At 65.9% G+C, this 53,552-nt stretch carries 50 protein-coding genes; 31 read left to right on the top strand and 19 right to left on the bottom strand.

Annotated elements, in window-relative coordinates; genetic code table 11:
* From J5M67_RS24250 to J5M67_RS24240, 3 genes are all read right to left on the bottom strand, one after another.
* Positions 1-449 (bottom strand): MFS transporter (locus J5M67_RS24250; protein WP_207888040.1); only part of this gene is annotated, 449 nt, incomplete at its 3' end.
* A 283-nt stretch (positions 450-732) separates the two neighbouring features.
* Positions 733-2,028 carry an HlyC/CorC family transporter gene (locus J5M67_RS24245; RefSeq protein ID WP_207888039.1) on the bottom strand — a complete coding sequence of 432 codons (1,296 nt, stop codon included), beginning with the start codon at positions 2,026-2,028 and terminating at the stop codon, positions 733-735.
* Positions 2,029-2,077: 49 nt separating this feature from the next.
* The gene (locus J5M67_RS24240) at positions 2,078-2,878 is read right to left on the bottom strand and encodes an inner membrane protein YpjD (RefSeq protein ID WP_207888038.1); all 801 of its coding nucleotides are present in this window, start codon (positions 2,876-2,878) and stop codon (positions 2,078-2,080) included.
* A gap of 220 nt (positions 2,879-3,098) precedes the next feature.
* Here J5M67_RS24240 and ffh point away from each other — a divergent pair, with 220 nt between their 5' ends.
* From ffh to J5M67_RS24210, 6 genes are all read left to right on the top strand, one after another.
* Positions 3,099-4,472, top strand: a complete 1,374-nt coding sequence (ffh, locus tag J5M67_RS24235; protein WP_207888037.1) for a signal recognition particle protein — start codon at positions 3,099-3,101, stop codon at positions 4,470-4,472.
* Positions 4,473-4,616: 144 nt separating this feature from the next.
* Positions 4,617-4,865, top strand: a complete 249-nt coding sequence (gene rpsP / locus J5M67_RS24230) for a 30S ribosomal protein S16 (RefSeq protein WP_152225269.1) — start codon at positions 4,617-4,619, stop codon at positions 4,863-4,865.
* 5 nt (positions 4,866-4,870) lie between these two features.
* Positions 4,871-5,407: a ribosome maturation factor RimM gene (gene rimM / locus J5M67_RS24225; RefSeq protein WP_207888036.1), complete on the top strand. Its 537-nt coding sequence runs from the start codon at positions 4,871-4,873 to the stop codon at positions 5,405-5,407.
* Between the two features lie 26 nt (positions 5,408-5,433).
* Entirely contained in the window at positions 5,434-6,177 is a 744-nt protein-coding gene (trmD, locus tag J5M67_RS24220; protein ID WP_152225264.1) for a tRNA (guanosine(37)-N1)-methyltransferase TrmD, read from the top strand.
* A gap of 44 nt (positions 6,178-6,221) precedes the next feature.
* Positions 6,222-6,572 carry a 50S ribosomal protein L19 gene (rplS, locus tag J5M67_RS24215; protein ID WP_009616363.1) on the top strand — a complete coding sequence of 117 codons (351 nt, stop codon included), beginning with the start codon at positions 6,222-6,224 and terminating at the stop codon, positions 6,570-6,572.
* 163 nt (positions 6,573-6,735) lie between these two features.
* Positions 6,736-7,149 (top strand): acyl-CoA thioesterase, encoded by a 414-nt coding sequence (locus J5M67_RS24210; RefSeq protein ID WP_207888035.1) that lies wholly within the window; start codon positions 6,736-6,738, stop codon positions 7,147-7,149.
* Positions 7,150-7,287: 138 nt separating this feature from the next.
* Here the strand turns inward: J5M67_RS24210 and J5M67_RS24205 are convergent, their stop codons facing one another.
* Positions 7,288-7,965: a hypothetical protein gene (locus J5M67_RS24205; protein WP_207888034.1), complete on the bottom strand. Its 678-nt coding sequence runs from the start codon at positions 7,963-7,965 to the stop codon at positions 7,288-7,290.
* A gap of 98 nt (positions 7,966-8,063) precedes the next feature.
* Complete coding sequence (locus J5M67_RS24200; RefSeq protein ID WP_207888044.1) at positions 8,064-9,908, bottom strand: sodium:proton antiporter; 1,845 nt, start codon at positions 9,906-9,908, stop codon at positions 8,064-8,066.
* A 94-nt stretch (positions 9,909-10,002) separates the two neighbouring features.
* Here J5M67_RS24200 and xerD point away from each other — a divergent pair, with 94 nt between their 5' ends.
* From xerD to J5M67_RS24175, 5 genes are all read left to right on the top strand, one after another.
* Positions 10,003-10,899 carry a site-specific tyrosine recombinase XerD gene (gene xerD, locus J5M67_RS24195; RefSeq protein WP_207888033.1) on the top strand — a complete coding sequence of 299 codons (897 nt, stop codon included), beginning with the start codon at positions 10,003-10,005 and terminating at the stop codon, positions 10,897-10,899.
* Between the two features lie 191 nt (positions 10,900-11,090).
* The gene (locus J5M67_RS24190) at positions 11,091-11,819 is read left to right on the top strand and encodes a DsbC family protein (RefSeq protein ID WP_207888032.1); all 729 of its coding nucleotides are present in this window, start codon (positions 11,091-11,093) and stop codon (positions 11,817-11,819) included.
* Between the two features lie 174 nt (positions 11,820-11,993).
* On the top strand, positions 11,994-13,298 hold the full coding sequence (locus J5M67_RS24185; protein ID WP_207888031.1) for a homoserine dehydrogenase: 1,305 nt from the start codon (positions 11,994-11,996) through the stop codon (positions 13,296-13,298).
* A gap of 51 nt (positions 13,299-13,349) precedes the next feature.
* Complete coding sequence (gene thrC / locus J5M67_RS24180) at positions 13,350-14,759, top strand: threonine synthase (protein ID WP_207888030.1); 1,410 nt, start codon at positions 13,350-13,352, stop codon at positions 14,757-14,759.
* 159 nt (positions 14,760-14,918) lie between these two features.
* Positions 14,919-15,200: a DUF3509 domain-containing protein gene (locus J5M67_RS24175; protein WP_207888029.1), complete on the top strand. Its 282-nt coding sequence runs from the start codon at positions 14,919-14,921 to the stop codon at positions 15,198-15,200.
* Between the two features lie 935 nt (positions 15,201-16,135).
* Here J5M67_RS24175 and J5M67_RS24170 read toward each other — a convergent pair.
* The gene (locus J5M67_RS24170; RefSeq protein ID WP_207888028.1) at positions 16,136-17,335 is read right to left on the bottom strand and encodes a CaiB/BaiF CoA-transferase family protein; all 1,200 of its coding nucleotides are present in this window, start codon (positions 17,333-17,335) and stop codon (positions 16,136-16,138) included.
* A 259-nt stretch (positions 17,336-17,594) separates the two neighbouring features.
* Between J5M67_RS24170 and J5M67_RS24165 the strand changes: the two genes are divergently transcribed.
* From J5M67_RS24165 to J5M67_RS24145, 5 genes are all read left to right on the top strand, one after another.
* Entirely contained in the window at positions 17,595-18,773 is a 1,179-nt protein-coding gene (locus tag J5M67_RS24165; RefSeq protein WP_207888027.1) for a diguanylate cyclase, read from the top strand.
* 63 nt (positions 18,774-18,836) lie between these two features.
* A complete protein-coding gene (locus tag J5M67_RS24160) occupies positions 18,837-19,376 on the top strand; it encodes a YaeQ family protein (RefSeq protein ID WP_207888026.1) in 540 nt (179 codons plus the stop codon).
* Between the two features lie 155 nt (positions 19,377-19,531).
* Positions 19,532-21,247 (top strand): single-stranded-DNA-specific exonuclease RecJ, encoded by a 1,716-nt coding sequence (gene recJ, locus J5M67_RS24155; protein ID WP_207888043.1) that lies wholly within the window; start codon positions 19,532-19,534, stop codon positions 21,245-21,247.
* Positions 21,248-21,458: 211 nt separating this feature from the next.
* Positions 21,459-22,565, top strand: a complete 1,107-nt coding sequence (locus tag J5M67_RS24150; RefSeq protein WP_207888025.1) for an NADH:flavin oxidoreductase/NADH oxidase — start codon at positions 21,459-21,461, stop codon at positions 22,563-22,565.
* 142 nt (positions 22,566-22,707) lie between these two features.
* A complete protein-coding gene (locus J5M67_RS24145) occupies positions 22,708-23,037 on the top strand; it encodes a hypothetical protein (protein ID WP_207888024.1) in 330 nt (109 codons plus the stop codon).
* A gap of 70 nt (positions 23,038-23,107) precedes the next feature.
* Here J5M67_RS24145 and J5M67_RS29785 read toward each other — a convergent pair whose 3' ends face one another.
* The 9 genes from J5M67_RS29785 to J5M67_RS24100 all read right to left on the bottom strand — a co-directional run bounded on the left by J5M67_RS29785 (position 23,108) and on the right by J5M67_RS24100 (position 33,679).
* Positions 23,108-24,265 (bottom strand): methyl-accepting chemotaxis protein, encoded by a 1,158-nt coding sequence (locus tag J5M67_RS29785; RefSeq protein WP_207888023.1) that lies wholly within the window; start codon positions 24,263-24,265, stop codon positions 23,108-23,110.
* 183 nt (positions 24,266-24,448) lie between these two features.
* Positions 24,449-24,925, bottom strand: coding sequence for an ester cyclase (locus J5M67_RS24135; RefSeq protein ID WP_152225216.1), 477 nt, complete (start codon positions 24,923-24,925; stop codon positions 24,449-24,451).
* A 103-nt stretch (positions 24,926-25,028) separates the two neighbouring features.
* Positions 25,029-26,453 (bottom strand): gamma-aminobutyraldehyde dehydrogenase, encoded by a 1,425-nt coding sequence (locus J5M67_RS24130; RefSeq protein WP_207888022.1) that lies wholly within the window; start codon positions 26,451-26,453, stop codon positions 25,029-25,031.
* A gap of 270 nt (positions 26,454-26,723) precedes the next feature.
* Positions 26,724-27,530: an ABC transporter permease gene (locus J5M67_RS24125; protein WP_207888021.1), complete on the bottom strand. Its 807-nt coding sequence runs from the start codon at positions 27,528-27,530 to the stop codon at positions 26,724-26,726.
* Positions 27,520-28,458, bottom strand: coding sequence for an ABC transporter permease (locus tag J5M67_RS24120; protein WP_207888042.1), 939 nt, complete (start codon positions 28,456-28,458; stop codon positions 27,520-27,522). Before J5M67_RS24120 ends, J5M67_RS24125 begins: the two co-directional genes overlap by 11 nt.
* 13 nt (positions 28,459-28,471) lie before the next feature.
* Positions 28,472-29,500: an ABC transporter ATP-binding protein gene (locus tag J5M67_RS24115; RefSeq protein ID WP_207888020.1), complete on the bottom strand. Its 1,029-nt coding sequence runs from the start codon at positions 29,498-29,500 to the stop codon at positions 28,472-28,474.
* 232 nt (positions 29,501-29,732) lie between these two features.
* On the bottom strand, positions 29,733-30,878 hold the full coding sequence (gene ydcS, locus J5M67_RS24110; protein ID WP_207888019.1) for a putative ABC transporter substrate-binding protein YdcS: 1,146 nt from the start codon (positions 30,876-30,878) through the stop codon (positions 29,733-29,735).
* Between the two features lie 159 nt (positions 30,879-31,037).
* A complete protein-coding gene (locus J5M67_RS24105; RefSeq protein ID WP_207888018.1) occupies positions 31,038-32,534 on the bottom strand; it encodes a gamma-aminobutyraldehyde dehydrogenase in 1,497 nt (498 codons plus the stop codon).
* A gap of 233 nt (positions 32,535-32,767) precedes the next feature.
* Entirely contained in the window at positions 32,768-33,679 is a 912-nt protein-coding gene (locus J5M67_RS24100; protein WP_207888017.1) for a LysR family transcriptional regulator, read from the bottom strand.
* A 247-nt stretch (positions 33,680-33,926) separates the two neighbouring features.
* On the opposite strand from J5M67_RS24100, the gene J5M67_RS24095 reads away from it, so the two are divergent.
* The 6 genes from J5M67_RS24095 to J5M67_RS24070 all read left to right on the top strand — a co-directional run bounded on the left by J5M67_RS24095 (position 33,927) and on the right by J5M67_RS24070 (position 38,491).
* Positions 33,927-34,643: a tellurite resistance TerB family protein gene (locus tag J5M67_RS24095; RefSeq protein WP_207888016.1), complete on the top strand. Its 717-nt coding sequence runs from the start codon at positions 33,927-33,929 to the stop codon at positions 34,641-34,643.
* 197 nt (positions 34,644-34,840) lie between these two features.
* Positions 34,841-35,542 (top strand): tellurite resistance TerB family protein, encoded by a 702-nt coding sequence (locus tag J5M67_RS24090; RefSeq protein ID WP_207888015.1) that lies wholly within the window; start codon positions 34,841-34,843, stop codon positions 35,540-35,542.
* A gap of 110 nt (positions 35,543-35,652) precedes the next feature.
* Entirely contained in the window at positions 35,653-36,135 is a 483-nt protein-coding gene (gene eco, locus J5M67_RS24085) for a serine protease inhibitor ecotin (protein ID WP_207888014.1), read from the top strand.
* Positions 36,136-36,227: 92 nt separating this feature from the next.
* Positions 36,228-36,773, top strand: coding sequence for a DUF4256 domain-containing protein (locus J5M67_RS24080; protein ID WP_207888013.1), 546 nt, complete (start codon positions 36,228-36,230; stop codon positions 36,771-36,773).
* A 289-nt stretch (positions 36,774-37,062) separates the two neighbouring features.
* Positions 37,063-37,728 (top strand): hypothetical protein, encoded by a 666-nt coding sequence (locus J5M67_RS24075; protein ID WP_207888012.1) that lies wholly within the window; start codon positions 37,063-37,065, stop codon positions 37,726-37,728.
* Between the two features lie 214 nt (positions 37,729-37,942).
* Entirely contained in the window at positions 37,943-38,491 is a 549-nt protein-coding gene (locus tag J5M67_RS24070) for a topology modulation protein (protein WP_207888011.1), read from the top strand.
* A 154-nt stretch (positions 38,492-38,645) separates the two neighbouring features.
* On the opposite strand, the gene J5M67_RS24065 is transcribed toward J5M67_RS24070, so the two are convergent.
* Complete coding sequence (locus J5M67_RS24065) at positions 38,646-39,551, bottom strand: LysR family transcriptional regulator (RefSeq protein WP_207888010.1); 906 nt, start codon at positions 39,549-39,551, stop codon at positions 38,646-38,648.
* Between the two features lie 121 nt (positions 39,552-39,672).
* Here J5M67_RS24065 and J5M67_RS24060 point away from each other — a divergent pair, with 121 nt between their 5' ends.
* The 3 genes from J5M67_RS24060 to J5M67_RS24050 all read left to right on the top strand — a co-directional run bounded on the left by J5M67_RS24060 (position 39,673) and on the right by J5M67_RS24050 (position 43,520).
* Complete coding sequence (locus tag J5M67_RS24060) at positions 39,673-41,337, top strand: GMC family oxidoreductase (RefSeq protein WP_207888009.1); 1,665 nt, start codon at positions 39,673-39,675, stop codon at positions 41,335-41,337.
* 113 nt (positions 41,338-41,450) lie between these two features.
* The gene (locus J5M67_RS24055) at positions 41,451-43,088 is read left to right on the top strand and encodes an MFS transporter (RefSeq protein ID WP_243434859.1); all 1,638 of its coding nucleotides are present in this window, start codon (positions 41,451-41,453) and stop codon (positions 43,086-43,088) included.
* A 147-nt stretch (positions 43,089-43,235) separates the two neighbouring features.
* On the top strand, positions 43,236-43,520 hold the full coding sequence (locus J5M67_RS24050) for a hypothetical protein (RefSeq protein ID WP_207888008.1): 285 nt from the start codon (positions 43,236-43,238) through the stop codon (positions 43,518-43,520).
* A 477-nt stretch (positions 43,521-43,997) separates the two neighbouring features.
* Here J5M67_RS24050 and J5M67_RS24045 read toward each other — a convergent pair whose 3' ends face one another.
* The 3 genes from J5M67_RS24045 to J5M67_RS24035 form a co-directional block, all read right to left on the bottom strand.
* On the bottom strand, positions 43,998-44,390 hold the full coding sequence (locus tag J5M67_RS24045) for a hypothetical protein (protein ID WP_207888007.1): 393 nt from the start codon (positions 44,388-44,390) through the stop codon (positions 43,998-44,000).
* Positions 44,391-44,453: 63 nt separating this feature from the next.
* Positions 44,454-46,064: a methyl-accepting chemotaxis protein gene (locus J5M67_RS24040; protein WP_243434858.1), complete on the bottom strand. Its 1,611-nt coding sequence runs from the start codon at positions 46,062-46,064 to the stop codon at positions 44,454-44,456.
* 170 nt (positions 46,065-46,234) lie between these two features.
* Positions 46,235-46,672, bottom strand: coding sequence for a YqaA family protein (locus J5M67_RS24035; protein ID WP_207888005.1), 438 nt, complete (start codon positions 46,670-46,672; stop codon positions 46,235-46,237).
* 214 nt (positions 46,673-46,886) lie between these two features.
* Here J5M67_RS24035 and J5M67_RS24030 point away from each other — a divergent pair, with 214 nt between their 5' ends.
* From J5M67_RS24030 to J5M67_RS29635, 6 genes are all read left to right on the top strand, one after another.
* Positions 46,887-48,506: a methyl-accepting chemotaxis protein gene (locus J5M67_RS24030; protein ID WP_207888004.1), complete on the top strand. Its 1,620-nt coding sequence runs from the start codon at positions 46,887-46,889 to the stop codon at positions 48,504-48,506.
* The gene (locus J5M67_RS24025; RefSeq protein WP_207888003.1) at positions 48,481-48,990 is read left to right on the top strand and encodes a chemotaxis protein CheW; all 510 of its coding nucleotides are present in this window, start codon (positions 48,481-48,483) and stop codon (positions 48,988-48,990) included. Before J5M67_RS24030 ends, J5M67_RS24025 begins: the two co-directional genes overlap by 26 nt.
* Entirely contained in the window at positions 48,987-50,240 is a 1,254-nt protein-coding gene (locus J5M67_RS24020; protein WP_207888002.1) for a protein-glutamate O-methyltransferase CheR, read from the top strand. The genes J5M67_RS24025 and J5M67_RS24020 overlap by 4 nt, the downstream gene beginning before the upstream one ends.
* A complete protein-coding gene (locus J5M67_RS24015; protein ID WP_207888001.1) occupies positions 50,233-50,919 on the top strand; it encodes a chemotaxis protein CheW in 687 nt (228 codons plus the stop codon). The genes J5M67_RS24020 and J5M67_RS24015 overlap by 8 nt, the downstream gene beginning before the upstream one ends.
* The gene (locus tag J5M67_RS24010; RefSeq protein ID WP_207888000.1) at positions 50,916-53,192 is read left to right on the top strand and encodes a hybrid sensor histidine kinase/response regulator; all 2,277 of its coding nucleotides are present in this window, start codon (positions 50,916-50,918) and stop codon (positions 53,190-53,192) included. The genes J5M67_RS24015 and J5M67_RS24010 overlap by 4 nt, the downstream gene beginning before the upstream one ends.
* A gap of 267 nt (positions 53,193-53,459) precedes the next feature.
* Positions 53,460-53,552: hypothetical protein (locus tag J5M67_RS29635; RefSeq protein WP_243434861.1), on the top strand; the 93-nt coding region annotated here is incomplete at its 3' end.

Raw genomic sequence — 53,552 nt, 5'->3', positions numbered from 1 at the left:
CCCTGGGCTGGCAACTCCCCAGCGACGGTCCCAAGACCCTCAACGGCCTGGTCACCGAAGCGCAGCACGCAGAGCAGGATCGGTGCCCAGGCGCCGATGCTGTCGTAGCCCGGCAGCAGGCCGATCAGGGTGGTCGAGACGCCCATCAGCAGCAGCGAGGCCACCAGCGTGGATTTGCGTCCGATGCGGTCGCCGAAGTGGCCGAACAGCGCCGAGCCCAGCGGGCGGGCGAGGAAGGCGATGCCGAAGGTGAGGAAGGCGCTCAGTGCCTGGGCGGTGCCGGACGTCTGCGGGAAGAACACCGGGCCGATCACCAGGGCGGCGGCGGTGGCGTAGACGTAGAAGTCGTAGAACTCGATGGCGGTGCCGATGAAGCTGGCCACCGCAACACGGGTGGTGGAGTTGGTCTGTGCGGCCGGCTGTCCGGCGTCGAGGGTGGTGCTGGTCATGCGGGTCGGTCCCTGGCAGTCCTGCTCGGCGACGACTCTGCGGTCGTGTCCGGCGTCATTGGAGGCATCGCCATGGCGCGAGCGGGAAGCGCGGCCCGGTGTCGGGGCAGGGGAGGCGCGGCTCGCGGCGGGTCGGGGCGAGGCCGGCTGCTTCGCAAGGCAACGACGCAGGGTCGAGGCTCGGCGGGCGTGCGGTGACTGGCCAGCGGGGCGGCGCGGATAGCAGCCGTGGCTGGCGGGAGGCTGGGTAAGCCGTCCGGATTATAGGGGCGGGTGGGGCCGCTCAGGCAAGCTCGTCGCGCTGCGGCAGCGGCGGCGTTGGGATGCCGGGTTGCCAGACGCGTACGCTTTTCACGCGGTTCTCGCCGGACTGCAGGATTTCCAGGCGGTAGCGGCCGATCTTCAGGCACACCGCGCAGTCGGGAATCTGCTCCAGCGCTTCGGTGACCAGGCCGTTGAGGGTCTTGGGACCGTCGCTGGGGAGTTGCCAGCCCAGGGCGCGGTTGAGGTCGCGCAGGTTGGCCGAGCCGTCGATCACATAGGTGCCGTCGGCCTGCGGGTGGATATCGGGGTTGCGCAGGGCGTCCTGGTTGCTGAACTCGCCGACGATCTCTTCGAGGATGTCTTCCAGGGTGATGATGCCGATCACCTCGCCATACTCGTCGACGACGATGCCGATGCGGCGCTTCTGCTTCTGGAAGTTGATCAGCTGGGTCGACAGCGGCGTGCTCTCCGGCACGAAGTAGGGCTCCAGGCACGCGGCCTTGAGGCTTTCCTTGGTCAGCTGGTTATGGGTCAGCAGGCGGGCGATCTGGCGCATGTGCACCACGCCCTCGACCTGGTTGATGTCGTTGCGGAATACCGGCAGGCGGGTGTGGGTGGTGTTGCGCAGCTGGCCGATGATGGTTTCCAGCTCGTCGTCCAGGTCGATGCCCTGCACTTCGTTGCGCGGCACCATCAGGTCGTTCACGGTGATCTTTTCCAGATCGAGGATGCTCAGCAGCATGTTCTGCCGGTTGGCGGTGAGCTTCTCGCTGGACTCGGTGACCACGCTTTTCAGCTCCTCGCTGCTCAGCGGCTTGCTGATGCGCTGGGTCGGGTCGAGGCCGCAGGCCCGCAGGAGCAGGTTGCTCACCCCGGTCATCAGCCACAGCAGCGGGCTGAACAGCTTCTGCAGCCACAGCAGCGGCAGGCTGGCGGGGAAGGCGACGTTCTCGGGGCGCAGCGTGGCGTAGGTCTTGGGGGTGATCTCGCCGAAGATCAGCAGCACCAGGGTCAGGACGATGGTGGTCGGCGCGACGGCGGCGTCGCCCCACAGGCGCAGGGCCAGCAGGGTGGCCAGGGAGGAGGCGATGATGTTGACGAAGTTGTTGCCGATCAGGATGGTGCCCAGCAGCCGGTCGGTGCGCAGCAGCAGCCAGCTGGTGCGCCGGGCACCGCGGTTGCCCTGCTTGGACAGGTGGCGCAGGCGATAGCGGTCGAGGCTGAGGACGCCGGTTTCGACGCTGGAGAAGAACGCGGAGCACAGCAGCAGGAAGACCAGCAGGCCGATCATGTAGCCGGGATGGATGTCGCCCATGCGTCGGGTTCCTTCGGCGTTTCGCGGCGGTGCGGCACCGCCGCCAGCGTCAGATGTGCAGGATGAATTCCTTGACCAGCTTGCTGCCGAAATAGGCCAGCATCAACAGGCAGAAGCCCGCCAGGGTCCAGCGGATCGCCTTGTGCCCGCGCCAGCCGAGCTGGTGGCGGCCCCACAGCAGCACGGCGAACACCACCCAGGCAAAGCAGGAGAGGATGGTCTTGTGCGCCAGGTGCTGGGCGAACAGGTTGTCGACGAACAGCCAGCCGGAGATCAGCGACAGCGAGAGCAGCGACCAGCCGCCCCAGAGAAAGCCGAACAGCAGGCTTTCCATGGTCTGCAGCGGCGGGAAGTTGCGGATCAGACCCGATGGATGCTTGTGCTTGAGCTGGTGATCCTGCACCAGCAACAGCAGTGCCTGGACTACGGCGATAGTCAGCAGGCCATAGGCGAGGATCGACAGCAGGATGTGCGCGAGGATGCCTGGCTGCTCGTTGATCGGCTCGATGGTGCCATGGGGCACCAGTGCCGCCAGCAGGGTGGTCAGGGCGCCGAGCGGATAGAGGACGATCAGCAGGATGTGCACCGGGATGCGCAGGCAGGCCAGCAGCGTCAGTGCGGTGACCGCGGCGGAAATCAGGCTGGCGGCATTGAAGAAGTCCAGCACCAGACCGCCGGGCGTCAGCAGCTCCTGGCTCAGGCTGTACGCCTGGCAGAGCAGGGCGGCCAGGCCCAGCAGGAGGAGTAGCGGCTTTTGCGGCGGGTTGCGGCGGGCCAGGCTAACGCCCTGGTAGACGGTAGTGCCGATATAAAGGACGGCGGCGATCAGGCTGGGCAGCAGAGGTTGCATAAGTCCTTGGAACAGTCCTTGGAAGGGGGACCCGAAAGGCCGTGAGTGTGGCACAGAACGGCCGGGTCTAGAAAGCCGCTGAGAACAGTTCGCTTCTGGTGCGGGTGTGGTCCGTCACGGAGGGATCATCGGCGGTGTTGGCGCTGGCCGCACTTCGCTATAATCGCCGGCTTGCTGACAAGCCAAACCCTGACCCGACCGGGTCTGATTAGGAACGCGCATGTTCGAAAACCTTACAGATCGCCTCTCGCAAACGCTGCGCCACGTCACCGGCAAGGCCAAGCTGACCGAGGACAACATCAAGGACACGCTCCGCGAAGTGCGGATGGCCCTGCTGGAGGCCGACGTGGCCCTGCCGGTGGTCAAGGACTTCGTCGCCAAGATCAAGGATCGCGCGGTCGGCACCGAGGTTTCCAAGAGCCTGACCCCGGGCCAGGCCTTCGTGAAGATCGTCCAGGCCGAACTGGTCGAGTTGATGGGCGCGGCTAACGAGGACCTGGCCCTCAACGCGGCGCCGCCTGCGGTCATCCTGATGGCCGGCCTGCAGGGCGCGGGCAAGACCACCACCGCCGGCAAGCTGGCGCGCTTCCTCAAGGAGCGCAAGAAGAAGTCCGTGCTGCTGGTGTCCGCCGACGTTTATCGCCCGGCGGCGATCAAGCAGCTGGAAACCCTGGCCAATGACCTGGAAGTGACCTTCTTCCCGTCCGACACCAGCCAGAAGCCGGTGGACATCGCCGAAGCCGCGATTCGCGAGGCGAAGCTGAAGTTCATCGACGTGGTGATCGTGGATACCGCCGGTCGTCTGCACATCGACGCCGACATGATGGACGAGATCAAGCAGGTCCACGCGGCGATCAAGCCGGTGGAAACCCTGTTCGTGGTCGACGCCATGACCGGCCAGGACGCCGCCAACACCGCCAAGGCCTTCAACGACGCGCTGCCGCTGACCGGCGTGGTGCTGACCAAGGTCGACGGCGACGCCCGTGGCGGTGCCGCGCTGTCCGTGCGCGCCATCACCGGCAAGCCGATCAAGTTCCTCGGCATGGGCGAGAAGAGCGAAGCGCTCGATCCGTTCCACCCTGATCGCGTGGCCTCGCGCATCCTCGGCATGGGCGACGTGCTCAGCCTGATCGAGCAGGCCGAGCAGAACATGGACCGCGAGAAGGCCGAGAAGCTCGCGAAGAAGATCAAGAAGGGCAAGGGCTTCGACCTCGAAGACTTCCGCGATCAGCTGCAACAGATGAAGAACATGGGCGGCCTGGGCAGCCTGATGGACAAGCTGCCGATGCTGGGCGGTGTGAACCTGTCGCAGATGGGTAACGCGCAGAACGCGGCGGAGAAGCAGTTCAAGCAGATGGAGGCGATCATCAACTCCATGACCCCGGCCGAGCGCCGCGACCCGGAAGTGATCAGTGGCTCGCGCAAGCGCCGCATCGCCCTGGGTTCCGGCACCCAGGTGCAGGACGTCGGCCGTCTCATCAAGCAGCACAAGCAGATGCAGAAGGTCATGAAGAAGGTCACCGCCAAGGGCGGCATGGCCAAGATGATGCGCGGCATGGGCAGCATGTTCCCCGGCGGCATGCCCAAGATGTGACCCCAGACGGCCCGCCACCCGGCGGGCCGGACGCGCTGCGGCTTGCGGCGCGGGGCTTTAGCTCATAGAATATGCGGCCTTTCGGGCTATGTGCCCGAGGGCTGCATTTCTTTTTTGCAAGCAAACCATAGGAACAACGTACGCATGGTAACCATTCGTCTGGCTCGTGGCGGCTCCAAGAAGCGCCCGTTCTATCACCTGACCGTGACCAACAGCCGCAACGCTCGCGACGGCCGTTTTGTTGAGCGCGTCGGTTTCTTCAACCCCGTTGCAACTGGTGCCGAGGTCAAGGTCTCGATCAACCAGGAGCGTCTGAACTACTGGCTGAGCCAAGGCGCTCAACCGTCTGAGCGTGTTGCTCAGCTGATCAAGGACGCCGCCAAGGCTGCCTGAGATCGATGAACACGAAGCCTGCTCCCGCCGAGGAGATGATTGTTCTCGGCAAGATCGTATCGGTGCACGGCATTCGTGGTGAGGTGAAGGTGTATTCCTTTACCGATCCGTTGGACAACCTGCTGGACTACCGTCGCTGGACGCTCAAGCGTGGCAACGAGGTTCGACAGGCTGAGCTGGTTCAAGGTCGCGTGCAGGGCAATGTCCTGGTCGCGAAGCTGAAGGGACTGGATGATCGCGAGATCGCCCGCACCTTCGCAGAGTTCGAAATCCTGGTCCCGCGCAGCGAGCTGCCGGTGCTGGACGATGGCGAGTTCTACTGGAGCCAGTTGGAAGGTCTCAAGGTGATCGACCAGAACGGGCAACTGTTCGGGATTCTCGACCACATGCTGGAGACCGGCGCCAACGATGTGATGGTAGTCAAGCCCTGCGCAGGCAGCCTGGACGACCGTGAACGCCTGCTCCCGTATACGGATCAGTGCGTGCAATCGGTGGACCTGGAAGCCGGCGAGATGCGGGTGGACTGGGACGCGGACTTCTAAGCCATGTGGATGAGAGCCCTCAGCCGATGTGGATAGGAGTGATCAGCATCTTTCCGGAGATGTTTCGCGCCATCAGCGACTATGGCATCACGAGTCGCGCGGTCAAGCAGGAGCTGATTCAGCTTCAGTGCTTCAACCCGCGAAGCAACACCGAGGACCGTCACCAGACGGTGGACGACCGGCCTTTCGGCGGTGGTCCCGGCATGGTGATGAAAATCAAGCCGCTCGAAGGCGCACTGGGCGATGCCCGGCAAGCCGCAGGCGGACCGGCGAAGGTGATCTACCTCTCGCCGCAAGGTCGCAAGCTGACGCAGGCGGCCGTGAAAGAACTGGCGAACGAGGAACGACTGATCCTGATCGCCGGGCGTTACGAAGGCATCGACGAGCGCTTCATTGAAGAGCATGTCGATGAGGAATGGTCAGTTGGCGATTATGTCCTGTCCGGGGGTGAGCTTCCGGCCATGGTGCTGATTGACGCGGTCACGCGATTGTTGCCCGGTGCACTGGGCCACGTGGACTCCGCCGAGGAGGACTCCTTCACGGATGGCCTGCTCGACTGTCCGCACTACACCCGACCCGAGGTGTACGCAGACAAGCGTGTTCCTGAGGTGCTGCTCAGCGGCAACCACGAACACATCCGGCGCTGGCGTTTGCAGCAGTCCTTAGGCAGGACCTGGGAACGACGTGCCGATCTTCTGGATTGCCGCTCGCTTTCTGGAGAAGAGAAGAAGCTGCTGGAGGAATACATCCGCCAGCGGAACGATAGTTAACGTATCGATGGCGAGCGCCGAGCGTTTGTCTTAGGAGCACTGAAATGACCAACAAGATCATTCAGCAGATCGAAGCTGAACAGATGAACAAAGAGATTCCGGCGTTCGCCCCCGGCGACACCGTAATCGTCCAGGTTAAAGTGAAGGAAGGCGACCGTCAGCGTCTGCAGGCCTTCGAAGGCGTTGTCATCGGCAAGCGTAACCGCGGCCTGAACAGTGCTTTCACCGTTCGCAAGATCTCCAACGGCGTAGGCGTTGAGCGTACCTTCCAGACCTACAGCCCGCTGGTAGACAGCGTTTCCGTCAAGCGTCGCGGCGACGTGCGCAAGGCCAAGCTGTACTACCTCCGCGAACTGTCCGGCAAGGCAGCGCGCATCAAGGAAAAACTGGTCTAAGACCGGTTCTTTCGAAGAAAAAAGCAGCCCACGGGCTGCTTTTTTCTTGCCTGGCGTTTGCCGGCCAACCGGTCCGGTCGCCCCACCTGCCTCCGGCAGCGCATCACAAGTACAACACCCGCAGCACTGGCAGCCACCCCTCATTGCATCAGGTAGCAGTGGCATGAGCCCCCGAGAGCAAGAAATCCTCCGCCGCACGACGTTGGCGGAAACCCGCGTGACCAAGGCGATCTTCCCGCCCACCACCAATCACCACAACACTCTGTTCGGCGGCACCGCGCTGGCCTGGATGGACGAGGTCTCCTTCATCGCCGCGACGCGCTTCTGCCGCCTGCCGCTGGTGACGGTTTCCACTGACCGCATCGATTTCAAGCATCCGATCCCTGCCGGCTCCATCGTCGAGCTGATCGGGCGGGTGGTGAAGGTCGGCAACACCAGCCTCAAGGTCGAGGTGGAAGTCTTCGTCGAGAGCATGGCCGCCGACGGTCGCGAGAAGGCCATCCACGGCCTGTTCAGCTTCGTCGCCATCGATGACGAGAAGCGTCCGGTGCCGGTCCTGCCCGGCTTCGAGGCCTGAAACGCAAGAAGGCGCCCATGGGCGCCTTCTTTCATTTGAATTGTAGGAGCGAGCTTGCTCGCGAACAGATTTGCCGGTCACATCGGTGTTGGGCGGTTGACGAGCAAGCTCGCTCCTACAGATATCCATCCATCGGTTTTAGTGGCGCAGGCTGATCTTCAGCGAAGCCTGGGACAGGTCGATGTTCTGCAGGCTCAGGCTGCCCATGCTCTGGGTTTTCGGCGCACCGGCGACGCGGATGTTGTCGAAGCGTACCTCGCCGATGGAGCTGGGCAGGCGCACATTGATCGAGCCATCGGCATTGAGGGTCGAGGAGGCGTGCAGGGTGTCGTACTGCACGTCGCGCATGGAAGTCTCGGCGTCCAGGCTGTCCACCACCGGCAATACCAGTCGCGCGAGCTGCTTGACGGTGCCCACGCCGTCGCCGCTTTCGGCACTGACCAGCAGGCTCTGCAGGGTGTCATCGAATCCCTGGGCGTTGATGTTGCTCATCTCATGGTCGCTGAGCGGCCTCAAGCCCTGGGGTGCCTCGTGTCGGGTGATGCTGGTCGGGGCCTGACGCTGCACATCCGCGCTGGCCAGCTGGAACGGGCTGAGCAGCGCCGCGAGAAGCGTCGCCGCCAGGCGCACGTTGTTCTGCTTCTTCAATGCGCGACCGAGCTGGCGCTCGCTGATCCAGCCTTGCTGGATCAGGGTTTCGCCCAGGCGCAGTCCATTGGTGAGCTGGAGCTGGATGGCCTGCTCCAGCTGTCGGGAGGTGATCAGTCCCTTGCAGACCAGGATCTGACCGAGGCGGGAGTTTTGCTGACTGGGCATGACGGTAAGCTTCATGTGCGCAATGATGGCGTGATGCAATCATTGTCTGTCAGACGGATTCTGTCACCCACCTAAAGATAGGCTGACGCGGCCGATTGTCAGGTTATTGCGGCTTGCGTCGTTTCATTTATACCCGCGGTACTTTCCGCGACTTCTTCCACCAGCGAGATCAGCGTCCAGCCGGTGCCGGGTGTCAGCGGCCGCTCGGGACTGGCAACGTGCAGGCGGCCGTTCGGGTCGCGCGCGAACAGCAGCAGCGCTCGACTGCCGTGCTGGTCCTGGTATTGCTCCCAGCCGAAGTTGTCGCTGAGCAGCGTCGAGCGGATTTCCGCGCCGCGCGCGATCATTCCGGCCATCTGCGGATAGGTGACGTTTATCTGCCCCAGCGGATGGCCGCGATGGCGATCGCTGACGCGGTGTTTCTCGCTGCGGCGGCTGTCCTGGCTGCTGGGCAGGATGAAGCGCTGCCAGGGGCTGAATTCGTGGCGGAAGCTCATGCACATCAGCGCATTCAGCTCGGCGTTGGGCGACAGCGCCAGCAGGTGTCCCAGGCCGATCAGGTCCAGATGCGCCTCGGCGTGTTGCGAGGCGGGGTTGCCGAAGTAGGTCGGCAGGTTCTCCATGCGCGCGGCACGGGTGTTTTCCCAGCTGGAGTCGGTGAGCAGCACCTTCACCCCGGCGTTCTGCAGGCCAGCGCCGATGGCCCGTGCCACGGAGTTGGCGCCGATGATCAGGAAGCCGGTGGGCGACGGCTCGGCGACCTTCAGCAGCCGGGCCAGCGGACGCGCGGTGGCGCTCTGCAGGACCACGGTGCCGATGATCACCAGGAAGGTGAGGGGCACCAGCACCCCGGCCTGGGCATGGCCGGCTTCCTGCAGGCGGATGGCGAAAATCGCCGAAACCGCTGCGGCGACGATGCCGCGCGGGGCGATCCAGCTCAGCAGGGCACGTTCGCGCCAGTTCAGCGAGGAGCCGGCGGTGGAGATCATCACGCTCAGTGGCCGGGCGACGAACTGGATCAGCGCCAGTACCAGCAGCGCCACCGGTCCCAGGCCGAGCAGTGCCGCAAGGTCCAGGCGTGCGGCGAGCAGCACGAACAGGCCGGAGATCAGCAGCACGCTGAGGTTCTCCTTGAAGTGCAGGATCTGCCGCACGTCGACGCCCTGCATGTTGGCCAGGCGCAGGCCCATCACGGTCACCGCGAGCAGCCCGGACTCCGACATCACCGTGTTCGACAGCACGAAGACGCCCAGTACCACGGACAGCGATGCCAGGTTGTGCAGGTAGTCGGGCAGCCAGTGGCGGCGCAGGGCGACCCCCAGTGCCTGGCCGCCGGCGAGGCCGAAGGCAATGCCGCAGCCGACGACGCTGAAAAAGGCTTTCAGGCTCTGCATCCAGCCCAGGTCGTTGCCGCTGGCGGCGATGAAGCTGTACACCACCAGTGCCAGCAGGGCGCCGATGGGGTCGATGACGATGCCTTCCCAGCGCAGGATGTTGGCGATGGTGGCGTTGGGGCGCACCACCCGCAGCATCGGCACGATCACCGTGGGGCCGGTGACCAGGGTGAGGGTGCCGAACAGCAGGGCCATCTCCCAGGTGAAGTCCAGCAGGTAATGAGTCGCCACGGCGATCACGCCCCAGGTGACGAGCGCGCCGATGCTGACCAGTCGACGAACGACGGTGCCGATTTCCTTCCACTCGTCGAGGTGCAGGGTCAGGCTGCCTTCGAACAGCACCAGCGCCACCGCCAGCGACACCAGCGGGAACAGCAGCGGGCCGAACAGGTGCTCCGGCGTCAGCAGGTGCAGGACGGGCCCTACCAGGATGCCGCTCAGCAGCAGGAACAGGATCGCCGGCAGGCGCAGGCGCCAGGCCAGCCACTGGCTGAGGAGGGCTGCGATGCCAATGCCGGCGAAGGCGTAGTAAGTGCTGTGTTCGTCCATGATGGAGCCGGGGTCCTTGCGCGGTTGACGGTGGAGTTGCGGGGTGAGGCTGTGGAAGACTAGTCCGACGCTTTTTCTATCGATATAGCCTGACATGATGCCGGTTTCACATTCACTGATCGACCGCTTCCTCGACGCCCTCTGGTTGGAAAAGGGCCTTTCCGACAACACCCGCAGCGCCTACGGCAGCGACCTGGCGTTGTTCAACGGCTGGCTCGACGAGCGCGGGGTAGCGCTGGAGGCGGCGGGGCGCGAGGTGATCCTCGATCACTTGGCCTGGCGCCTCGGCGAGGGTTACAAGGCGCGCTCCACGGCACGCTTCCTGTCCGGGTTGCGGGGCTTCTACCGCTACTGCCTGCGCGAAGGGCTGATCGACGAGGACCCGACGCTGCTGGTGGAGCTGCCGCAACTGGGCAAGCCGCTGCCCAAGTCGCTCTCCGAAGCCGATGTCGAAGCGCTGCTGGCGGCGCCGGAGACCGACGATCCCCTCGGCCTGCGCGACCGCACCATGCTGGAGGTGCTTTACGCCTGCGGGCTGCGGGTCAGCGAACTGGTCGGGCTGACCCTGGAGCAGGTCAACCTGCGCCAGGGCGTGGTGCGCGTCATGGGCAAGGGCAGCAAGGAGCGGTTGGTGCCGCTGGGCGAGGAAGCCATCCTGTGGATCGAGCGCTATCTGCGCGAGGCGCGCGCGGACCTGCTGGGTGGCAAGCCCAGCGACGTGCTGTTCCCCAGCCTGCGCGGCGAGCAGATGACTCGCCAGACCTTCTGGCACCGCATCAAGCTGCACGCGAAAGTCGCCTGCATCGGCAAGAGCCTGTCGCCGCATACCTTGCGCCATGCGTTCGCCACTCATCTGCTCAATCACGGCGCCGATCTGCGGGTGGTGCAGATGCTGCTGGGGCACAGTGACCTTTCCACCACGCAGATCTATACCCATATTGCACGCGCGCGATTGCAGGATCTGCACGCGCAACACCACCCACGGGGGTGATCCGGACGTTGTAGGAGCGAGCTTGCTCGCGAACTGCACGGCACCGGAACCGCCGGCGAAATGCGTTCGCGAGCAAGCTCGCTCCTACAGGTCAAGGCTGGTATTCCCACGGAAGCTTCCTGCTACAGCCTGCGGCTCGGCCTGACCCGTCGGGTGTGATAGTCTTCGCCGACCGACATCAGGAGTTTTCCATGCGTTTGTCCCGACTTCTGGCTGCCGCGGCCCTTGGCCTCGCCAGCACCCTTGCCCTGGCCGCCGAGCCGGACCAGGCCATCCGTGCCACCCTGCAGTCCCTGCAGCCTGACCTGCCCATCGAGGCCATCGCCAAGAGCCCCCTCGAAGGCATCTACGAGGTGCAGCTCAAGGGCGGCCGCGTGCTCTATGCCAGCGCCGACGGTCAGTTCGTCGTCCAGGGCAACATCTACCAGGTGAAGGACGGCAAGCCGACCAACCTGACCGAAGTCGCCGAAAGCGCGGGCGTGGCCAAGACCATCAACGGCATTCCGACCGCCGACATGGTGGTCTTCCCGGCCAAGGGCGAGACCAAGGCGCACATCACCGTCTTCACCGACACCACCTGCCCGTACTGCCAGAAGCTGCACGCCGAAGTGCCGGATCTGCAGAAGCGCGGCATCGAAGTGCGTTACCTGGCCTTCCCGCGCCAGGGCCCGAACTCGCCGGGCGATGCGCAACTGCAGGCGGTCTGGTGCTCCAAGGACCGTCAGGCGGCGATGACCGACATGTTCCACGAGAAGGAAGTGAAGGCCGCCAAGTGCGACAACCCGGTGAACAAGCAGCTGGAACTGGGCCAGATGGTCGGAGTGCAGGGCACCCCGGCGATCATCCTGGCCAACGGCCAGATGCTGCCGGGCTACCAGCCGGCCGGCCAGATCGCCAAGCTGGCCCTGGAAGCCAAGTAAGCCGCGGGCTGCGCTTTGATTGACTAATAAAGAACCGCTTCGTAATGTGCGGTTCCTTTCGACAATGAACCGGGCTCAGGTCCGGTTCGATCCTGGTGCCTGCCCACCGTGCCCGCCTCGTTGCGGGCACGCTGCGTCAGGCACTGTGCTGCTGTAATCATGGGGAGTTTCAGCGTGAATCCGGTGAAAGTGGGAATCTGTGGGTTGGGGACCGTCGGTGGCGGTACCTTCAATGTACTCAAACGCAACGCCGAGGAGATTGCCCGCCGTGCCGGGCGTGGTATCGAGGTTGCGCAGATTGCCGCCCGTCGCCCCAATCCGAAGTGTGATACCGGCAGTACCCCCATTACTGCCGACATCTTCGACGTGGCGAACAACCCGGAAATCGACGTGGTCATCGAGCTGATCGGCGGCTACACCCTGGCCCACGAGCTGGTGCTCAAGGCCATCGAGAACGGCAAGCACGTGGTCACCGCGAACAAGGCGCTGATCGCCGTGCACGGCAACGAAATCTTCGCCAAGGCCCGCGAGAAGGGCGTTATCGTCGCCTTCGAAGCCGCCGTGGCCGGTGGCATCCCGGTGATCAAGGCGATCCGCGAGGGCCTGGCCGCCAACCGCATCAACTGGCTGGCCGGCATCATCAACGGCACCGGCAACTTCATCCTCACCGAAATGCGCGAGAAGGGCCGCGCCTTTGCCGACGTGCTCAAGGAAGCCCAGGCGCTGGGCTACGCCGAAGCCGATCCGACCTTCGACGTCGAAGGCATCGACGCCGCGCACAAGCTGACCATCCTGGCGTCCATCGCCTTCGGCATCCCGCTGCAGTTCGACAAGGCCTACACCGAAGGCATCACCCAGCTGACCACCGCCGACGTGAACTACGCCGAGGCGCTGGGCTACCGCATCAAGCACCTGGGCGTCGCCCGCCGTACCGACAGCGGTATCGAGCTGCGCGTGCACCCGACCCTGATCCCGGCCGACCGCCTGATCGCCAACGTGAACGGCGTGATGAACGCCGTCATGGTCAACGGCGATGCCGCTGGTTCCACGCTGTTCTACGGCGCTGGCGCCGGCATGGAGCCCACCGCTTCCTCGGTGGTCGCCGACCTGGTGGACGTGGTTCGCGCCATGACCGCCGACCCGGAGAACCGCGTGCCGCACCTGGCCTTCCAGCCGGACTCGCTCTCCGACCACCCGATCCTGCCGATCGACGCCTGCGAAAGCGCCTACTACCTGCGCATCCAGGCCAAGGACCATCCGGGCGTACTGGCCCAGGTGGCGACCATCCTCTCCGAGCGCGGCATCAACATCGAATCGATCATGCAGATGGAAGTCGAAGAGCATGACGGTCTGGTGCCGATGATCCTGGTTACCCACCGCGTGCTCGAGTCCCGCATCATCGAAGCCATCGCCGCGCTGGAAGCGCTGGATGACGTCGTCGGCAATGTCGTACGCATCCGCGTCGAACAACTGAACTGAATCGAACGCGGCGGCGCCTGAGCGCCGCCGCCAGACCGAAGGTTTCACACCATGCGTTACATCAGTACCCGCGGCCAGGCGCCCGCGCTGAACTTCGAAGACGTGCTGCTCGCTGGCCTGGCCAGCGACGGCGGCCTCTACGTGCCGGAAAACCTGCCGCGCTTCACCGTCGAAGAGATCGCCTCCTGGGCCGGCCTGCCGTACCACGAGCTGGCCTTCCGCGTGATGCGCCCGTTCGTAGCCGGCAGCATCGCCGACGCCGATTTCAAGAAGATCCTCGAAGAAACCTACGGCGTCTTCGCCCACAACGCCGTGGCACCGCTGCGCCAGCTGAACGGTAACGAGTGGGTGCTGGAGCTGTTCCACGGCCCGACCCTGGCCTTCAAGGACTTCGCCCTGCAGCTGCTCGGCCGCCTGCTCGACCACGTGCTGACCAAGCGCGGCGAGCGCGTAGTGATCATGGGCGCCACCTCCGGCGACACCGGCTCGGCCGCCATCGAAGGCTGCAAGGCCTGCGAGAACGTCGACATCTTCATCATGCACCCGCACAACCGTGTGTCCGAGGTGCAGCGCCGTCAGATGACCACCATCCTCGGCGAAAACATCCATAACATCGCCATCGAAGGCAACTTCGACGACTGCCAGGAGATGGTCAAGGCCAGCTTCGCCGACCAGGGCTTCCTGAAAGGCACCCGTCTGGTGGCGGTGAACTCGATCAACTGGGCGCGGATCATGGCCCAGATCGTCTACTACTTCCACGCCGCCCTGCAGCTCGGCGCACCGGCCCGCTCCGTGGCCTTCTCGGTGCCCACCGGCAACTTCGGCGACATCTTCGCCGGCTACCTGGCGCGCAACATGGGCCTGCCGGTCAGCCAGCTGATCGTCGCGACCAACCGCAACGACATCCTGCATCGCTTCATGTCCGGCAACCGCTACGACAAGGACACCCTGCACGCGTCGCTGTCGCCGTCCATGGACATCATGGTTTCGTCCAACTTCGAGCGCCTGCTGTTCGACCTGCATGGCCGCAATGGCAAGGCTGTCGCCGACCTGATGGACGCCTTCAAGGCCACCGGCAAGCTGGCCGTCGAGGACGACCGCTGGACCGAGGCCCGCCGCCTGTTCGATTCCCTGGCGGTGAGCGACGAAGAGACCTGCGAGACCATCGCCCAGGTCTACGCCGAGTGTGGCGAGCTGCTGGACCCGCACACCGCCATCGGCGTGCGTGCGGCCCGCTCCTGCCGCCGCAGCCTGGCCGTACCCATGGTCACCCTGGGTACCGCGCATCCGGTCAAGTTCCCGGAAGCGGTGGAGAAGGCTGGCATCGAGGCGGTTCCGGCTCTGCCGGCGCACCTGGCCGACCTGTTCCAGCGCGACGAGCGTTGCACCGTCCTGCCGAATGAACTGGCCAAGGTCCAGGCCTTCGTCAGCGCCCACGGCAACCGTGGCAAGCCGCTCTGATCCGTGACGGATCGATGAAAAAGCCCGCCTTCATGGCGGGCTTTTTCTTGGGACGATGCTCAGGGTTTTATGGACCAGTGGTAATAAGCGGGACGAACTTAATCGCCGGCCGTGATGTCTTCTCTTCAGGTTTTTCATTTCGCAACAAGGAGATATGACATGGACCGGCTAAGCGTGCTGCTGACCGAGACCTTCGCTCCCTACACTCCGGCACTGGGTTTGGCACGCCCTGATGGCGGCCGCATCCTCACCCTGACCAACGACGAAGGCGAGGTCGTTTTGCGCCGCGTGCTCGATGGTGTGCAACTGGCGGACGAGCATCAGTGCGAGGAAGCGATCCAGTCGGTTCGCCGCGATCTGCTGATCCAGGAAGGGCGGATGGAGGACGATGTCATCGTCGCCTTGCGGCAGCGGGCGCAGGTGCTCAGCTACGGGACGTGACTTTTTCTGGTCTGCGCTATGTAAAACGCCGCCCCTGGGGCGGCGTTTGCGTTACTGACCTGCAGCTACGGGGCATGCTTTCGTAGGAGCGGACTTTGTCCGCGATGCTTTTGGTTTTTGTTTGGGTGTCCAGCGTCGCTTCGGCGTGTGCTGAGAGATCTTGTTTCGCCCCCTCGGGCGAGTCCCTTTTGGGGCCCCAAAAGGAACCAAAAGGGCCCGTCCCGGCATCCGGGTCTTCGCTTCGCTCAGACTTCCCTCCTTCCGGTATCGCTCCGAGGGTCGGCGTAGAAGGGCCATCCCTGGCCCTCTACGCCTCTCGCGGCATCCATGCCGCTCGCCCCTCTGCGCAATACCTCCACTCGGCCTCCTGACGGGACTCTGCGCGCGCCTGAGACTTTGGCTGCTTCATGCTTGCTCTTCGTAGGATGGCGTGGAGCGAAGCGATACCCATCACGGCGGATAACGCTACGCGTTATTTGCCCTACAAGAGCATCGCGGACGGAGTCCGCTCCTACGTAGGCGCGATGCGTGGGCATTCCCCTGTTAGAGCGGAGCCATCCGCAATGGATTTCGCGGATAAGATCCGCTCCTACGGGAGCGCAGCTCCGCTCTGGCTCTCTAAGACTTCCAGAGAAACATCCGCGCACTCCGAGCGCCCCTTCAGGAGGCCGAGTGGAGTCGGAGTTTCAGGGGTTGAGCGGCATGGATGCCGCGAGAGCCGCGATGGGCCAGGGATGGCCCTTCGCGGCGTGCCCCTGAAACTCCGATGGAGCGAGGGGAGTCCCGCGAAGCGGGACCCGGATGCAGGGGCAAGCCTTCTTGGTTACTTCTTCGGCGTTTGGAAGAAGTGACTCGCCCGAGGGGGCGAAACAAGATCTCTCAGCACACGCCGATGCGGCGCAGAAACACCTAACCCCAAAACGGCGGATAACGCCTTACACAGCCCCCTGCTGCCGCATCACCGCAATAGCCGCCGCGTCATACCCCAGTCCACCCAACACCTCATCGGTATGCTCCCCCAGCTCCGGGCCGATCCAGTCCGCCGAGCCGGGCGTCTCGGACAGCTTGGGCACGATGCCCGGCATGCGGAACGGCTTGCCGTCCGGCAGCCTGGCCGAGAGGAACATCTCGCGGGCGAGGAATTGCGGGTCGGCGAACATGTCCTCGGCGGAGTAGATGCGGCTGGCCGGCACCTCGGCCTCGCCCAGCACCTTCAACACGGTATCCAGCGGCTCCGAGCGCGCCCAGCGATCGATCACCCCGTACAGCTCGTCGCGGCGCTGATCGCGTCCGGCGTTGTCCGCCAGCTGCGGATCTTCCGCCAGGTCGGTGCGGCCGATGGCAAGCATGAAGCGGCGGAAGATCGCGTCGCCATTGGCGGCGATCTGTACGTGCTTGCCGTCGGCGGTGGTGTGTACGGAGGAGGGGGTGATACCCGGCATGATGTTGCCGCTGCGCTCGCGAATGAAACCGAACACGTCGAACTCCGGCACCATCGATTCCATCATGGCGAACACCGCTTCATACAGTGCCACGTCCACCACCTGGCCCTGGCCGCCGTTGACCTCGCGGTGACGTAGCGCCATGAGCGCGCCAATCACGCCCCACAGCGCGGCAATGGAGTCGCCGATGGAGATGCCGGTGCGCACCGGCGGGCGGTCTTCGAAGCCGGTGATGTAACGCAGCCCGCCCATGGACTCGCCTACCGCGCCGAAGCCCGGTTGGTCCTTGTAGGGACCGCTCTGGCCGAAGCCGGACAGGCGCACCATCACCAGCTTCGGGTTCAGCGCGTGGATCACGTCCCAGCCCAGGCCGAGCTTTTCCAGCACGCCGGGGCGGAAGTTCTCGATCAGGATGTCGGCTTCGGACAGCAGCTTCTTCAGCACTTCGCGCCCGGCCTCGTGCTTGAGGTTCAGGGTCAGCGAGCGCTTGTTGCGGGCCTGCACGAACCACCACAGCGAGGTGCCTTCGTAGAGCTTGCGCCACTTGCGCAGCGGGTCGCCGCCGTCGGGCGATTCGACCTTGATCACCTCGGCGCCGAATTCCGCGCACAGACGCGAGGCGAAGGGACCGGCGATCAGCGTGCCCAGCTCGATCACTTTTAGGCCGGCGAGGGGTTTGGCGGTGGTGTTCATCGGTCGATCCGTTCGGCAGGTGGTCGGCGGACTTTACCGCCCACGCGGGCGTTCGAACAGGCCGCCGGGCCGGCTGTCCACCATCGGCGCTTTGCGCCGGCGATGGGCGCGCGTAGAGTAACCCTATCCAAGGACATTTCTGTCAGCTCGTCCGACACTGGACAGGGTCACCCCCGATGCGCGCGCTTCCGTCATTCCACGTCCCCGGCCGTCCGGCGCTCCCTTCGGGATGCGTGCAGGCGGATGGCAAGGGGGTGGCATGGTCCTGAGCCTGCCGACGCTGGTCGTGGTCGATCTCTATGTGCTCACTCTGGTCGGGGTGCTGATGGCGTTCGCCTGGCACAGCGGCCGTCGCGAGCCGACGCTGGGTTACATGAGCGCGATGCTCCTGCTTGGCGCCCTGGGCACCTTCCTCGGCACCTTGCGGGGAATGGGCATCGACCTGGTACCGATCCTGCTGGGTAACGTCATCCTGCACATCTGCGCGGCGATGAACTGGACATCCATGCGGGTGTTCACCGGGCGTCGGCCGCATTGGCCGCTGATCGGCGCCGGTGCGGCCCTCTGGGCGATGCTGTGCCTCTGGCCGGCGTTCTATGAGTCGCTGGCGGCGCGGGTACTGGTCAGTACCTCGATCACCATCGCCTATTGCCTGGCCTCCATCAGCGAGCTGCTGCGCAGCCGCCGCAAGCTGGAGGTGGAGCTGCGCCCGATCCTGGCGCTGATGCTGTTCCACGGCGGCTTCTACACGGTGCGCCTGCTGGTCGACCGTGGGATGCCGTTCGAGAGCGCCAACAACAATGGCCAGGGCAGCACCTTCTTCACCCTGCTGGTCTTCGAGACCATGCTTTACGCCATCGGCATCGCCTTCGCGACCCTGGCGATGGTCAAGGAGCGCGCCGAACTGGGATTCCGCAGCGCCGCGCTGAGCGACCCGCTGACCGGCGCCGGCAATCGCCGGGCCTTCATGGATTCCGGCGAGCGCGCCTTGCGCCTGTGCGCCGAACGCGGCGAGCAGGCCTCGCTGCTGCTCTGCGACCTGGACAACTTCAAGCGCCTCAACGACTCCTTCGGCCACCCTGCCGGTGACCGGGTACTGGTGGAGTTCAGCCGCATCACCGCCTCGCGGATGCGCAAGCAGGACCTGTTCGCGCGCATCGGCGGGGAAGAGTTTGCCTGCCTGCTGGTGTCCGCCGACACCGAGGGCGCCTGCCAGGTGGCTGAGCGGGTACGCCGTGAATTCGCTGAGCTGCCATTCATGGCCGAAGGGCAGCTCAGCGTGAGCATCGGTATCGCCACCACCCGTGAGGCCGGGCACGACCTGACGCGCCTGCTGGCGCTGGCCGACCAGGCGCTCTACGCCGCCAAGGCCAAGGGCCGCAACCGCATCGAACTGGCTGCCCCGGAACCGGGAACCGACCGACGTACCCGTGGTTGATGGACCCTCGGCCGGTGCTTTCGCGGTAGACTTGCCGCCTTCGAAAATTCGCCGGGAATCCCCATGGCCCTGTCCGCCACGCCCTACAAAGCCGATATCAGCCTGACCGACCTCGACCGTGGGGTCTACGAGACCCTGCGCTTCACCGTCGCCCGCCACCCCTCGGAAACCGAGGAGCGCCTGGCGGTACGCCTGCTCGCCTACGTCATCTGGTACAACGAGCAACTGGCCTTCGGTCGCGGTCTGTCGGACGTGGAAGAGCCGTCGCTCTGGGAAAAGAGCCTGGATGATCGCGTCCTGCACTGGATCGAAGTCGGCCAGCCCGACGCCGAGCGCCTGACCTGGTGCTCGCGCCGCTGCGAGAAGCTGACCCTGGTCGCCTACGGCAACCTGCGCGTGTGGACCACCAAGGTGCTCGACAGCGTGCGCCACCTGAAGAACCTCAACGTCGTCGCCATGCCCCAGGAGCCGCTGGAGGAAATCTCCCGCGACCTGCCGCGCTCGATCAACTGGACCGTGATGATCAGCGAAGGGACCCTCTTCGTCACCGACGAGCGTGGCCAGCACGAACTCCAGGTTGAATGGCTGATGGGCGAACGCTGATCGCGCTAGCTGCGCGTCGGCCCGGCAGCGTTGCGAACAGGCGTGGGCCTGCTCATTTACTGAAGTAAACTCCGCGTCCCCCGCCTGTTCGCGCCTTGCCGTGCTCTAGCTCGCAAGGCGCGAGAGCAAGCAGAAAAGGAATGATCGAAACACCCATGCGCATCGAATCCCGCCCCCTCCCGCAAACCCTGCCCGATCTGGGCGACCTGCCGCCGCTGCTGACCCGTCTCTATGCCGCCCGCGGCGTGCAGAGCGCCGCCGAGCTGGACAAGGGGCTGGCGCGGTTGATCCCGTACCAGCAGCTCAAGGGCGTGGACGCGGCGGTGGAGCTGCTGGTCGATGCGCTGGAGGAGGGCCAGCGGATTCTCTATGTGGGCGACTTCGACGCCGACGGTGCCACCGCCAGCAGTGTCGGCGTGCTGGCGCTGCGCATGCTCGGCGCGGCCTGGGTCGATTACCTGGTGCCCAACCGCTTCGAATACGGCTACGGCCTGACCCCGGAAATCGTCGCCGTGGCGCTGGAGAAGCGCCCGGATCTGCTGGTGACCGTGGATAACGGCATCTCCAGCATCGACGGCGTCGCCGCCGCCAAGGCCGCCGGGCTGCGCGTGCTGGTCACTGACCATCACCTGCCGGGGCCGGAACTGCCCGCCGCTGATGCCATCGTCAACCCGAACCAGCCCGGCTGCGACTTCCCCAGCAAGGCCATGGCCGGCGTCGGCGTGATCTTCTACGTGATGCTCGCCCTGCGCGCCCGCCTGCGCGAGCGTGGCTGGTTCACTGCGCGCGGTATCGCCGAGCCGAACCTTGCGGAACTGCTCGACCTGGTGGCCCTGGGCAGCGTCGCCGACGTGGTGCCGCTGGATGCCAACAACCGCATCCTGGTGCACCAGGGCCTGGCGCGCATCCGTGCCGGTCGCGCCCGTCCGGGCCTGCGCGCGCTGCTGGAAGTGGCCGGGCGCGATTGCCGGCGGATCACCTCCACCGACCTCGGCTTCATCCTCGGCCCGCGCCTGAACGCCGCCGGCCGCCTGGACGACATGTCCCTGGGCATCGAGCTGTTGCTCTGCGAGGACGAAAGCGTCGCCCGTGATATGGCTGCGCAGCTCGACGGCCTCAATCAGGACCGCAAGGCCATCGAGCAGGGCATGCAGCGCGAGGCGCTGGCCCAGCTCAAGGAACTGCCGGTGGAGGAGATGCCCTTCGGCCTGTGCCTGTTCGACCCGGAATGGCACCAGGGCGTGATCGGCATCCTTGCCTCGCGCTTGAAGGAGCGTTACCACCGCCCGACCATCGCCTTCGCCGATGCCGGCGATGGCACGCTCAAGGGCTCGGCGCGTTCGGTGCAGGGTTTTCATATCCGCGACGCGCTGGACGCCGTGGCCGCGCGCCATCCGGGGCTGATCAGCAAGTTCGGCGGCCATGCCATGGCCGCCGGCCTGTCGCTGCCGCAGGAAAACTTCGGCGCCTTCGCCGCTGCGTTCGATGCCGAGGTGCGCCGTCAGCTGGACGAGGAAGACCTCACCGGCCGCCTGCTCTCCGACGGGCAACTGGGCGCCGAGGAGTTCCACCTGGAGCTGGCCCGCGCCCTGCGCCAGGCCGGTCCCTGGGGGCAGCACTTCCCCGAGCCGCTGTTCCACGGCATCTTCCAGATCGTCCAGCAGCGCGTGGTTGGCGAGCGCCACCTGAAACTGGTGCTCAAGACCGAATGCGGCTCGCTGCAACTGGACGCCATCGCCTTCAACATCGACCGCGAAATTTGGCCCAACCCCACCGTGCGCTGGGCGGAAGTGGCCTACAAGCTGGACGTCAACGAGTTCCGCGGCAACGAAAGCGTGCAACTGATGGTGGCGCATATCGCGCCGCGCTGAGCCTTTCGTAGGAGCGGGCCATGCCCGCGATCACGCATGGGGCTCCGGTGTTCTGTCCGGCTGCCGATGTCCCGGCTGCGCTGGGATTTCGCGGAGAAGCTCCGCTCCTACGCAAGCTAGCCAGGGTCGCCACCGATCATCTGGACCTATCCTTAGGCGAACCCGGTCTACAGTTGTAGTACAAGAACTGAAGACCACAGGGAGTTTCGCCATGAGCCAGTTGTTCGAGCCCTTGACCCTACGCCAGCTGACCCTGTCCAACCGCATCGCCGTCTCACCCATGTGCCAGTACTCCGCCCAGGACGGCCTGGCCAACGATTGGCACCTGGTCCACCTGGGCAGCCGTGCCGTGGGGGGCGCGGGCCTGGTAATCGTCGAAGCCACCGCCGTCGCCCCGGAAGGTCGGATCAGTGCCGAGGACCTGGGCATCTGGAACGACGAACAGATCGAGCCGCTACGCCGTATCACCCGCTTCCTGGAATCCCAGGGCGCGGTGGCCGGTGTGCAGCTGGCCCATGCCGGGCGCAAGGCCAGCACCTGGGCGCCCTGGCTGGGCAAGCACGGTTCGGTGCCGATCAGCGAAGGCGGCTGGACCCCGGTGGCGCCCTCGGCCATCGCCTTTGATCCACAGCACACCGTGCCCATCGCCCTGAGCGAAGAGCAGATGGCGACTATCAAGCAGCAGTTCGTGCAGGGGGCCGAGCGTGCCCTGGCCGCCGGCTTCAAGATCGTCGAGGTGCATGCGGCCCACGGCTACCTGCTGCATCAGTTCCTCTCGCCGCTGTCCAACCAGCGCCGCGACCAGTACGGCACCTGCTTCGAGAACCGCATCCGCTTCCTCCTGGAGGTCACCGAGGCGGTGCGCGCCGTATGGCCGCAGGAGTTGCCGCTGTTCGTCCGCCTGTCCGCCACCGACTGGGTGGAAGACGGCTGGAACCCCGACGAGACCGTGGAACTGGCGCGCCGCTTGAAGAACCTGGGCGTGGACCTGATCGACGTCTCCTCCGGCGGCACCGCGGTGAATGCCGAGATTCCGGTGGGGCCGGGCTACCAGACGCAGTTCTCCGAGCGCGTGCGCAAGGAGGCCGGGGTGGCCAGCGGCACCGTCGGCATGATCACCGAGCCGGTGCAGGCCGAGCACATCCTGCGCACCGGCCAGGCCGACTTGATCCTGCTGGCCCGCGAGCTGCTGCGCGACCCGTACTGGCCGCTGCACGCCGCCGATGAGCTGGGTGGCCAGCCGGTGCCGTGGCCGGCGCAATACCTGCGCGCAGCCCAGCGTGGAACGCCCAAGCGCAAAGCGTTCGGGCAGGTCTGATACTGCTGGGGCGGGTCATGCGGGGCTGGCTCGCATGACCCGGTCACGAGAATTAAAATGTGATTTCTGTCACGAACCGATATTCGGGTGCTAGGCTTTCCCGTGCTCGCGCAAGGACTGCGCAACCCCCACCGGAGCCAGCATGGACGCACCTGCAACACCCGCCGTCATACCGCAATCCGAAATCGCCCTGCTGGCGAATATCCTTGCGCTCGCGACCCGCAACATGAGCAACCTCAGCGCTCTGATCACCCAGTTGTCGGTGGAGCTCGGCCACAGCCCTGACCCGCACCTGCAGCGCGTGGGGCAGCGGGTGCTGGCGGATGTGGACGTGCTGTCGAAGTCGCTGGATACCCAATGGGAGCTGATCGGCGCCCTGGCGCGCTACTGTCCGCTGCTGGCGCGCACGCCGCTGGTGAAGCCGACGCTGGTGACGGAAATCCATATCACCGAGTTGCCCGATCGGACGTGATCCGATCTCCCCTGTAGGAGCGGGCCATGCCCGCGATCGCGCGCATGGCGCGCTCCTACACGTTCGTCGCTCAGTCGCCGGCCTGCGCCAACTCGAAACTCATCATCAACGCCCAGGGTGCATCGCTGTCGCCCACGCGAATCGGTTGCAGCAGTTCCACCCGTCGCCCCTTCACCTGTTCCCAGGGCTTGCCCTGGGCGATGGCATTGCGCGCATCCTGCGGTAGTTCGCTGGCCTTGTCGCCCAGGCGACGGGCGTCGGGATGGGTGACGTAGACGCCGGCGTTGGAGATCAGCGTGTACTGGCCGTTGCCCATGGGTGTCAGCTTGCCGAGGTTTTCCTGCAGCTGGTGCAGGGTGTAGTCGGCGCCGAGGATGCCGAGGAAACGACCATTGGCGTACATGGGCGACATGAACGAGGTCATCAGCACGGTGCTGCCGCCGACGCTGTACTCGTAGGGCTCCATGAACACGTCACGCCCCTTGTCGCGGGGGATCTGGTACCAGTCGCCGCTGCCGTCCGCCTTGTCGTAGCCGACCAGGCATTCGCGCTGGGCCACGCCGCTGCCCCGGTGCCAGTAGGCCATGAGGCGGCCGCTGGCGTCGTGCCCGGGCGCGTTGGCGAACTCGCTGTCGCGGCCATCGAAAGCGTTGGGCTCGCAGCCGCAGGCGAAGGCCAGCAGGTCGGGGTTGCGGGTCAGGTATTCGTGCATCACCGCGTCGATCTGCTCGCGTTGCGGGCCGAGGTTGCGGGTCTTCATGCCGATCAGGAAGTTCTTCAGGCCGTAGAGTGCGGTGGCCATCACGGCAAAGCGCGCCTCCAGGCGCTGGGTTTCGCTGGCCAGGACGACGCGGGCGGTGTCCAGCAGGCTGGAGTGCTCGGCCTGTTCGACGTCGGCCAGGGCGCGGGCGCTTTCGTTCTTGATCGAGGCGACGACGTTGCCGATGTCGGCGGTGGCGTTGGCCGACTGGGTGGCCAGGCGGCGCACCTCGTCGGCGACCACCGCGAAGCCGCGCCCGCTTTCCCCGGCGCGGGCGGCTTCGATGGCGGCATTGAGCGCCACCAGGTTGGTGTTCTTGGCGATCTGCTTGATGACTTCGGAGACCTTGCTGATCTCGGTCCAGCGGATGTTGAGGTCGGCGATCAGCTGCTTGACCTGGTCGATGGTGGAGCGGGTGCTGGAGCTGTCCTCGGCCTTGGCGGGCCGTTTTTCGAGTGTGGTTGGCATGGCTGCGACTGCTGTGACGGATGAGGGCAGATGGGAAGGTGAGGGCTGCTTTCTTCTAATGTCAGCCGCGCCCGGAGGCGCGGTCATGTGGGGCGTAGGATGGCGTGGAGCGAAGCGATACCCATCGTGCCTGGCGCGGACCGCATGGGTTTCGCTGCGCTCTACCCATCCTACGAGAGCCGCTTACCAGCCGAGCTGCTTGTGCAGGCCCAGGGCGTCGTAGTAGTCGCCCTGGTAGACGATCTTGCCGTTCTTCACCTTCACGTAGCTCACGCCGTCGAACGACAGCGGCTTGTTGGTGGCCGGGGTCTGGGCATCCCAGGCGCCGGTGTTGGTGCCGCTGAAGGTCCACTGGAAGGCGATGCCGTCCTTGTCGACGATCGGCTTGCCGTTCATCTTCCACTTCAGGTCCGGGACGGCCCCGACGAACACCTTGATCACATTGTCGCGCGCGGCTTCGCGGCCTTTCTGCGGGGTGCCGACGGTGACGTCGAAATACTCCGCATCCTTGGCCAGGTAGCTGGCGGCCTTCTCGGCATCGTGGGCGTTCCACGCGGCCATGTAGGCATCGACGATCTGTTTGGGCGACTCTGCGGCCTGTACGAGACCGGCAAAGGTGAACAGCGACAGCAGGTAAAACGCTCTGACGAGGTGACGCATGCTTGCCTCCGTTGCGGGCGTGCCCGCGGGTTGTCGGCCGGACGGCCGATGAGTGCGGCGCCACGCACGGCGTGGCACCGGTTCCTACTGACTGTAGTCAGGATCAGTGCTTGATCATCACGTGGCGGATCGCGGTGTAATCCTCCAGGCCGTACATGGACATGTCCTTGCCGTAGCCCGACAGCTTCATGCCGCCGTGGGGCATCTCGGTGGTCAGCATGAAGTGCGTGTTGACCCAGGTGCAGCCGTATTGCAGGCGGGCGGACAGACGATGGGCGCGGCCGATGTCGCGGGTCCACACCGAGGAGGCCAGGCCGTAGTCGGAGTCGTTGGCCCAGGCCAGCGCCTGTGCTTCGTCCTCGAACTCGGTGACCGAAACCACCGGGCCGAAGATTTCGCGGCGGACCACTTCGTCGTCCTGGCGGGCGCCGGCCAGTACGGTCGGCTCGAAGAAGAAGCCCGGGCGGTCGGCACGCTTGCCGCCGGTGACCACTTCGATGTGCGGCACTTGCTTGGCGCGCTCGACGAAGCCGACGACGCGCTCCAGGTGCTGCTCGGTGATGACCGGGCCCAGCTCGGTGTTCGGGTCGTCCTGCTCGCCGTACTGGATGCTGGCCACCGCTTCGCCGAGCTTCTGCACGAACTTGGCGTAGATGCCCTTCTGCGCATAGATGCGGCAGGCGGCGGTGCAGTCTTGCCCGGCGTTGTAGAAGCCGAAGGTGCGGATGCCTTCCACGGCGGCGTCGATGTCGGCATCGTCGAAGATCAGTACCGGGGCCTTGCCGCCCAGTTCCATGTGCATGCGCTTCACGGTGTCGGCGGTGCCGGCGATGATGCGGCTGCCGGTGGCGACCGAGCCGGTCAGCGAGACCATGCGAACTTTCGGGTGAGTGGTCAGCGGCTCGCCGACGGTCGGGCCGCGGCCGAAGACCAGGTTGACCACGCCGGCGGGGAAGATGCCGGCCATCAGCTCGGCCAGGCGCAGGGCGGTCAGCGGGGTCTGCTCGGAGGGCTTGAGCACCACGGTGTTGCCGGCGGCCAGGGCCGGGCCGAGTTTCCACGCGACCATCATCAGCGGGTAGTTCCACGGCGCGATGGAGGCGACCACGCCCACCGGGTCGCGGCGGATCATCGAGGTGTGACCCGGCAGGTATTCGCCGGCGGCGGAGCCTTGCATTACGCGGCAGGCGCCGGCGAAGAAGCGGAACACGTCGGCCACGGCCGGCAGTTCGTCATTCAGCGCGGCGGAGTAGGGCTTGCCGCAGTTGTTGGATTCCAGGCGGGCCAGTTCCTCGGCGTGGGCATCGATGGCGTCGGCCAGTTGCAGCAGGAGCAGGGAGCGGTCTTTGGGCGCGGTCTGCGACCAGCTGTCGAAGGCAGCGTCGGCGGCCAGCACGGCGGCGTCGACCTGGGCCGGGGTGGCCTCGGCGATTTCCACCAGGGTGGTGCCCAGGGACGGGTTCAGGACGGCGAGCTTCTCGCCTTCGCCAGCGACCAGTTGGCCGTTGATCAGCAGGTTGGTTTGCATGGTTGGGTCCTCTTGTTCAGGAGCGTGGTGCAAATTCGGTTGGGGTGTTTCTTTTTAGGGGCTGCCGGTTTGAGGCGGCGGGCCTGAGGGGTTCTGTGGTTTTGGAGCGGGGCTTTCCCACTCCCTAACCCTCTCCCTGAAGGGAGAGGGGATATCCGTGCTGGGCGAACCTTCGAGTCTGCCGGCGAATTCCGTCCTGACCGGCCACGCCGAACAGGCCCCCTCTCCCTTCAGGGAGAGGGCGGGGGGAGAGGGTCGCTTGGCACGGAGTCACTTCCCGCTCCCCGCCACGCCCTCGCCACCCTTGGTCAGGTAGTAGGCGCCGAGGATCGGCAGCATGGTCACGATCATCACCAGCATCGCCACCACGTTGGTCACCGGCACGTCGCGCGGGCGGCCCAGCTGGTTGAGCAGCCAGATCGGCAGGGTGCGTTCGTGGCCGGCGGTGAAGGTGGTGACGATGATCTCGTCGAAGGACAGCGCGAACGCCAGCATGCCGCCCGCCAGCAGCGCCGAGCCGAGGTTGGGCAGGATCACGTAGCGGAAGGTCTGCCAGCCGTCGGCGCCCAGGTCCATCGAGGCCTCGATGAGGCTGTGCGAAGTGCGGCGGAAGCGTGCGATCACGTTGTTGTAGACGATCACCACGCAGAAGGTGGCGTGGCCGATGACGATGGTCAGGAAGCCCGGCTCGATGCCGAGGGTCTTGAACGCCGACAACAGCGCGATGCCGGTGATGATGCCGGGCAGGGCGATCGGCAGGATCAGCATCAGCGAGATGCCTTCCTTGCCGAAGAAGTCGCGGCGGTACAGCGCGGCCGCGGCCAGGGTGCCCAGGAACATGGCGATCAGCGTGGCGATGCTGGCGATCTTCACCGACAGCTCGATGGCTTCGAGCACGTCCTGGCGCGCGAAGGCGACGCTGAACCAGTGCAGGGTGAAGCCCTTGGGCGGGAAGCTGAAGGCCGCGTCCTCGGTGTTGAAGGCGTACATGAAGATGATCAGGATCGGGAAGTGCAGGAACACCAGCCCGCCCCAGGCAGCTGCTTTGAGCCCCCAGGAAGCTTTCTCAGAGTGCATCGAAGGCCCCCAGACGTTTGACGATGGACAGGTACACGGCGATCAGCACGATGGGCACCAGGGTGAAGGCGGCGGCCATCGGCATGTTGCCGATCGCGCCCTGCTGGGCGTAGACCATGCTGCCGATGAAGTAGCCCGGCGGGCCCACCAGCTGCGGCACGATGAAGTCGCCCAGGGTCAGGCTGAAGGTGAAGATCGAACCGGCGGCGATGCCGGGGATCGACAGCGGCAGGATGACCTGGAAAAAGGTCTGCCGCGGGTGCGCGCCCAGGTCCGCCGAGGCCTGCAGCAGCGAAGGCGGTAGGCGCTCCAGGGAGGCCTGGATCGGCAGGATCATGAACGGCAGCCAGATGTACACGAACACCAGGAAGCGCCCGAAGCTGGAGGTGGACAGGGTGTTGCCACCCACGCCCGGCAGGCCCAGCAGCAGGTTCAGCACGGGCTCGAGACCGAGGTGCTGGACGAACCACATGGCCACGCCGCCCTTGGCCAGCAGCAGGGTCCAGGCATAGGCCTTGACGATGTAGCTGGCCCACATCGGCATCATCACGGCGATGTAGAAGAACGCCTTGGTCTTGCCGGTGGTGTAGCGCGCCATGTAGTAGGCGATGGGGAAGGCCACCGCGCCGCTGGCGATGGAGACCGCGACCGCCATCAGCACGGTGCGCTGGATGATGTCGAAGTTGGAGCCACTGAACAGCGAGCCGAAGTTGGCCCAGGTCAGCTCCGGCGTCACCGTCATGGTGAAGTCGTCGAAGGTGTAGAAGCCCTGCCACAGCAGCGTCAGCAGCGAGCCGAGGTAGATCGCGCCGAACCACAGCAGCGGCGGCACCAGCAGCAGCGAGAGGTACAGCGTCGGCTTGCGGTAGAGCAGGTTGGAGAGCCGGCGCAGCGGGCCATTGCTGGCCTGCGGCACCGGAGCATTCATCGTCAGTTCCATGTCACGCGCCCTCGTGCAGCACCACCATCGCCTCGCGCGCCCAGCGAGCGGTCACGCGTTGGCCCGGCTGGTGGGCGTGGTCGATGTCGGCCCACTGGCTGTTGGCCTGGCTGAGGCAGAGGTTCTGGCCGTTATCGAGACGGATCTCGTAGCGGGTCGCCGCGCCCTGGTACTGGATGTCGTGCAGCAGGCCGCTGATCTCGATGTCCGAGGCGCTGCGCTCGCCGGTGGCGAAACGGATGTGCTCGGGACGGATGGAGAAGGGCTGGGCGTTGCCGGTGAGATGCTGGGCGAGATCGCCGCGCAGCACGTTGGAGGTGCCGACGAACTCCGCCACGAACGGGGTGGCCGGCTTCATGTAAAGGTTGCGTGGCGTGTCGACCTGCTCGATGCGGCCCTTGTTGAACACCGCGACGCGGTCGGACATGGACAGCGCTTCGCTCTGGTCGTGGGTGACGAAGATGAAGGTGATGCCCAGCTGGCGCTGCAGCTTCTTCAGCTCACTCTGCATCTGCTCGCGCAGCTTCAGGTCGAGGGCGCCGAGGGGTTCGTCCAGCAGCAGCACGCGGGGGCGATTCACCAGGGCGCGGGCCAGGGCCACACGCTGGCGCTGGCCACCGGAGAGCTGCACCGGCTTGCGCACGCCATAGCCGCCCAGGGCGACCATGCCGAGGGCTTCCTCGGCGCGTTTCAGGCGCTCGGTCTTGCCGACGCCTTTCACCTTCAGGCCGTAGGCGACGTTTTCCAGCACGCTCATGTGCGGGAACAGCGCGTAGTCCTGGAACACCGTGTTGACGTCACGCTGGTAGGGCGGCAGGCCCGCGGCCTCCTCGCCATGGATGCGGATGGAGCCTGCGCTGGGTTGCTCGAAACCGGCGATCAGACGCAGGCAGGTGGTCTTGCCCGAGCCCGACGGGCCGAGCATGGAGAAGAACTCGCCGTCCTTGATGTCGATGGACACCCGGTCAACGGCCTTGACGTCGCCGAACTGGCGGGAGACCTGGGTGAATTGAACAGCGGGAGTGGTCATGGTGCACGCTCCAAGGGGCAGGAATCCGGCGTAGGGGAGCCCTGCCCGTGAATCTGAGATACGGGTGAATCGATAAATAGAAAAAAGCGGAAAAGTCTTTCAGGAAGCGTCGCGAGCAGGCCCTCAGCCGCGTCCGGCCAGCGCGCAGGAACCGCAGCGTACTTCAGTACGTGAGGATTCCGAGCACTGCCCGGGCGCGGATCAGGGCCGCGCAGCAGCTACCTGATGACTTTTAACGGCCGCCCATGATCCCGATATAGTCCTGGGTCCAGCGGCTGTACGGGACGAACTTGCCGCCCTCGGCCACCGGGGTCTTCCAGAACGCGATCTTGTCGAACTGGTTGTAGCCGTTGGTGGCGCAGCCTTCGCCGCCCAGCAGGGTGCTGGCCTTGCAGCCTTCCGGTACCGCCGGCACCGAGCCGAACCAGGCGGCCACGTCGCCCTGCACCTTGGGCTCCAGCGACCAGTTCAGCCACTTGTAGGCGCAGCTCGGATGCTGGGCCTCGGCGTGCAGCATGGTGGTGTCGGCCCAGCCGGTGACGCCTTCCTTCGGGAACACGGTGGCGATCGGCTGACCTTCGGTCTTCAGGGCGTTGGCCTGGTACGGCCAGGCGCTGGAAGCGGCGACGCCTTCGTTCTTGAAGTCGCTCATCTGCACGGTGGTGTCGTGCCAGTAGCGGTGGATCAGGTCATGCTGCTTGCGCAGCAGTTCGACCACGGCGGCGTACTGCTTCTCGTCGAGCTGGTAAGGATCGGTGATGCCCAGCTCCGGCTGGGTGGCCTTCAGGTACAGCGCGGCGTCGGCGACGTAGATCGGGCCGTCGTAGGCCTGCACGCGGCCCTTGTTCGGCTTGCCGTCGGGCAGGTTCTCGGCCTCGAACACCACCTTCCAGCTGTCCGGCGCGGTGGGGAAGATCTTGGTGTTGTACATCAGCAGGTTCGGGCCCCACTGGTACGGCGCGCCGTAGGTCTTGCCGTTGACCACGTACCAGGCGGCGTCCTTCAGGCGCGGGTCGATGTTCTTCCAGTTGGGGATCAGCGACGGATCGATCGGCTGCACGCGCTTGCCGTAGATCAGGCGCAGGGAGGCGTCGCCCGAAGCGGTGACCAGGTCGTAGCCGCCCTTGGCCATCAGGCTGACCATCTCGTCGGAGGTGGCGGCGGTCTTCACGTTGACCTGGCAGCCGGTGTCCTTCTCGAACTGGGTGACCCAGTCGTAGTTCTTGTCGGACTGGCCGCGCTCGATGTAGCCGGGCCAGGCGATGATGTCCAGGCGGCCTTCGCCCTTGCCGACTTCCTTCAGGGCCTCGGCGGCCTGGACGCCGGCGCTGGCCAGCAGGGCGGTGGTGATGGCACTGAGCAGTGCGGTCTTGCGCATCGGGTGTCTCCCTCTCGTTGTTGTCTCTATTGGTGGGGCAGTGATCAATCGAGCAACGACCCTTCAGGGCGAGAGAAAACGATGGCGCTCGCTGCGTTTTCACACGCCCTCGTACCGGGCTTCTTTTTTATTGACCGGCGGGGGCGCCGCCGGGGTGGTTCAATCCAGTTGCTGGCCGTGGCGCGCCATGATGTGGCGCACCACGCTGTAGTCCTGCAGCGAGTCGCTGGACAGGTCCTTGCCGTAGCCCGAGCGCTTGAGCCCGCCGTGGGGCATCTCGCTGGCGAGCATGAAATGGGTGTTGATCCAGGTGCAGCCGTACTGCAGGCGGTTGGCGATCTGGAAGGCCTTGTCCAGGTTCTGCGTCCACACTGAGGAGGCCAGGCCGTATTCGGAATCGTTGGCCCAGTCCACCGCCTGTTCCAGCTGGTCGAAGCGGGTCACGGTGACCACCGGGCCGAACACTTCGCGCTGGACGATCTCGTCCTGCTGCTTGCAGCCGGCCAGCAGGGTCGGCTGGTAGTAGAAGCCAGGGCCCGAATGCACGGCGGCGCCGGTGACGCGCTCGATGTGCGGCTGGCCGAGGGCGCGCTCGACGAAGCTGGCCACGCGGTCGCGCTGGCGGGCGCTGATCAGCGGGCTGATCTCGTTGTCGGCGTCGCGCTTGCGGGCGAAACGGATGCTCGCCACGGCGTCGCCCAGCTCGGCGACGAGGCGGTCATGGATACCGGCCTGTGCGTAGATGCGGCAGGCGGCGGTGCAGTCCTGGCCGGCGTTGTAGTAGCCGTGGGTCCGCACGCCCTGGACCACGGCGTCGAGGTCGGCGTCGTTGCAGACGATCACCGGCGCCTTGCCGCCCAGTTCCAGGTGTGTGCGCTTCAAGGTGCGCGCGGCGGCCTGGAGAATCTTCTGCCCGGTAACGATGTCACCGGTCAGCGACACCATGCGTACCTTCGGGTGGCTGACCAGATGGCTGCCAACGCCTTCGCCGCCGCCGCAGACGATGTTGATCACGCCGGCGGGGAGGATTTCCGCCAGCGCCGGGGCCAGCGCCAGGATGCTCAGCGGGGTGTGCTCGGACGGCTTGAACACCAGGGTGTTGCCGGCGGCCAGGGCGGGGGCGATTTTCCACGCGGCCATCATCAGCGGGTAGTTCCATGGCGCAATCGAAGCGACCACGCCCACCGGGTCGCGGCGCACCATGCTGGTGTGGCCGGGCACGTATTCGCCGGCGAGCTGGCCCTGCTGGCAGCGCACGGCGCCGGCGAAGAAGCGGAACACGTCGGCGGTGGCCGGGATGTCGTCCTGCCGGGCCAGGTGCAGCGGCTTGCCGCAGTTCAGCGATTCCAGCTGGGCGAGGTCGTTCGCGCGCTTGTCGATGGCGTCGGCGATGGCGAGCAGGGCGGTGGCGCGCTGGGCGGGCGTGGTGCGGGCCCAGGCGGGGAAGGCGCGGTGTGCGGCAGCGATGGCCTGCTCGACCTGGTCCAGGGAGCCGTCGGCGATGCTGACAATGGTTTCGCCTGTGGTCGGGTTGATGATCGGCTCGGCCATGCCTTCGCCGGCGACCAGTTGGCCGTCGATCAGCAAGGCGGTGTGCAGGGTTGCGCCGGTCATCTTGGAAGCTCGTCGTTTATCTGTCTTGTTTTCGGGGGCCATGTATTTGCTCCGGATGGGGCGGTACCCGGAGCTGGCCCTTTGTATGAAGGCAGAGACTAGAGTCCGGGCGTGGGGTCGACAAATTCTAATTACTGAAAGCGGCGTTCGATTAAATCGAATGAGTGGCTCTCTCGTGCCAGGGCCGTGGGGCGCATAACGCTGCAAGCGTTATCCGCCGTTGATCTCTCCGGAACCCTGTCGGCGGCTAACCGCAAGCGGTCATGCGCCCTACGTCAGATGGACAGCCTCTTCGCGTTGGGCTGCTCGCGGGCCACGGTGAGGAACGGATCCACCAGCGGCGGCCGCGCGGTGCCACGGCGCCAGGCCAGGCCGACGTCCAGCGGCTCGGAGAGGTCCACCAGCGGCCGCGCCTCGATGATGTCGCCTTCCAGTGACCAGGGGCGGTAGGTCATGTCCGGCTGGATCGACAGGCCAAGGCCGGCCGCCACCAGGCTTCGCACCGCCTCCACCGACGCTGTGCGCAGCGTCACCTGCGGCACCAGCCCGGCGCGGGACCAGATGCGCTGGGTGTGCAGGCCCATCTCGTCGGCGTTCAGCTGGATCAAGGGTTCGCCCGCCACATCGGCCAGGCCGATGCTGTCGCGCTCCAGCAATGGATGCTGCGCCGGTAGCCAGAGGCGGTGCGGCGAGTGGGTCAATACTTCGGTCTGCAGGGCGTGGCGGTCTTCCAGGTTGGAAAGGATCAGCACGCCGACATCGATCTCGCCGCTCACCAGCAGGTGCTCGATGTACGGGCGCTCGTCCTCCACCACGCGGGTCTGCACGTTGGGGTAGGCGCGCTGGAAGCGGTTGATCAGGTCCGCCAGGTAATAGCCCGCCACCAGGCTGGTCACGCCGATGGTCAGGCTGCCGGCCACCTGGTCGGTGCTCTGCTGCAGGCTGCGCTTGGCGTTCTCCACCGTGGCCAGGATCAGGTGCGCCTGGCGCAGGAACTGGTGGCCCTGGTGGGTCAGGGTCATGCCCTTGGCGTGGCGGTCGAACAGGCGCACGCCGATCTCCTCTTCCAGCTGCTGGATGGCGAGGGTCAGGGTGGACTGGGAAATGAATACCGCCTGGGCGGCGGCGGAAATCGAGCCGGTCTCGGCGACGGCGATGAAATGGCGTATCTGGCGGAGCGTCATCATGGGCGGTGGGCCGCTTGCGAATCGGTGATGGCAGAGTGCAGGCGTCTAGGACGGCACTCCAGCGCTTTTCATTGTTGATTATCGAAAATCTATAGGAACATTCTTTTTTATCGAATGGAAGCCGCTTTTCGCCCTGAGGTCCGCAGGGAAAGGTTCGCAATATCCGGAAGCACACTGCCGCTCTGTCCGTGGCGCGCTCCGGGCTAGAGTCGGAATCCACCTTTTTCGATAGACAGTGGATATCGCCATGAACACGCGCGGCCTGCTCGACCAGTTGCTCAAATCCGGCCAGGACCTCCTGCAGAACAAGGGAGTGGCCCGTCAGGACGGTGGTCAGCCTTCTTCCTCCGGCAAGGGCGGCCTGGATCTCGGCAGTTTGCTCTCCGGCGCCGGTGGCGGCGCACTGGCGGCGGGCGCGCTGGGCCTGCTCCTGGGCAGCAAGAAGGCGCGCAAGATGGGCGGCAAGGTCGTCACCTACGGCGGCCTTGCGGCACTCGGCGTGCTCGCCTACAAGGCCTACGGCGACTGGCAGCAGAAGCAGGCCAGCGCCCCACGCACCGAGCCGCAGACCGTCGACCGCCTGCCCCCGGCACAGGCCGAGCAGCACAGCCACGCCATCCTGCGGGCCATCGTTGCCGCCGCCAAAGCCGACGGACATATCGACGATCGCGAACGCCAGCTGATCGATGGCGAGATCGCCAAGCTCACCGGCGACGTCGAGCTGCAGGGCTGGCTCGACCGCGAGCTGGCCAAGCCGCTGGACCCGGCCGAGGTTGCCCGCGCCGCCACCAGCGAGGAAATGGCCGCCGAGATGTACCTTGCCAGCCTGCTGATGATCGACGAGACCAACTTCATGGAGCGCGCCTACCTCGACGAACTGGCCCGCCAGCTGAGCCTCGACGCCGGCCTCAAGGTCGAGCTGGAAGCCCAGGCGCGCAGGGCGCTGGACGCCGTGCCCGCCTGATCCTGCGTGACTACTCTGGCAATCGACGGTTAAAGCTGGCGATTGAGCCGTTTTGCCTGGCTTCCCTTCCCTGGTGGCGGCAGGCTCCCTCTCCGGGTGACCCGCCGCACCGGGCCGGCTGGCGGAAGGTGCTGGCGCATCGGGAGCGCGGGTCTATCGTTGCCCAACGCATACCGCGCGTTAGCGAGGGATATCAGATGAACACTGCGGATCTACTGGAACAACTGCTGCGCGCCGGGCAAGGCGCGTCGGCGCAACAAGGCGGCACGGGCGGCCTGGGTGGGTTGCTGGGAGGCCTGCTCGGCGGTGCTTCCGGCGGGGCCGGCGGTGGGCTTGGCGATGTACTGGGCAGCATGCTCGGCGGCGGCGCGCCCCAGGGCCGTACTGGCAGCAGCGGCGGTATCAACTACGCCATGCTCGCCTCGTTGGGGATGATGGCCTTCCAGGCCTACCAGAACTGGCAGCGCCAGCAGAACGCCAACCCGTCGCAGCAGCAATCGCTGACAACCGTGGACCAGCTCTCCGGCCCGGAAGCCGAGGCCCATAGCCACGCCATCCTGCGCGCCATGATCGCCGCCGCCAAGGCCGATGGTCGCATCGACGAGAAGGAGAAGGTAGCCATCCAGGCAGAAATCGCCCGCCACACCGATGAGCCGGAATTGCAGGACTGGCTCGACGCCGAGGTACGCAAGCCGCTGGACGCCGCCGAAGTCGCCGAGTCCGCCCAGGGCGACCCGGCCGTGGCCGCCGAGATGTATCTGGTCAGCGTGATGCTGGTGGACGACCAGCAGGATGCCGAACGGACCTACCTGGACGAACTCGCCTACAACCTCAACCTCGCCCCGGAACTCCAGGCGCATCTGGAGCAGCAGGCCAAGGCCGGCGGTGAAGTGGCTTGATACAACTCCGAGCTGAGCTGTAGGAGCGTTCGTACAACTCTGCGGTCAAAGGGGCTCGGACGAGCGCACCCGCCCGGTGCGCTCGTTCTTCGATACTGCAAGGAGGCTTCATGCCGTTCGTACGTTTCACCCTCCCCACCGCGCTGCTGCTCAGCGCCACCGCCACCTTCGCCAATGCCGCCAAGCTGGAAGACGTTGCGCCCTATCCCAAGGCCGAAGACGGCTTCGTGCGCCAGGTTATCCACCTGCCCAAGCAGGCGCAGGAAGAGAACTTCAAGGTCGAGGTCCTGGCCGGCAAGACGCTGACCGTCGACTGCAACCTCCAGCGCCTGGGCGGCACCCTGGAAGAGAAGACCCTGGAAGGCTGGGGTTACACCTACTATCGCCTGGACAAGGTCAGCGGCCCGGCCAGCACCCTGATGGCCTGCCCGGACGGCAAGACCCGCAAGGACTTCGTCCCGGTGGTCGGCGATGGCTTCGTGCTGCGCTACAACAGCAAACTGCCGATCGTGGTCTATGCGCCGAAGGATGTCGAAGTGCGCTATCGCATCTGGTCGGCGTCCGACAAGGTCGAACACGCCCGCGCGGAATAACCCCGCCTTCTACCGGGCTTCCACCCACGTGCGCCGGGAGAGCGTTGCCGCTAGGCTCTCTCGACGCACTCAAGGATCGACTGGAGAACCCGATGAACGCCAAGCAACAAGCAGAGCTGCTGGGCCTGCTGCACGCTCGTTTCGACCAGCACGCCAGCCGCCACCCGGGCATCGGCTGGGCCCAGGTCCAGGCCCGGCTGGAATCCCGCCCGGAGAAGCTGCGTTCCCTGCAGGCGATGGAAAGCACCGGCGGTGAACCGGATGTGATCGGCCAGGATGAAACCACCGGCGAATACCTCTTCGTCGACTGCTCCCCGGAAAGCCCCGCCGGCCGCCGCAGCCTCTGCTTCGACCGCGAGGCGCTGGATGCCCGCAAGGAAAACAAGCCCGCCGGCAGCGCGCTGGAGCAGGCCCAGGCCATGGGCATCGAACTGCTCAGCGAGGCGCAATACCGCGAATTGCAAACGCTCGGCGAATTCGACCTGAAGACCTCCAGCTGGGTGCAGACCTCACCGGCCATCCGCAAGCTCGGTGGCTCACTGTTCTGCGACCGGCGCTACGACACCGTCTTCGTCTACCACAACGGCGCGCAGTCCTATTACGCCGCGCGCGGCTTCCGCGGCGTGCTGCGGGTCTGACCGAACCACCACCGCGCCGGTGCCGGAATCTCCCGTAGGAGCGGACCTTGTCCGCGAAAGCCTTCCGGCAGTGCCCAACCCCTCCAGCCAACTCCGGGATAAGGACTGGGCGCTCTCGTCGCTCCTGCAAAAGCCTGCTAGGGGGCCTCGGAAAATCGATATTCCGCCGCCCTGTTTGTATGTCATTTCCGTACTTCGCCCCGCACTTTCCTCTCTGATGGGTCGCCTCTGGAGACCGTAACTTCCGCCATGTCAGGGTGCGCCCTTTCTTATCGCTGGAGGAGCGGAAATGGCGGCCAATTGGTGGGACTTACTGCTGACCGGGCTGGCGGGGGTGGCGGCCTTCGTGAGCGTCGGCGCGGCGCTGATCAGAGCCTTGATCCTGGTGTGGCGTGCAACTGAATTCACACCGGGACATTTCGCCCGTGCACGCCTGAAAGCGCTGACGGAGATGCGGGCCGATACGCAAATGGCAAGTGAGCTGACGGACTATCTGGACAGCGAGCTGGAGCTGGAAAAGTTCAGGGTCGCTTCGGGTGTCTGCGCCAATCAGCAACAGATGGCAGCGCTGCTGAAACTGTTCCGCCTGGGCATCTGGGAGCGCGAGGAAGTCCGTTCGGCCGCCCGGTACCTGAAGGTTTCGCCGCTGTGGCAGCACCCGCGAATCCAGATTGAAAAGACCGATGAGCTTGAAGCCATCAGTGCCCTGGTCATCAGCGTTGCACTACCCGTGAGCGGCGCCTTGGTCTGGGCTGCGATGATCGTGAAATTGCCGATCTATGGCTTCCTGCTGGGGGCGGTCGCATTCCTGCTCTCCGTTCTCATGGCGAACTGGGTCGGCAAGGCCCACGGCGATCTACGCAGCGCGAAGCGCATCAAGGCTTATCTCGACGACAACCCGCATATCCTGCAGTCCACCAACGGCAACGCGCCGAGCGTGAAAGCGGCGGCATAACCCACTGTCGCGCCGGCTGGAACGCCCCGTAGCGCAAGCCGCGGGGCGTCTGACCTCAACTTGGCTGCAGCGCCTGCGGCAGCTCCGGCAACGGCACCCGCACCGGCCTCTGCCCATCCAACTCGCTCGTGACCGACAGCGTCGCGGAAATGGGGCAGGCTACGGCACAATGCGCCCCCTGTTGCAGACACAGCAGGCAGACAGGGAGCGTCTCATGGAAAGAATCCTGATCATCGGCTCCGGTGGTAGCGGCAAGAGCACCTTGTCCGCAGCGCTGGGCAAGCAGCTTGGGATACCGGTCATTCATCTGGATGCATTGTACTGGCAGCCTGGCTGGAAGGAGCCGGAAAAGCCGGACTGGCAGGCGCGTGTGCACGCGCTTTGCCTGGGCGAGCGCTGGGTGATGGAGGGGAATTATTCCGGCACCCTGGCGCAGCGCCTCGCAGCCTGCGATACGGTGATTTTCCTCGATCTGCCGCCTCTGCTTTGTCTGTGGCGAGCGGTGTGGCGAGGTCTCCGTTATCGCGGTCGGGTACGGCCGGATATGGCCTCGGGGTGCCCTGAACAATTGCCCGATCCAAGCTTCCTGAGTTGGATTTGGCACTACCGCGAGCGCAGTCGTCCCAAGGTGATGGAGTTGCTGGAAGCGCAGTGGAGAGATCGGCGCATCATTCATCTGCGGTCGCGGCGTGAGGTCAGGCGGTTCCTACAGGTGGTGGAGAGCGAGGCTGGCGGGATGACGGCTACCTCCGCAGTTCGTTGAGCACAGGCTGGGCTCTTGTAGGAGCGGGCCATGCCCGCGATTCGCGCGCATGGCGCGCTCCTACAGGGTGTTGATTAGCCCGTGCGTAGGGCGCATAACGCCTCAAGCGTTATCCGCCATCGTTCGGCGGATAAAGCGTTCCGCTTTATGCGCCCTACGTCAGTGCGGTGGCCTTGCCGCCAACCAGCATTTGCTGCTCGCGTTCGCACAGGCCCACCAGAAAATCCCATACCAATCTCAGCCTTACCGAGCGGTGCAGCTCCCGCCGCGTGCACATCCAGTACTCCCGTTCGATGAACTCCTCCGGCAGCACCGGCACCAGCAGTGGGTCGTTCAGGCCCATGTACTGCGGAAGGATGGCGATGCCGATGCCCGCCTGGGCGGCCTGTTGCTGGGCGACCACGCTTGTGCTGCGGAACACCACCTGTGGGTGGCGGCAGAAGCTGTGGTGGAACAGCAGTTCCTGGCTGAACAGCAGGTCGTCGACGTAGCCGATCCAGGGGTGTTTGCACAAGTCCTCGCGGTCGCGCAGGGGCGGGGCGGACTCCAGGTAGGCGGGGCTGGCGAACAGGCTCAGGCGGTAGCGGGTGAGGCGGCGGCTGATCACCAGGTCGGCGCTGGGGCGCTCCAGGGTAATGGCGATGTCCGCCTCGCGGTTGGTGATGCTGACGAAGCGCGGCACTGACACCAGTTCCACTTCCAGCCCCGGATAGCGCTGCATCAGCTCGCCCATGCGCGGGGCGAGGAACATGGTGCCCAGGCCTTCGGTGACGCCGATGCGGATCTGCCCCAACGGCGAGATGGCTTGGCTCATTTCCTCCTGGGCGAGCAGGGCGGTGTTCTCCATGGCCTCGGCGTGCTTGAGCAGCGCCTGCCCGGCCGGGGTGAGCTGGTAGCCGCCGGTGTGCTGGGCGAACAGCTGGGTGCCGAGGTCGCGCTCGATGTTCTCGATATGCCGCGCCACCGTGGCGTGGGTGGTGTTGAGGCGCTTGGCGGTGGTCAGCAGACGGCCGCTGCGGTGCAGTTCCAGGAAGTAGCGCAGGTCATTCCAGTCGAACATGGGCGGCTCTCGTTGTTAGAAAACAAACAATAGCTGACTCGAAACGACTGTTCTTTTATCACGAACGAACGACTAGGCTCGGTCGTCATACAAAAAGAACAAGTACGACGAGGGACTTTCCATGCACCAGGCACTGGATGCGTATGACTACCTGATCGTCGGCGCGGGCCCCGCCGGGTGCCTGCTGGCCAATCGTCTGTCCGCCGACCCTGCCAACCGCGTGCTGCTGCTCGAAGCCGGCGGCCCGGACAACTACCCCTGGATTCATATCCCCGTCGGCTATCTCTATTGCATCGGCAACCCGCGCACCGACTGGTGTTTCGACACCGAGCAGGTGCCGGGCCTGAACGGCCGCGCCATCAAGTACCCCCGTGGCCGCACGCTGGGCGGCTGCTCCTCGATCAACGGCATGATCTACATGCGCGGCCAGGCGCTGGACTACGACGGCTGGGTCGCCGAGGGTAATCCGGGCTGGGGCTGGAACGACCTGCTGCCGCTGTTCATCAGGATGGAAGACCACTTCGCCGGCACCAGCGAACTGCACGGCTCCGGCGGCGAGTGGCGGGTGGAAAAGCAGCGGCTGTCGTGGGCAATCCTCGATGCCTTCCGCGAGGCGGCGGCGCAGTCGGGTATTCCCTCTGTGGAAGACTTCAACGGCGGCGACAACGAAGGCTGCGGCTACTTCCAGGTGAACCAGCGTTCCGGCGTGCGCTGGAATGCGTCGAAGGCTTTCCTGCGGCCCATCGCCAACCGGCCCAACCTCACCGTACTGACCAACGTGGAAGCGCAGCGCGTGCTGCTGGAGAACGGCCGCGCCAGCGGGCTGGAAGTGAACTGGCAAGGCGCGCGCCGCGAGCTGCGGGCCCGGCGCGAAGTGATCCTCTGCGCCGGTGCGATCAACTCGCCGGTGCTGCTGCAACGCTCGGGCATCGGTCCGCGCGCGCTGCTGGAGAAGCACGGCATCGGCGTGCGCCATGAGCTGCCGGGCGTCGGCGGCAACCTGCAGGACCACCTGCAATTGCGCCTGATCTACCGCATGAGCGGCGCGCCCTCGCTGAACCAGATCGCCTCGACGTTGTGGGGCAAGATGGGCATGGGCCTGGAGTACCTGTTCAAGCGCAGCGGTCCGCTGTCCATGGCGCCCAGCCAGTTGGGTGCGTTCGCCAAGTCCGATCCGAACCAACGCTCGGCCAACCTCGAATACCACGTGCAGCCGCTCTCGCTGGAGCGCTTCGGCGAGCCGCTGCACAGCTTCCCGGCGTTCACCGCGTCGGTCTGCGACCTGCGCCCGCTGAGCCGGGGCTCGGTGACGCTGCGTTCGCTCGACCCGCGCGACAAGCCGATCATCCAGCCCAATTACCTGAGCCACCCGGAAGACCTGCGCGTGGCCGCCGACGCCATCCGCCTGACCCGGCGCATCGCCGCGGCTCCCGCGCTGGCGCGCTTCAATCCGGTGGAGTTCAAGCCCGGCCCGGACTATCAGACCGAGGAAGACCTGCACCGCGCCGCCGCCGAGATCGGCACCACCATCTTCCACCCCGCCGGCACCTGCCGCATGGGGCAGGGCGCGGGGGCGGTGGTGGACAGCCAATTGCGCGTGCATGGCATTCCCGGCCTGCGCATCGCCGACGCCTCGATCATGCCCAGCCTGACCTCCGGCAACAGTTGCTCGCCGGTGCTGGTCATCGCCGAAAAGGCGGCACAGATGATTTTGAGCGAACCCAGGCGCAACCCGGAGGTCATCCCCTCTAGCGCACAAGCGCAGCAACAAGCTCCCGTGGCGTGACGGCGATCCCGTCGCCCACCTTTGACGTGAAGTGAGTGGCATCGCGCGGCAGCGCCGCGGCAGTCGAGGCTGAAACAACAATAAAAGCCCCTGAAGGGGCAGGAGAGCCCGCAATGTCCGATCCAGCAGTGACGAACGCGACACAGAGCAGGACCTACGAGCGGCAGGTGCCGTCCCGCCGCGAAGAGCGCAAGGTGATCTTCGCCTCGTCGCTCGGTACGGTGTTCGAGTGGTACGACTTCTTCCTCTACGGCGCGCTGGCGGCGGTGATCAGCAAGCAGTTCTTCGCCGGGGTGAACGACACCACCGCCTTCATCTTCGCCCTGCTGGCCTTCGCCGCCGGCTTCCTGGTCCGGCCCTTCGGCGCGCTGGTTTTCGGCCGCCTGGGCGATATGATCGGGCGCAAGTACACCTTCCTCGCCACCATCCTGCTGATGGGCCTGTCGACCTTCGCGGTCGGCCTGCTGCCGTCCTATGCCACCATCGGTGTGGCCGCACCGATCATCCTCATCGCCCTGCGCATGCTCCAGGGCCTGGCGCTGGGCGGCGAGTACGGCGGGGCGGCGATCTACGTGGCCGAACATGCGCCGGCGAACAAGCGTGGCAGCTACACCAGCTGGATCCAGTCCACCGCTACCGGCGGCCTGCTGCTGTCGCTGCTGGTGATCCTTGCCTGCCGCCAGCTGACCGGCGATCAGTTCGAAACCTGGGGCTGGCGCCTGCCGTTCCTGCTGTCGATCGTGCTGCTGGGCATTTCCACCTGGATTCGCCTGTCGATGCAGGAGTCGCCGGCCTTCCTGAAGATGAAGGCCGAGGGCAAGACCAGCAAGTCGCCGCTCAAGGAGTCCTTCACCAACTGGAAGAACCTGCGCATCGTTCTCACCGCGCTGTTCAGCATCAACGCCGGCCAGGCGGTGACCTTCTACACCGCGCAGTTCTACGTGCTGTTCTTCCTCACCCAGGTGCTGAAGGTGGACGGCGCGCTGGCCAACGAACTGCTGATCGTCGCGCTGGTGATCGGTGCGCCGTTCTTCGTGGTGGCCGGCTGGCTTTCCGACAAAGTCGGCCGCAAGCCGGTACTGCTGGCCGGCCTTGCGCTGGCGGCGGTGGGCTACTTCCCGCTGTTCGGGGCGCTGACCCATTACGCCAACCCGCAGATCGACCAGGCCACGCGCAACGCGCCGATCACCGTGCTGGCGGACCCGGCGACCTGTACCTTCCAGTTCGACCCGGTGGGCAAGGCCAAATTCGACAGCCCCTGTGACCAGGTGAAGACGCTGCTGGTGAAGAGCGGCGTGCCCTACCGCAGCGCGGCGGCCCCGGCCGGCAGCGGTGTGGTGGTGACCGTGGGCGAGACGCGCCTCGAAGGCTTCGACGCGGCCGCCCTGAGCGCGGCGGTGAAGGCGGCGGGCTACCCGGCCAAGGCGGACTCGTCGCTGGTCAACAAGGGCATGGTGATCACCATCCTGGTGGCGCTGGTGCTGATCTCCTGCCTCTGCTACGGCCCGCTGGCGGCGCTGATGGTGGAACTGTTCCCGACCCGCATCCGCTACACCTCGCTGTCGCTGCCGTACCACATCGGCAATGGCTGGTTCGGCGGTTTGCTGCCGACCCTGTCGTTCGCGCTGGTGGTGTACACCGGGGATATCTTCTACGGCCTGTGGTATCCGGTGCTGATCGCGGCGGTGAGCCTGGTCTGCGCGTTGTTGTTCCTGCGTGAGACGCGGCACAACGACATCCATGCTGACTGATCGGTAGGCTTTCATCAGGGGCGCCTGCGGGCGCCCTTGGTGTTCATTCGGCGCGATCCGGGCTCGCCTGGGCGGCGTTGCTGGAATACCCTTGCGCCATTGCCCGGTGCGCGTTGCGCCGGGGCCCTTTGCGGAGAACCAGCGAACATGAGTCAGGCATTCCTCACCGTTACCGTCAGCGCCGAGCACTGGGGACGTGAAACCGAGGCGGTGGACAACGCGCGCGTGCCAGCCAGCCTGAGCGCGCCGGAGCCGGGCATCATCAAGCTGAGCTTCGACGGCCAGCTGGACGCGCCGGAGGAGCCGACCCATGTCTGCGTGACGCTGGACAACGGGTTGTCCTACTACGGCGAAATCCGTGATGGCGCGGCGAACGAGCAGGGCGGCTGGCTGACCTTCGAGGGTGAGCTGATCGATCTGGATGGGTTCTGACGCGCGGCTCCCGTAGGAGCGGACTCTGTCCGCGATGCTTTTCGTTTGGGTGTTTCTGCGCCGCTTCAGTGTGTTCGGATGTTTCTTGTTTCGCCCCCTCGGGCGACCTCCTTTGGCAAACGCCCCAAAGGAGGCAAAGGTCTTGCCCCATCATCCGGCCCCGGCTTCGCCGGGGTTCCCTCGCTCCATCGAAGTTTCAGGGGCCCGCGCTGACGGGCCATCCCTGGCCCGACAGCGCTCTCGCGGCATCCATGCCGCTCAACCCCTGAAACTCCGATTCCACTCGGCCTCCTGAAGGGGCGCTCGGAGTGCGCGGAGATTTCTCTGGAAGTCCTCAGAGCAAAGCCGGAGCAATGGGAGGAGCACCCGTAGGAGCGGACTCCGTCCGCGATGCTCTCCCGAGCTCGAGACCGACAAAGCGCCCCCAATAAAAAACCGGCCACTTGGGCCGGTTTTTTCACTCTCTGTGAATAACCCTCACTGCCGCGGGATCATCCCCTCGATACGCTTGGCGAACGCATTGGCCAGGTCGCCATCGGCGAGCAGCAGCAGGTAGTCGTGGTCCGACTTGGCCGCCGGAGCGATGCGGTATTTCAGGGTGCCGGACGCCACCTGCCCGACCACCGGTACCGACAGCGTGCCGACGCATTCCAGCACACCGCTGTCCGGGTCCTTCTCGAGGATCGCCACGTCCTTCAGTTCGGCCTTCTCCAGCGCGTCGGCCTGGCTGGACAGTGAGCCGCTGAGGAAGATCTTCACCAGCTGGTTCTTCACGTCATCCGACCCGCAGACCTTGGCCTGGTTGCTGCCACCGCAGGCGCTCAACAGCGCAGCGGCAGCCAGTACGGCCGACAATTTCAGTACGTTCATCTATCCACCCCGTGGCGTTCCATGATGGCCATTGGATACGTCAGCGTAGGAAAAATTCCCTGGTCAGACGACAAATCTTGCCACCATGCCGTTCAGGTCCACGGCCAGGCGCGACAGCTCCTGGCTCGCTGCGCTGGTCTGGGTGGCGCCGGCGGAGGTCTGGGTGGCCAGGTCGCGGATCGCCAGCAGGTTGCGGTCCACTTCGCGGGCGACCTGGGCCTGCTCCTCGGTGGCGCTGGCGATCACCAGGTTGCGCTCGTTGATCTGCGACATGCGCTCCAGGATCACTTCCAGCGAGGCGCTGGCCTCGCCGGTGCGGGCCACGGTGCGCTCGGCGTGGGCGCTGCTGCTGAGCAGGGCGGCCACGGTCTGGTCGCTGCCGGTCTGGATCGCCGAGACCAGTTCCTCGATCTCGCGGGTGGAACTCTGGGTGCGTTGCGCCAGCGAGCGGACTTCGTCGGCGACCACCGCAAAACCGCGCCCGGCCTCGCCGGCTCGCGCCGCTTCGATGGCGGCATTGAGCGCCAGCAGGTTGGTCTGCTCGGCGACGCTGCGGATCACTTCCAGCACCTTGCCGATGTCCTGTGCCTGGTTGGCCAGTGCCTCGGCACGCTGAGAGGCGCTGCCGACCTCGCCGGCCAGGGCGCCGATGGAGTCGGAGGTTTCGGACACCCGGCCCTGCCCCGAACGGGCGGCTTCGATGGCTTCGCGGGAGGCGGCGGAGGTCGAGGCGGCGTTGTTGGCCACTTCCTCGACGGCGCTGGTCATCTGGTTGACGGCGGTGGCGGCCATCTCGATCTGGTCGCTCTGCTGCTGCAGGGCGCGGTTGCTCTGCTCCATCACGCTGCTCATTTCCTCCGCGGCGGAAGCGAGCTGGCTGGCGGAGTTGCCGATGCCGCGAATGGTCTCGCGCAACTGCCCCTGCATGTCGGCGAGTGCATTGAGTAGCTGCGCCGGCTCGTCGCGGCCGACGACGCTGAAGCGCTGGCTGAGGTCGCCGCCGGCAATGGTCTGCGCCACCCGTACTGCCTGCGCAATCGGGACCACGATGCTGCGGGTGAGCTGCCACGCCAGCACCACGGTCAGCAGGATGCTGGCGATCAGCACGCCGGCCACCACCAGACGGCTGTTCTGGTACTGCGCCACCGCGCGTTCGGTGGCCGCTGTGGCGCCGTGGCGGTTGAAATCGATGAGCGCGGTCAGGCGCTGGTTGAGTTCCTTGCCCTGCCGGGCGATGTTGCCATTGAGCACCTGCAGCGCGCCTTCGCGGTCATTCTGGCGGACTTTCTCCAGCATCTGGTCGACGTGGCCGAGGTAGGCATCCAGGGCGCGGTTCAACTCGTCGGCGTGCTGCTGCTCCTCCGCGCTGAGGATCAGATGGGCGTAATCGCGCAGGACGTTCTCCTTGTCGCGCCGGGCGTCGGCGATCAGGTCGAGGCTGCGCTGGCGAATGGTGGCGTCATCGTTGACCAGCAGGCGCATCGACTCCAGGCGGATACGCGCGATGTCGTTGGACAGCTGGGTCATGTGGTTGAGGCTCAGCAGCCAGTTGCTGTCGATCTCTTCCGAGGCGGCGCGCAGGGTGGAAAGCTTGAGCAGCGAGAATGCGCCGAGGAACACCAGCAACACGCCCATGATGGCAAAGCCCAGCGAGGCGCGACGACCAATACTCATGCTTCTGTACATAGTGACTTCCCTTTCTGTCATTCGATGTCGACGGCCTGTTGTGCCGATTGGCACAAAATAATGGCGTAGTGACATTATTGACGCTTTTTTTAGGGCGGAAGAACAACAAGACGAACGGACAGAAAATCGCTGAGCCCATGTGGGACGGGCGTTTCAGCTCAACTCAGCGTCAGCCAGGCCAGCACGGCATAGCGGCCGACCTTGGCCAGCGTCACCAGCAGCAGGAAGCGCCAGAGCGGCTCGCGCATCACCCCGGCGATCAGCGTCAGCGGATCACCGATCACGGGTGCCCAGCTCAGCAGCAGCGACCAGCAGCCAAGGTGCCGGTAGCGCGCTTGGGCTTTCTCCAGCGCCTGACGGCTGACCGGGAACCAGCGCTTGTCATGCCAGCGCTCGATGCCGCGTCCCAGCATCCAGTTGACCAGGGAGCCGAGCACGTTGCCTGCGCTTGCGGCCAGCAGCAGCGACCAGAGCGGGTACTGCCCGCCGAGCAGCAGGCCGACCAGCACGGCTTCCGACTGCAGGGGTAGCAGGGTGGCGGCGCCAAAGGCTGAAAGGAACAGGCCGGCATGGGCGGCCAGGGCGAGGGACAGCATGGGTGACGTTCGACGACCTTCCGTGGCGGGAAAGAGTACGTGGGAAATTTGGAATAAATGTGCTGGAAATTCGGAATAAAGAGATGAGCTTTTAGCGTCTCCAGATAATATATGTCCTATCTTGCTGAGGAATTAGTAGGAATTTGCATTTGCGAGCCTAAGCTCTTTCGAGTGCACTTCCGTCAGCATGTCTCGAACATCTCTGGGGAACGCTGTGAAGAACTGGACTCTACGCCAACGCATCCTGGCCAGCTTTGCTGTCGTCATCGCGATCATGCTGTTGATGGTGGTGATCTCCTATATCCGCCTGCTGGACATCGAGGAAAGCACCGAGCGCGTCAGCCACGACGCCATGCCGGGCACCTACGCCCTGACCACCGTGCGCTCGGCCTGGACCGACAGCATCCTGATGGTGCACATGCTGGTCGGCATGGGCGAGGACAAGCCGCTCGACGCGACGGACCGCCAGGCGTTCAACGCCAACCATGATGTGCTGTTCGATCGCATCGCCAAATACGAAGCGACCATCCACGAGACGCGCGACCGGCAGATGACGGACCGCTTCAAGCAGCAGGCGCAGGTCTACGAAGAGGTGCTGGCGCAGGTGCTGGACCAGTACACCAAGAACAGCGCCGCGGCACGCCAGATGGTGGTGGACAAGCTGGACCCGGCCTGGGAAGCCGGCCGCCGGACGCTCAACGACCTGATCGACCTGAACAAGCAGATCGCCGATGCGGCGGCCGCCGACATTGTCGTCGAAGTGCATCGGGCCAAGATCATCATGCTGGTGTCGATGCTGCTGGCTCTGGTGGTGGCGGCAATCTGCGGGTTGCTGCTGATGCGCGCCATTACCGAGCCAGTGCGCCAGGTGGTGCGCGGGCTGGGTTCGATGGGCGGCGGCGACCTCACCACCCGCCTCGCGCTGGAGCGCAACGACGAGTTCGGTGTGATCGAAACCGGTTTCAACGGCATGGCCGAGGAACTCAAGTCGCTGGTGTCCCAGGCCCAGCGCTCGGCCATCCAGGTCACCACCTCGGTGACCGAGATCGCCGCCACCTCCAAGCAGCAGCAGGCCACCGCCACCGAGACCGCCGCGACCACCACCGAGATCGGCGCCACCTCGCGGGAAATCGCCGCCACCTCGCGCGACCTGGTGCGCACCATGACCGAGGTGTCCTCGGCCGCCGAACAGACTTCCACCCTGGCCGGGTCCGGCCAGCTGGGCCTGGCGCGCATGGAGGAGACCATGCACCACGTGATGGGCGCCGCCGAACTGGTCAACGCGAAGCTGGCGATCCTCAACGAGCGCGCCGGCAACATCAACCAGGTGGTCACCACCATCGTCAAGGTGGCCGACCAGACCAACCTGCTCTCGCTCAACGCCGCCATCGAGGCGGAGAAGGCCGGCGAGTACGGCCGTGGTTTCGCCGTGGTGGCGACCGAGGTGCGCCGCCTGGCCGACCAGACCGCCGTGGCCACCTACGACATCGAGCAGATGGTGCGCGAGATCCAATCCGCGGTGTCCGCCGGCGTGATGGGCATGGACAAGTTCTCCGAGGAGGTGCGGCGCGGCATCGCCGAAGTCGGCCAGGTCGGCGAGCAGCTCTCGCAGATCATCCAGCAGGTGCAGGCGCTGGCGCCGCGCGTGCAGATGGTCAACGAGGGCATGCAGGCCCAGGCCACCGGCGCCGAGCAGATCAACCAGGCGCTGGTGCAACTGGGCGAGGCCACCGGGCAGACCGTGGAATCGCTGCGCCAGGCCAGCTTTGCCATCGACGAACTGAACCTGGTAGCCAACGGACTGCGCAATGGCGTCTCCCGTTTCAAGGTCTGACTCGGCGCAGGCGGGCAGGCTCTACCTGCAGTTCCGCCTGGGTGCGGACCGCTATGCGCTGGACGTGCACGATGTCATCGAAGTGCTGCCGTTGCCGGTGCTCAAGCGCGTTCCCGAAGCGCCGGCCTGGGTCGCCGGGCTCTACGTCAATCGCGGCGAGCCGCTGCCGGTGATCGACCTCAGCCAGCTCGCCTTCGGCCACAGCGCGCCCCGGCGCACCAGTACGCGCCTGGTGCTGGTGCGTTATCGGGCGGACGAACAGGCTGGCGAGCAGCACCTGGGGCTGATCCTGGAGCAGGCCACCCATACCCTGCGCCGTGATCCGGCCGCCTTCCATGACTATGAGCTGGACAACGGCAGCGCCCGCTACCTCGGCCCGGTGCTGGAGGACGAACAGGGGCTGTTGCAGCGCGTGCGCGTCGACCAGTTGCTGACCGCTGAGGCGCGCGAGCGCCTGTTGCGTGACGCGGAGCGCGCGGTATGACCGATCCGCGCATCGCCCAGCTGCTCAAGGAGCGCATCGGCCTGGACACCGAGTCCGTTGGCGAGGCGGTGATCGGCCGCGCGGTGCGCCAGCGCAGCAGCAAGGTTGCCGGAGGCGATGTCGGGCTTTACTGGGAGCACCTGCAGGCGTCCGCCGACGAGGTGCAGGCGCTGATCGAGGCGGTGGTCGTTCCGGAAACCTGGTTCTTCCGCTATCCGGAGTCGTTCGCCGCGCTGGCCCAGCTGGCCGGTCGCAGGGCCCTTGCGCTGGCCGGTGCGCGTCCCTTGCGCCTGCTCAGCCTGCCGTGCTCGACGGGCGAGGAGCCCTATTCGATCGTCATGGCGCTGCTGGATGCCGGGCTGGCGCCATCGACCTTCCAGGTCGACGCGCTGGACGTCAGCCGCGCCGTGATCGAGCGTGCCGAAGCCGGCCGTTACGGGCGCAATTCCTTCCGTGGCGACAACCTGGGATTTCGTGATCGCCATTTCACCGGCGTGGACGGCGACTACCAGATCAGCGCGGCGGTGCGGGCCAAGGTGCAGTTCCGTGTAGGCAACCTGCTGGCGCCCGCGCTGCTGGCTGATGAGGCACCCTATGACTATGTGTTCTGCCGCAACCTGCTGATCTATTTCGACCGCGACACCCAGGAGCAGGTGGTGGGCGTGCTGCGCCGCCTGGCGCGTGAGGACGGGGTACTGTTCATCGGCCCGGCCGAAGCCAGCCTGCTGTCCCGCCAGGGGTTGCGTCCGCTGGGTGTGGCGCAGTCCTTCGCGTTTCCGCTGGAGTGCAAGACGCCAGAGCCTGCGGCACAGCCAACCTTCGTGGCGCCGTCGCCCAGGCAGCCCCGGACAGTGCCCAAGCCCGGCGTTGCTCCGGCTCGCTCGAGCATTCCGAAGCCGCACACCCCAGTGACACAGGCCGCTTCAAGTCCCGCGCCGGCCGACACCGGTCTGGCGGAAATCGCCCGGCTGGCCAATGCCGGCCAGACCGCCGAGGCGCGAAAGCAGTGCGAAGCGCTGCTTGCCGCGCAGGGGCCCACGGTCGAGGCCTTCTACTGGCTGGGGCTGCTCAGCGACGCCCAGGGCCAGGGTGCGCAGGCGCAGGGTTACTACCGCAAGGCGCTGTACCTGCAACCCGATCATCAGGAAAGCCTCCTGCATCTGGCCGCGCTGCTTGCCGCCCAGGGCGACGTGGAGGGAGCCCGGCGCCTGCAGGATCGCGCCGCGCGAGGAGTGAAGCGCGATGCCTGAGCACGACTACCAACTGCAACTGGATGCCCGCGCCGAACCGGTGGACGACTGCTGGAACCGCATCGGCGTGCGCGGCGACAAGTCCTGCCCGCGCCTGGTCGAACACATCCACTGCCGCAACTGCCCGGTCTATGCGGCCGCGGCGATCCGCCTGCTGGACCGCTATTCGCTGGGCGACGAGTCCGCCATGCGGGCGCCGGAAGCCGACGAGGCAGCGCCCGCGGACGGGCGTGCCTACCTGATCTTCCGCCTCGGCGATGAATGGCTGGGGCTGCCGACCCGCGCCCTGTCGGAGGTCGCCTCCGAGTCGGCGGTGCACTCGCTGCCGCACCAGCGCTCGCCGGCCCTGCTGGGCGTGGCGAACGTGCGCGGCACGCTGGTGGCCTGCATCTCGCTGGGCGAGCTGCTTGGTCTCGACCGGCGCGCGGTCCCGACCGAAGGCCGGCGCGTGGTGCCGCGCATGCTGATCCTGGCGGCTGCCAGTGGTCCAGTGTTGTCGCCAGTGGATGAGGTGGACGGCATCCATGACCTGGACAGCGCCGCCGTGGTCGCCGCTTCCGGGCAGTCGCTGGCGGCCAACGATCGTTTCACCCATGGCGTGTTGCAGTGGAGCGGACGCAGCGTCCGCCTGCTTGACCCAGAGGCGTTGCTGGAAGCCGCCACCCGGAGCCTCGCATGACGCCGGACCAGATGAAGGACGCCTCGATGCTGGAGCTGTTCCGCCTGGAAGCGGAGGCCCAGACGCAGGTGCTCAGCCAGGGCCTGCTGGCGCTGGAGCGCAATCCGACCCAGGCCGACCAGCTGGAAGCCTGCATGCGTGCCGCCCATTCGCTCAAGGGCGCGGCGCGGATCGTCGGGCTGGATGCCGGCGTGCAGGTCGCCCACGTGATGGAAGACTGCCTGGTCGGCGCCCAGGAAGGCCGCCTGCTGCTGGCGCCGGAGCACATCGATGCACTGCTGGCGGGCACCGATATCCTGCTGCACATCGCCGACACCGAGTCAGAGCGTGCCGAACAGGCGCAACAGGCGGTCCCGGCCATGGTGGAGCGCCTGCAGGCGCTGGTGAGCGGAGAGACCCCGGTCCGCGCCGCGCCGCCCGTGGCGGCACCCACGCCCGCGCCTGCGCCCGCTCCGCTGGAGACACCGCCGGCCGAGCCCGAGGTCGCTGCCGAGCCTGCGCCGCGCCGTCGTTCCGGCGACAGTGACGACGCTGGCGAGCGGGTCCTGCGGGTCACCGCCGAACGCCTCAACCAGTTGCTCGACTATTCCAGCAAGGCGCTGGTGGAATCCCAACGCCTGAAACCGCTGCTCGACTCGCTGCAGCGCCTGAAGCGTGTGCAGGCCAGCGCCAGCCGTGTGCTCGATGGCGCCCGCGACGCCATCCGCGGCGACGCTGTCGATCCCGAGACGCACGCCTACCTGGCCGACGCACGGCGGCTGGTCGGCGAGTGCCAGCAACTGCTCAGCGAACAGATCGCCGAGCTCGACGAATTCAGCTTCAAGGCCGGCCAGCGCGCCCAGTCGCTCTACGACACCGCGCTGGCCTGCCGCATGCGGCCCTTCTCCGACGTGCTCAGCGGGCAGACCCGGATGGTCCGCGACCTCGGCCGTTCGCTGGGCAAGAGCGTGCGCCTGGACATGCACGGCGTGTCCACCCAGGTCGACCGCGAGGTGCTGGAGAAGCTCGAGGCGCCGCTCACCCATCTGCTGCGCAACGCCATCGACCATGGCATCGAGTCCCCCGAGGTGCGCCGCCTGGCCGGCAAGCCGGAAGAGGGGACCATCCAGCTGCTGGCCCGGCACCACGCCGGCATGCTGGTGCTGGAGCTGCACGACGACGGTGCCGGTGTCGACCTGGACCGCCTGCGCAGCGCCATCGTCCGCCGCCAGCTCTCCACCGAGGAAACCGTGGCGCGGCTGACCGAGGACGAGCTGCTGACCTTCCTGTTCCTGCCCGGCTTCAGCATGCGCGAGCAGGTCACCGAGGTCTCCGGCCGTGGGGTCGGCCTGGACGCCGTGCAGCACATGGTGCGCCAGCTGCGCGGTGGCATCCGCATGGAGCAGGTCAGCGGGCAGGGCGCGCGTTTCCACCTGGAAGTGCCGCTGACCCTCTCCGTGGTGCGCAGCCTGGTGGTGACCATCGGCGGCGAGGCCTACGCCTTCCCGCTGGCGCACATCGAGCGCATGCGCCGCCTGGCGCCGGACGAGATCGTCCAGCTCGAAGGCCGCCAGCAGTTCTGGCACGAGGGCCGGCACCTCGGCCTGGTCGCCGCCAGCCAGCTGCTGCAGCGCCCCGAGGGGAGTGCCAGCGACGAGGAGATCGCCGTGGTGGTGATCCGCGAGCGCGACATGGCCTACGGCGTGGCGGTGGAACGCTTCATCGGCGAGCGGACCCTGGTGGTACTGCCGCTCGACCCGCGCCTGGGCAAGGTGCAGGACGTTTCCGCCGGCGCGCTGCTGGACGACGGCACGCCAGTGCTGATCCTCGATGTGGAGGACATGCTGCGCTCGGTGGAGAAGCTTCTGGCCACCGGCCGCCTGGAGCGTATCGACCCCAGCGGCCGCCTCTCCGGCGCTTCGCGCAAGCGCGTACTGGTGGTGGACGACTCGCTCACCGTGCGTGAGCTGGAGCGCAAGCTGCTGCTGGGGCGCGGCTACGACGTCGCGGTGGCGGTGGATGGCATGGACGGCTGGAACGCGCTGCGCTCGGAACACTTCGACCTGGTCATTACCGACATCGACATGCCGCGCATGGACGGCATCGAGCTGGTGACCCTGATTCGCCGCGACACCCGCCTGCAGTCGCTGCCGGTGATGGTAGTGTCCTACAAGGACCGCGAAGAAGACCGGCGGCGTGGGCTCGATGCCGGCGCCGACTATTATCTGGCCAAGGCCAGCTTCCACGACGAGGCCCTGCTGGATGCGGTGGTCGACCTGATCGGAGCAGCGTAGGGTCGGCTCCCGTTTCGGCGCGGCCGCGACGGAGCCGCATTTTGCGCAGAGCAAGGCGCGAGGAGAGAGGTTTGGTTATTCCCAATGAACGACGAGTAACGCGGGGCTGCGCAAAATGCGGCCCGTCCCTTCGGGTTGTGCAGCCCATCACGCCATGCGTCGTTGCGAGACTTGCCAAGGGGGCGACCATTGCCTGCGTCCCGCGCCTAGCCTGGCGTGATGGGCTGCGGCAACGCGGCTCGCGCCGAAACGGGAGCCGACCCTAAGATGCGGATAGGGATCGTCAATGACATGCCCCTGGCGGTGGAGGCGATGCGCCGCGCGCTGGCCTTCGAGCCGGCGCACCGGGTCATCTGGGTC

Origin of the sequence: Pseudomonas sp. 30_B (genome assembly GCF_017491605.1) — a bacterium.
Classification (GTDB): Bacteria; Pseudomonadota; Gammaproteobacteria; order Pseudomonadales; family Pseudomonadaceae; genus Pseudomonas.
Note: the sequence above shows the minus strand (reverse complement) of the source record. Positions and strands in the feature narration are given on the sequence as shown.

Coding starts and splice junctions, on each gene's coding strand:
- J5M67_RS24245 (WP_207888039.1), bottom strand. CDS start 2,028: ATGGGCGACATCCATCCCGGCTACATGATCGGCCTGCTGGTCTTCCTG.
- J5M67_RS24240 (WP_207888038.1), bottom strand. CDS start 2,878: ATGCAACCTCTGCTGCCCAGCCTGATCGCCGCCGTCCTTTATATCGGC.
- ffh (WP_207888037.1), top strand. CDS start 3,099: ATGTTCGAAAACCTTACAGATCGCCTCTCGCAAACGCTGCGCCACGTC.
- rpsP (WP_152225269.1), top strand. CDS start 4,617: ATGGTAACCATTCGTCTGGCTCGTGGCGGCTCCAAGAAGCGCCCGTTC.
- rimM (WP_207888036.1), top strand. CDS start 4,871: ATGAACACGAAGCCTGCTCCCGCCGAGGAGATGATTGTTCTCGGCAAG.
- trmD (WP_152225264.1), top strand. CDS start 5,434: ATGTGGATAGGAGTGATCAGCATCTTTCCGGAGATGTTTCGCGCCATC.
- rplS (WP_009616363.1), top strand. CDS start 6,222: ATGACCAACAAGATCATTCAGCAGATCGAAGCTGAACAGATGAACAAA.
- J5M67_RS24210 (WP_207888035.1), top strand. CDS start 6,736: ATGAGCCCCCGAGAGCAAGAAATCCTCCGCCGCACGACGTTGGCGGAA.
- J5M67_RS24205 (WP_207888034.1), bottom strand. CDS start 7,965: ATGCCCAGTCAGCAAAACTCCCGCCTCGGTCAGATCCTGGTCTGCAAG.
- J5M67_RS24200 (WP_207888044.1), bottom strand. CDS start 9,908: ATGGACGAACACAGCACTTACTACGCCTTCGCCGGCATTGGCATCGCA.
- xerD (WP_207888033.1), top strand. CDS start 10,003: ATGATGCCGGTTTCACATTCACTGATCGACCGCTTCCTCGACGCCCTC.
- J5M67_RS24190 (WP_207888032.1), top strand. CDS start 11,091: ATGCGTTTGTCCCGACTTCTGGCTGCCGCGGCCCTTGGCCTCGCCAGC.
- thrC (WP_207888030.1), top strand. CDS start 13,350: ATGCGTTACATCAGTACCCGCGGCCAGGCGCCCGCGCTGAACTTCGAA.
- J5M67_RS24175 (WP_207888029.1), top strand. CDS start 14,919: ATGGACCGGCTAAGCGTGCTGCTGACCGAGACCTTCGCTCCCTACACT.
- J5M67_RS24170 (WP_207888028.1), bottom strand. CDS start 17,335: ATGAACACCACCGCCAAACCCCTCGCCGGCCTAAAAGTGATCGAGCTG.
- J5M67_RS24165 (WP_207888027.1), top strand. CDS start 17,595: ATGGTCCTGAGCCTGCCGACGCTGGTCGTGGTCGATCTCTATGTGCTC.
- J5M67_RS24160 (WP_207888026.1), top strand. CDS start 18,837: ATGGCCCTGTCCGCCACGCCCTACAAAGCCGATATCAGCCTGACCGAC.
- recJ (WP_207888043.1), top strand. CDS start 19,532: ATGCGCATCGAATCCCGCCCCCTCCCGCAAACCCTGCCCGATCTGGGC.
- J5M67_RS24150 (WP_207888025.1), top strand. CDS start 21,459: ATGAGCCAGTTGTTCGAGCCCTTGACCCTACGCCAGCTGACCCTGTCC.
- J5M67_RS24145 (WP_207888024.1), top strand. CDS start 22,708: ATGGACGCACCTGCAACACCCGCCGTCATACCGCAATCCGAAATCGCC.
- J5M67_RS29785 (WP_207888023.1), bottom strand. CDS start 24,265: ATGCCAACCACACTCGAAAAACGGCCCGCCAAGGCCGAGGACAGCTCC.
- J5M67_RS24135 (WP_152225216.1), bottom strand. CDS start 24,925: ATGCGTCACCTCGTCAGAGCGTTTTACCTGCTGTCGCTGTTCACCTTT.
- J5M67_RS24130 (WP_207888022.1), bottom strand. CDS start 26,453: ATGCAAACCAACCTGCTGATCAACGGCCAACTGGTCGCTGGCGAAGGC.
- J5M67_RS24125 (WP_207888021.1), bottom strand. CDS start 27,530: ATGCACTCTGAGAAAGCTTCCTGGGGGCTCAAAGCAGCTGCCTGGGGC.
- J5M67_RS24120 (WP_207888042.1), bottom strand. CDS start 28,458: ATGAATGCTCCGGTGCCGCAGGCCAGCAATGGCCCGCTGCGCCGGCTC.
- J5M67_RS24115 (WP_207888020.1), bottom strand. CDS start 29,500: ATGACCACTCCCGCTGTTCAATTCACCCAGGTCTCCCGCCAGTTCGGC.
- ydcS (WP_207888019.1), bottom strand. CDS start 30,878: ATGCGCAAGACCGCACTGCTCAGTGCCATCACCACCGCCCTGCTGGCC.
- J5M67_RS24105 (WP_207888018.1), bottom strand. CDS start 32,534: ATGGCCCCCGAAAACAAGACAGATAAACGACGAGCTTCCAAGATGACC.
- J5M67_RS24100 (WP_207888017.1), bottom strand. CDS start 33,679: ATGATGACGCTCCGCCAGATACGCCATTTCATCGCCGTCGCCGAGACC.
- J5M67_RS24095 (WP_207888016.1), top strand. CDS start 33,927: ATGAACACGCGCGGCCTGCTCGACCAGTTGCTCAAATCCGGCCAGGAC.
- J5M67_RS24090 (WP_207888015.1), top strand. CDS start 34,841: ATGAACACTGCGGATCTACTGGAACAACTGCTGCGCGCCGGGCAAGGC.
- eco (WP_207888014.1), top strand. CDS start 35,653: ATGCCGTTCGTACGTTTCACCCTCCCCACCGCGCTGCTGCTCAGCGCC.
- J5M67_RS24080 (WP_207888013.1), top strand. CDS start 36,228: ATGAACGCCAAGCAACAAGCAGAGCTGCTGGGCCTGCTGCACGCTCGT.
- J5M67_RS24075 (WP_207888012.1), top strand. CDS start 37,063: ATGGCGGCCAATTGGTGGGACTTACTGCTGACCGGGCTGGCGGGGGTG.
- J5M67_RS24070 (WP_207888011.1), top strand. CDS start 37,943: ATGGAAAGAATCCTGATCATCGGCTCCGGTGGTAGCGGCAAGAGCACC.
- J5M67_RS24065 (WP_207888010.1), bottom strand. CDS start 39,551: ATGTTCGACTGGAATGACCTGCGCTACTTCCTGGAACTGCACCGCAGC.
- J5M67_RS24060 (WP_207888009.1), top strand. CDS start 39,673: ATGCACCAGGCACTGGATGCGTATGACTACCTGATCGTCGGCGCGGGC.
- J5M67_RS24055 (WP_243434859.1), top strand. CDS start 41,451: ATGTCCGATCCAGCAGTGACGAACGCGACACAGAGCAGGACCTACGAG.
- J5M67_RS24050 (WP_207888008.1), top strand. CDS start 43,236: ATGAGTCAGGCATTCCTCACCGTTACCGTCAGCGCCGAGCACTGGGGA.
- J5M67_RS24045 (WP_207888007.1), bottom strand. CDS start 44,390: ATGAACGTACTGAAATTGTCGGCCGTACTGGCTGCCGCTGCGCTGTTG.
- J5M67_RS24040 (WP_243434858.1), bottom strand. CDS start 46,064: ATGAGTATTGGTCGTCGCGCCTCGCTGGGCTTTGCCATCATGGGCGTG.
- J5M67_RS24035 (WP_207888005.1), bottom strand. CDS start 46,672: ATGCTGTCCCTCGCCCTGGCCGCCCATGCCGGCCTGTTCCTTTCAGCC.
- J5M67_RS24025 (WP_207888003.1), top strand. CDS start 48,481: ATGGCGTCTCCCGTTTCAAGGTCTGACTCGGCGCAGGCGGGCAGGCTC.
- J5M67_RS24020 (WP_207888002.1), top strand. CDS start 48,987: ATGACCGATCCGCGCATCGCCCAGCTGCTCAAGGAGCGCATCGGCCTG.
- J5M67_RS24015 (WP_207888001.1), top strand. CDS start 50,233: ATGCCTGAGCACGACTACCAACTGCAACTGGATGCCCGCGCCGAACCG.
- J5M67_RS24010 (WP_207888000.1), top strand. CDS start 50,916: ATGACGCCGGACCAGATGAAGGACGCCTCGATGCTGGAGCTGTTCCGC.